The sequence below is a fragment of the Acinetobacter sp. 25-47-130 genome, from assembly GCF_056779705.1.
The window spans coordinates 1-46,996 of the sequence record NZ_JBWYII010000015.1 but is presented as its reverse complement, the minus strand read 5'-3'; the positions used below and the strand labels follow the sequence as shown (position 1 = coordinate 46,996).

At 38.1% G+C, this 46,996-nt stretch carries 44 protein-coding genes and 1 pseudogene; 19 read left to right on the top strand and 26 right to left on the bottom strand.

Going from position 1 to position 46,996, the window contains the following annotated elements; genetic code table 11:
- Window positions 1-250: 250 nt before the first annotated feature.
- Together AC1M83_RS13915 and AC1M83_RS13910 are read right to left on the bottom strand one after the other, a co-directional pair.
- Complete coding sequence (locus tag AC1M83_RS13915) at window positions 251-817, bottom strand: peptidylprolyl isomerase (protein WP_481590922.1); 567 nt, start codon at window positions 815-817, stop codon at window positions 251-253.
- Window positions 818-983: 166 nt separating this feature from the next.
- Window positions 984-2,054: an alpha/beta hydrolase gene (locus AC1M83_RS13910; RefSeq protein WP_481590924.1), complete on the bottom strand. Its 1,071-nt coding sequence runs from the start codon at window positions 2,052-2,054 to the stop codon at window positions 984-986.
- 199 nt (window positions 2,055-2,253) lie between these two features.
- Here AC1M83_RS13910 and AC1M83_RS13905 point away from each other — a divergent pair, with 199 nt between their 5' ends.
- A complete protein-coding gene (locus AC1M83_RS13905; protein WP_481590921.1) occupies window positions 2,254-2,706 on the top strand; it encodes a hypothetical protein in 453 nt (150 codons plus the stop codon).
- A 194-nt stretch (window positions 2,707-2,900) separates the two neighbouring features.
- Here AC1M83_RS13905 and AC1M83_RS13900 read toward each other — a convergent pair whose 3' ends face one another.
- Window positions 2,901-3,161: a molybdenum ABC transporter substrate-binding protein gene (locus tag AC1M83_RS13900; protein ID WP_481590920.1), complete on the bottom strand. Its 261-nt coding sequence runs from the start codon at window positions 3,159-3,161 to the stop codon at window positions 2,901-2,903.
- A 708-nt stretch (window positions 3,162-3,869) separates the two neighbouring features.
- Here AC1M83_RS13900 and grpE point away from each other — a divergent pair.
- Together grpE and dnaK are read left to right on the top strand one after the other, a co-directional pair.
- Window positions 3,870-4,442, top strand: a complete 573-nt coding sequence (gene grpE / locus AC1M83_RS13895) for a nucleotide exchange factor GrpE (RefSeq protein WP_257219952.1) — start codon at window positions 3,870-3,872, stop codon at window positions 4,440-4,442.
- Between the two features lie 118 nt (window positions 4,443-4,560).
- A complete protein-coding gene (gene dnaK / locus AC1M83_RS13890; RefSeq protein ID WP_092768678.1) occupies window positions 4,561-6,507 on the top strand; it encodes a molecular chaperone DnaK in 1,947 nt (648 codons plus the stop codon).
- A gap of 41 nt (window positions 6,508-6,548) precedes the next feature.
- On the opposite strand, the gene AC1M83_RS13885 is transcribed toward dnaK, so the two are convergent.
- The 3 genes from AC1M83_RS13885 to tyrS form a co-directional block, all read right to left on the bottom strand.
- Complete coding sequence (locus AC1M83_RS13885; RefSeq protein WP_481590919.1) at window positions 6,549-7,460, bottom strand: DUF6236 family protein; 912 nt, start codon at window positions 7,458-7,460, stop codon at window positions 6,549-6,551.
- 122 nt (window positions 7,461-7,582) lie between these two features.
- Complete coding sequence (locus tag AC1M83_RS13880) at window positions 7,583-9,520, bottom strand: ATP-binding cassette domain-containing protein (protein ID WP_481590918.1); 1,938 nt, start codon at window positions 9,518-9,520, stop codon at window positions 7,583-7,585.
- Window positions 9,521-9,671: 151 nt separating this feature from the next.
- Window positions 9,672-10,904, bottom strand: coding sequence for a tyrosine--tRNA ligase (tyrS, locus tag AC1M83_RS13875; protein WP_171076798.1), 1,233 nt, complete (start codon window positions 10,902-10,904; stop codon window positions 9,672-9,674).
- A 63-nt stretch (window positions 10,905-10,967) separates the two neighbouring features.
- Between tyrS and AC1M83_RS13870 the strand changes: the two genes are divergently transcribed.
- Window positions 10,968-12,095, top strand: a complete 1,128-nt coding sequence (locus AC1M83_RS13870; protein ID WP_035269457.1) for an anhydro-N-acetylmuramic acid kinase — start codon at window positions 10,968-10,970, stop codon at window positions 12,093-12,095.
- Window positions 12,096-12,142: 47 nt separating this feature from the next.
- Here AC1M83_RS13870 and AC1M83_RS13865 read toward each other — a convergent pair whose 3' ends face one another.
- Window positions 12,143-12,445 (bottom strand): monooxygenase, encoded by a 303-nt coding sequence (locus AC1M83_RS13865; protein ID WP_481589586.1) that lies wholly within the window; start codon window positions 12,443-12,445, stop codon window positions 12,143-12,145.
- Between the two features lie 11 nt (window positions 12,446-12,456).
- Complete coding sequence (locus AC1M83_RS13860) at window positions 12,457-13,191, bottom strand: DsbA family protein (RefSeq protein ID WP_481590917.1); 735 nt, start codon at window positions 13,189-13,191, stop codon at window positions 12,457-12,459.
- Window positions 13,192-13,308: 117 nt separating this feature from the next.
- Here AC1M83_RS13860 and AC1M83_RS13855 point away from each other — a divergent pair, with 117 nt between their 5' ends.
- Window positions 13,309-14,223, top strand: coding sequence for a LysR family transcriptional regulator (locus AC1M83_RS13855; RefSeq protein ID WP_481590916.1), 915 nt, complete (start codon window positions 13,309-13,311; stop codon window positions 14,221-14,223).
- A 107-nt stretch (window positions 14,224-14,330) separates the two neighbouring features.
- The gene (locus AC1M83_RS13850; RefSeq protein ID WP_481590915.1) at window positions 14,331-15,176 is read left to right on the top strand and encodes an alpha/beta fold hydrolase; all 846 of its coding nucleotides are present in this window, start codon (window positions 14,331-14,333) and stop codon (window positions 15,174-15,176) included.
- A gap of 35 nt (window positions 15,177-15,211) precedes the next feature.
- Here AC1M83_RS13850 and erpA read toward each other — a convergent pair whose 3' ends face one another.
- From erpA to dnaA, 7 genes are all read right to left on the bottom strand, one after another.
- The gene (gene erpA, locus AC1M83_RS13845) at window positions 15,212-15,547 is read right to left on the bottom strand and encodes an iron-sulfur cluster insertion protein ErpA (protein ID WP_035268624.1); all 336 of its coding nucleotides are present in this window, start codon (window positions 15,545-15,547) and stop codon (window positions 15,212-15,214) included.
- Window positions 15,548-15,690: 143 nt separating this feature from the next.
- Entirely contained in the window at window positions 15,691-16,695 is a 1,005-nt protein-coding gene (locus AC1M83_RS13840) for a putative solute-binding protein (RefSeq protein ID WP_035268621.1), read from the bottom strand.
- Between the two features lie 287 nt (window positions 16,696-16,982).
- A complete protein-coding gene (locus AC1M83_RS13835; protein ID WP_481589590.1) occupies window positions 16,983-17,990 on the bottom strand; it encodes a putative solute-binding protein in 1,008 nt (335 codons plus the stop codon).
- Between the two features lie 307 nt (window positions 17,991-18,297).
- Window positions 18,298-20,766, bottom strand: a complete 2,469-nt coding sequence (gyrB, locus tag AC1M83_RS13830; protein WP_035268615.1) for a DNA topoisomerase (ATP-hydrolyzing) subunit B — start codon at window positions 20,764-20,766, stop codon at window positions 18,298-18,300.
- Between the two features lie 55 nt (window positions 20,767-20,821).
- Entirely contained in the window at window positions 20,822-21,904 is a 1,083-nt protein-coding gene (gene recF, locus AC1M83_RS13825; RefSeq protein WP_481590914.1) for a DNA replication/repair protein RecF, read from the bottom strand.
- Window positions 21,905-21,933: 29 nt separating this feature from the next.
- Entirely contained in the window at window positions 21,934-23,082 is a 1,149-nt protein-coding gene (gene dnaN / locus AC1M83_RS13820) for a DNA polymerase III subunit beta (protein WP_180028822.1), read from the bottom strand.
- Window positions 23,083-23,188: 106 nt separating this feature from the next.
- Window positions 23,189-24,574 (bottom strand): chromosomal replication initiator protein DnaA, encoded by a 1,386-nt coding sequence (dnaA, locus tag AC1M83_RS13815; RefSeq protein WP_035268607.1) that lies wholly within the window; start codon window positions 24,572-24,574, stop codon window positions 23,189-23,191.
- A 644-nt stretch (window positions 24,575-25,218) separates the two neighbouring features.
- Here dnaA and rpmH point away from each other — a divergent pair.
- The 5 genes and pseudogenes from rpmH (at window position 25,219) to mnmE (ending at window position 29,314) form a co-directional block, all read left to right on the top strand.
- A complete protein-coding gene (rpmH, locus tag AC1M83_RS13810) occupies window positions 25,219-25,353 on the top strand; it encodes a 50S ribosomal protein L34 (protein WP_000831329.1) in 135 nt (44 codons plus the stop codon).
- Window positions 25,354-25,385: 32 nt separating this feature from the next.
- On the top strand, window positions 25,386-25,778 hold the full coding sequence (gene rnpA / locus AC1M83_RS13805) for a ribonuclease P protein component (RefSeq protein WP_035268604.1): 393 nt from the start codon (window positions 25,386-25,388) through the stop codon (window positions 25,776-25,778).
- A gap of 9 nt (window positions 25,779-25,787) precedes the next feature.
- Window positions 25,788-26,109: pseudogene (gene yidD / locus AC1M83_RS13800) on the top strand (membrane protein insertion efficiency factor YidD).
- A 5-nt stretch (window positions 26,110-26,114) separates the two neighbouring features.
- Entirely contained in the window at window positions 26,115-27,869 is a 1,755-nt protein-coding gene (gene yidC / locus AC1M83_RS13795) for a membrane protein insertase YidC (RefSeq protein ID WP_481590913.1), read from the top strand.
- Window positions 27,870-27,949: 80 nt separating this feature from the next.
- The gene (gene mnmE, locus AC1M83_RS13790; protein ID WP_481590912.1) at window positions 27,950-29,314 is read left to right on the top strand and encodes a tRNA uridine-5-carboxymethylaminomethyl(34) synthesis GTPase MnmE; all 1,365 of its coding nucleotides are present in this window, start codon (window positions 27,950-27,952) and stop codon (window positions 29,312-29,314) included.
- Between the two features lie 47 nt (window positions 29,315-29,361).
- Here the strand turns inward: mnmE and AC1M83_RS13785 are convergent, their stop codons facing one another.
- Entirely contained in the window at window positions 29,362-30,555 is a 1,194-nt protein-coding gene (locus AC1M83_RS13785; RefSeq protein WP_481590911.1) for an MFS transporter, read from the bottom strand.
- Window positions 30,556-30,772: 217 nt separating this feature from the next.
- On the opposite strand from AC1M83_RS13785, the gene AC1M83_RS13780 reads away from it, so the two are divergent.
- Window positions 30,773-31,474: a DsbC family protein gene (locus AC1M83_RS13780; protein ID WP_481590910.1), complete on the top strand. Its 702-nt coding sequence runs from the start codon at window positions 30,773-30,775 to the stop codon at window positions 31,472-31,474.
- Between the two features lie 50 nt (window positions 31,475-31,524).
- Here AC1M83_RS13780 and AC1M83_RS13775 read toward each other — a convergent pair whose 3' ends face one another.
- The 5 genes from AC1M83_RS13775 to AC1M83_RS13755 all read right to left on the bottom strand — a co-directional run bounded on the left by AC1M83_RS13775 (window position 31,525) and on the right by AC1M83_RS13755 (window position 35,127).
- Window positions 31,525-31,776: a GlsB/YeaQ/YmgE family stress response membrane protein gene (locus tag AC1M83_RS13775; RefSeq protein ID WP_035268591.1), complete on the bottom strand. Its 252-nt coding sequence runs from the start codon at window positions 31,774-31,776 to the stop codon at window positions 31,525-31,527.
- Between the two features lie 150 nt (window positions 31,777-31,926).
- Entirely contained in the window at window positions 31,927-32,454 is a 528-nt protein-coding gene (hpt, locus tag AC1M83_RS13770; RefSeq protein WP_035268589.1) for a hypoxanthine phosphoribosyltransferase, read from the bottom strand.
- 136 nt (window positions 32,455-32,590) lie between these two features.
- Complete coding sequence (locus AC1M83_RS13765; protein ID WP_257219949.1) at window positions 32,591-32,722, bottom strand: hypothetical protein; 132 nt, start codon at window positions 32,720-32,722, stop codon at window positions 32,591-32,593.
- Window positions 32,688-34,019, bottom strand: a complete 1,332-nt coding sequence (gene guaD, locus AC1M83_RS13760; RefSeq protein WP_481590909.1) for a guanine deaminase — start codon at window positions 34,017-34,019, stop codon at window positions 32,688-32,690. Before guaD ends, AC1M83_RS13765 begins: the two co-directional genes overlap by 35 nt.
- A 52-nt stretch (window positions 34,020-34,071) precedes the next feature.
- The gene (locus AC1M83_RS13755; RefSeq protein WP_481589599.1) at window positions 34,072-35,127 is read right to left on the bottom strand and encodes a Rieske 2Fe-2S domain-containing protein; all 1,056 of its coding nucleotides are present in this window, start codon (window positions 35,125-35,127) and stop codon (window positions 34,072-34,074) included.
- A 194-nt stretch (window positions 35,128-35,321) separates the two neighbouring features.
- Here AC1M83_RS13755 and AC1M83_RS13750 point away from each other — a divergent pair, with 194 nt between their 5' ends.
- Window positions 35,322-35,855, top strand: coding sequence for a nucleotidyltransferase family protein (locus AC1M83_RS13750; protein ID WP_481590923.1), 534 nt, complete (start codon window positions 35,322-35,324; stop codon window positions 35,853-35,855).
- Between the two features lie 68 nt (window positions 35,856-35,923).
- Here the strand turns inward: AC1M83_RS13750 and AC1M83_RS13745 are convergent, their stop codons facing one another.
- A complete protein-coding gene (locus AC1M83_RS13745) occupies window positions 35,924-36,886 on the bottom strand; it encodes a TerC family protein (RefSeq protein WP_481590908.1) in 963 nt (320 codons plus the stop codon).
- A gap of 636 nt (window positions 36,887-37,522) precedes the next feature.
- Here AC1M83_RS13745 and AC1M83_RS13740 point away from each other — a divergent pair.
- Complete coding sequence (locus tag AC1M83_RS13740; RefSeq protein ID WP_035268578.1) at window positions 37,523-37,810, top strand: GNAT family N-acetyltransferase; 288 nt, start codon at window positions 37,523-37,525, stop codon at window positions 37,808-37,810.
- 21 nt (window positions 37,811-37,831) lie between these two features.
- Entirely contained in the window at window positions 37,832-38,119 is a 288-nt protein-coding gene (locus tag AC1M83_RS13735; protein ID WP_180028802.1) for a GNAT family N-acetyltransferase, read from the top strand.
- Window positions 38,120-38,152: 33 nt separating this feature from the next.
- Here the strand turns inward: AC1M83_RS13735 and mpl are convergent, their stop codons facing one another.
- A complete protein-coding gene (gene mpl, locus AC1M83_RS13730) occupies window positions 38,153-39,523 on the bottom strand; it encodes a UDP-N-acetylmuramate:L-alanyl-gamma-D-glutamyl-meso-diaminopimelate ligase (RefSeq protein WP_180028801.1) in 1,371 nt (456 codons plus the stop codon).
- A 252-nt stretch (window positions 39,524-39,775) separates the two neighbouring features.
- Here mpl and AC1M83_RS13725 point away from each other — a divergent pair, with 252 nt between their 5' ends.
- On the top strand, window positions 39,776-40,120 hold the full coding sequence (locus AC1M83_RS13725; protein WP_035270328.1) for a DMT family protein: 345 nt from the start codon (window positions 39,776-39,778) through the stop codon (window positions 40,118-40,120).
- A gap of 16 nt (window positions 40,121-40,136) precedes the next feature.
- On the opposite strand, the gene AC1M83_RS13720 is transcribed toward AC1M83_RS13725, so the two are convergent.
- Entirely contained in the window at window positions 40,137-41,399 is a 1,263-nt protein-coding gene (locus tag AC1M83_RS13720) for a DUF2254 domain-containing protein (protein ID WP_481590907.1), read from the bottom strand.
- A 286-nt stretch (window positions 41,400-41,685) separates the two neighbouring features.
- Between AC1M83_RS13720 and purE the strand changes: the two genes are divergently transcribed.
- The 3 genes from purE to AC1M83_RS13705 all read left to right on the top strand — a co-directional run bounded on the left by purE (window position 41,686) and on the right by AC1M83_RS13705 (window position 45,234).
- A complete protein-coding gene (gene purE / locus AC1M83_RS13715) occupies window positions 41,686-42,198 on the top strand; it encodes a 5-(carboxyamino)imidazole ribonucleotide mutase (protein ID WP_035270333.1) in 513 nt (170 codons plus the stop codon).
- Window positions 42,199-42,213: 15 nt separating this feature from the next.
- Window positions 42,214-43,335, top strand: a complete 1,122-nt coding sequence (locus tag AC1M83_RS13710; RefSeq protein ID WP_481590906.1) for a 5-(carboxyamino)imidazole ribonucleotide synthase — start codon at window positions 42,214-42,216, stop codon at window positions 43,333-43,335.
- Window positions 43,336-43,953: 618 nt separating this feature from the next.
- Entirely contained in the window at window positions 43,954-45,234 is a 1,281-nt protein-coding gene (locus tag AC1M83_RS13705) for a lytic murein transglycosylase (protein WP_481590905.1), read from the top strand.
- A gap of 58 nt (window positions 45,235-45,292) precedes the next feature.
- Here the strand turns inward: AC1M83_RS13705 and AC1M83_RS13700 are convergent, their stop codons facing one another.
- Together AC1M83_RS13700 and AC1M83_RS13695 are read right to left on the bottom strand one after the other, a co-directional pair.
- Window positions 45,293-45,667 (bottom strand): hypothetical protein, encoded by a 375-nt coding sequence (locus AC1M83_RS13700; protein ID WP_035270344.1) that lies wholly within the window; start codon window positions 45,665-45,667, stop codon window positions 45,293-45,295.
- 100 nt (window positions 45,668-45,767) lie between these two features.
- On the bottom strand, window positions 45,768-46,685 hold the full coding sequence (locus AC1M83_RS13695) for a matrixin family metalloprotease (protein ID WP_180028797.1): 918 nt from the start codon (window positions 46,683-46,685) through the stop codon (window positions 45,768-45,770).
- Window positions 46,686-46,996 lie beyond the last annotated feature (311 nt).

Below are 46,996 nucleotides of genomic sequence, written 5' to 3'. Positions count from 1 at the left end.
TCAATGCTAGAAGCTGGACTCGAAACACTTAACAACTCAGCAACCTGCTTCGCTCGTTTCCGTGTATCTCGTCGGTATGGGGTGCATTCTAGAGCATTTCGAAATCATTGCAAGTGCTTTTAACCCCATGTTTTAATGAGTGATCTATTTTTATGCACCATTATGATTCATTAATAATCACATTTACACTTAACCCTATAATATTGAAGCAAAAATATTAATTTAATATTTTTGCTTCTTTTTTTAATCACTATTTCGCTTTTGAAGGTTTTATATTCACACTTAAAATTTTAATAGGATTTTTTGGCACATCTTGATGCATACCAAATCTACCAGTAGGCACTTTTGCAATTTTATCGACAACATCCATGCCTTTAGTTACCTGACCAAACACAGCATAACCAGGATTCATTGGCGCTTTATTTAGAAAATCATTATCCGCAATATTGATAAAAAATTGGCTTGTTGCTGAATCAGGCTGGTTTGTACGTGCCATGGCTAAAGTGCCACGGTTATTCTTTAAGCCATTATAAGACTCGTTCTTGATTGGAGGTCGATTCGCTTTTTCTTTCATCGATACATCTAATCCTCCACCTTGGATCATGAACCCTGGAATAACCCGATGGAAGATTGTGCCGTTATAAAAATTAGCTTTCGCATAAGTTTCAAAGTTCTTTGCTGAAATCGGAGCTTTATCATTAAACAACTCGATTTCGATATCTCCTGCTGATGTTTTGATTTGCATATGCGTATTTGCTGCCAAAGACAAAGTACTCATCGCCGCAACAGAAACACCTAACATCATTTTTTTTAACATACGCTATCCTCTTATTGATTTTTTTATCTTATCTATTATTCATGAATCAATCGCCAGAAAAGATTCAGTTTTTTGTTAAACATCAAAGTATTTTTATTCGATTACTCTATATAAAGAAAAAATCCTGAGTTTCGTTTGAATCTCAGGATTTGAAAGTAAGCATCTATTAACTATTTTTATCCCAAAATCTTCTAAACTCTTTACTCATTTCAATCAACAATTTTTTAGAACGCCCTGAGACTAGCGTTAGATTAATAAATCCGTGTGTTTGATCTTCAAAATCTTGATACAACACTTTAGTGCCATTTTGACGTAATTTGTGGGCGTAAATTTTGCCTTCATCATGCAATACATCATGTCCCGCTGTAACAACATAAGCTGGTGCCAATTTTTTTAGATTGCCGTATGTTGGGGAGATTAGTGGATTATCCAAAGCAACTTTATGTCTTGTCGCGTAGTATTCTGTCACATAGTCAATATCGCTGTTGGTTAATACTAAACCATCTTTATACGCAAAGAATGATGGATGACGACTTTTGAAATCCACCGCAGGATATATTAAAAATTGAGCTTGAGGCGCATAACTGGCATTCAATGCACGTTGAGCAACGACAGCACTAATATTACCGCCAGCACTATCTCCTGCTACAGCAATACGATTTTTTAAGATTTTAAAGTGACGGCGATTTTGATATACCCATGCCAATGCGTCTTCACATGATTGAATCAATGATTGTGGAGAAACTTCTGGCGCTAAAGGATAATCAATACTGATCACTTGTGCTTTTGCATAATTCGCAATGATTCGGCACGCTTCATCATGTGTATTCACACTTCCGACAACAAACCCACCACCATGATAAAACACAATCATTGGTAATTTTTTATTCGGAGCAGGATGATAATGTCTGGCAAATACAGTACCACTTTGTAAAGGAAGACGAATATCTTCTACATATTGAACATGAGTTGATTTATGCGTGATGGATTGGATTTGATTTTCAAATTCTTTTCTTGATTTATCAATATCAGCGCCAATAAAGCCTGATTTTCCTTGTTTCAACTGTGCAGCCATCAAGCATTTTGTAAAACTATCGAGTTGAGGATAGTCATAGGGATAGCCAAGTAACTTCACTAGAGATTCTTGAACGATCTTTGGGAGTCGATCTAATGCACGTCCTGCAGAACCCTGACCATTTTCAAGTAATTGTTGTATTTTTTGATTCACGATTCCGATCCTTTTAAAAATCCGTATTCTTCATATTTTCTACACGATCAGCCATTTCATGACTATTTTGTTAACTAAGTCTACTGATCAATATACAAACTTCAATCCCATTTACGCTAATCTGACTATAGCAGTCTTGTCATTGACTATTTAATCCAACATCAGGAATTTTTTGGTTGTCCTGATTCAACATATAAAGGTGAAAGCTATGGCAATAAAAGTAATGATAATGTCATTGGTCACAGCAGTTCTTGCAGTAGGTTGTGTGGCCTTCCCTGATGATGGCCCTTATTATAATGGTAATTATGACCATCGTTATGATCGTGATTATGATCGCAACTATGACCGTCAACGTTGGGAGAGAGAACGCGCACAACGTTTACATCAACAGCGCCTTGAACAAGAAAAGCGCAAACGTGAATATGAACGTCAACGCCAACAACGTGAATTAGCAGATCGACGTAATAAAGAACGTGCTGAGCATGATCGTCGTAAACAGATTGAACAACGTCAAAAGGAAATTTTAAAACAACGTCAAGCTGAACGTAATCGTTGGAATCAAGATAATCGTAAAAAAGCGATTGAAGAACAACGTAAGCGCTTAGAACAGGATCGCAAGAAGCGAGAACAAGAACGTCAACATGATCGCCGAGATCGTTAAGCTTTCTTGGACTCAACACAATTGATTTAAAGTTACCTCACAAACCTAACATTCACATTTGAATGTTAGGTTTTTTTAAGTGCTATGACTCTAAAAATAGACAGTAAAGGCATCCTATTTACTCTCTATTCTCTGCATTTTCATAAAATTTAACCCATTATAAGCAGTTTAAATGAATTAAATTTCATTGCATTTTACTCAACAACTTGAGGGGCTTCTGCACCTTCAGCTGGGACAGCTTGAACCGGTTCAGCAGACTCTACACTTGGGTCAGCTTGTACAGCCACACCATTTTGGGTATCCATTTCAGTAGTTGCCGCTTGCGCTATTGAAGCATCTGTTTGTGTGGTCGGTTGAGTCGCTTGAGCAGTTTCAGCAGATTGGTTTGAAGTACAACCTACAGTAGCAAAACCAATAGCTGCAAATGCCAGGGAAATGAGACCTAATTTTTTCATTGTTTAATTCCTTACTTGAAACATTCAAAGTCAGAGTTAACTTTGAAGGCTTATCATTCCTGACTTTTTTATTTCATGCGTCAGTTCTTGGTTCAAATTTCGATGACTTCAGGTTGAACTTATGAAAAAAGTGTAAAGAAAATGCAATTTAACTTTTATAGTTGAATATATCTCCTAAGCCATTTGTTTAATTTATTTTTTTGTGAATATGTGGCGCGATATGAGTCATTTTTGAATGTGACTGAATCACAGTGTGGCTACACGTTATATCGGTTGCTTAACATTGTTATTCAGATCTCGATAAGCAAAAAAAAAACTCATCCAAGGAGGTTGGATGAGCTATTAAAAAGCAAAAACAAAATAAATAGAAACTACAGCGTTAGTATCTGGTTAAAGATAATACAGTTTTGATTATTTAAAAGGAAAGACTTGTTTTATCTGAATCTATATTTTTTATATATAAAATATACACTAAATCATATTTTTATAATCTTTCTTCAGCTCATCTCCTCTTCTTATTCTAGACTTTAGATTTCTCTAAATGGATCGAAAAATTTTCATTCCTTGTTGTAAAGATGAATTTAGTAGAAATAAACATCGTTTAAGCTTGAATTATTTATAGTCGCCCACATTACCTTTGTATTGATGAATTACACACGCATGGCAGTTCAGATTAACGCAGTTAACACTGATGCCAAAGGACTGTACATGTTTAAAAACCCATTTAAGCGGAGATCTTCCATGGCAAATGAGCAAAACGAACAAACTCAGGACGTTCAAACGGAACAAACTGAACAGCAAGTTGAAAATCAACAAGCTGAAGTTGAAGTTTCTGTAGAAGACCTTCAAGCGCAAATCGCAACGCTGACTGAAAACTTAAAATATGAAAAAGCAGTTGCTGCAAATGCGAAGTATGAAGCAGAAAAAACCAAAGAACGTTTAGAGCGTGAAGCGGATACTGCGAAAAAATTTGCTTTAGAGAAATTTGCAAAAGAATTATTGGATTCAGTTGACAACCTTGAACGTGCAATTGCTGCTGCAGGTGATGAAAAAACTCCTTTATCAGAAGGTGTAGAACTCACACTGAAGTCATTATTAGCAACATTAGAAAAATTTGGTGTTGTGGCAGTTGACACTGAAAATGGTTTTAATGCTGATTTGCATCAAGCAGTAGGTATTGCTCCAGATGCAAAAGCGGGTGAGATTGGTACGGTACTTCAAAAAGGTTACACCCTTTCTGGCCGTTTACTTCGTCCTGCAATGGTCATGGTAGGCCAATAAGTCAAGAAATACGGGAGTTTGTAAAAATTTTTTAAGTTTTTAACTTGAAAAATAATGAATGGCTCTCATATCGGATAACAAGTGAAAGATCACAACAAAATTTTCGAGGAACACATCAATGGCTAAAATTATTGGTATTGACTTAGGTACTACAAACTCATGTGTTGCAGTACTTGAAGGCGATAAAGTTAAAGTAATCGACAACGCTGAAGGCGCTCGTACAACTCCGTCTATTATTGCGTATAAAGATGGCGAGATCCTTGTTGGTCAATCAGCTAAACGTCAAGCGGTAACAAACCCGAAAAATACATTATTCGCGATCAAACGTTTGATCGGTCGTCGTTACGAAGATCAAGCAGTTCAAAAAGATATTGGTCTTGTACCTTACAAAATCATCAAAGCTGACAATGGCGATGCTTGGGTTGATGTAAACGACAAGAAACTAGCACCACAACAAATCTCTGCAGAAGTTCTTAAGAAAATGAAGAAAACTGCGGAAGATTACTTAGGTGAAACAGTTACTGAAGCGGTAGTTACTGTTCCTGCATACTTCAACGATGCTCAACGTCAAGCAACGAAAGATGCTGGTAAAATTGCTGGTTTAGATGTTAAACGTATCATCAACGAACCAACAGCTGCAGCGCTTGCGTTCGGTATGGACAAGAAAGAAGGCGACCGTAAAATCGCAGTTTACGACTTAGGTGGTGGTACTTTCGACGTATCAATCATTGAAATCGCTGACCTTGATGGCGACCAACAAATCGAAGTGTTGTCTACTAATGGTGACACATTCCTTGGTGGTGAAGACTTTGATAACGCGTTAATCGACTTCTTGGTTGAAGAGTTCAAGAAAGAACAAAACGTAAACTTGAAGAACGATCCTCTTGCACTTCAACGTTTGAAAGAAGCTGCTGAGAAAGCGAAGATTGAATTGTCTTCTTCGAATGCAACTGAAATCAACCTTCCATATATCACTGCTGATGCGACTGGTCCTAAACACTTAGTGATCAACGTAACACGTGCGAAATTAGAAGGTCTTGTTGCTGACTTAGTTGCTCGTACAATCGAGCCATGTAAGATTGCACTTAAAGATGCTGGTTTATCAACTTCTGATATCTCTGACGTGATCTTGGTTGGTGGTCAGTCTCGTATGCCACTTGTACAACAAAAAGTACAAGAGTTCTTCGGTAAAGAGCCACGTAAAGACGTGAACCCTGACGAAGCTGTGGCAATGGGTGCTGCGATCCAAGGTGCTGTACTTTCAGGTGATAAGAACGACGTTCTATTACTTGACGTAACACCATTGACACTTGGTATTGAAACAATGGGTGGCGTGTTAACTCCAATCATCGAGAAAAACACAACAATCCCTGCGAAAAAATCACAAGTGTTCTCTACAGCTGCTGATAACCAGCCTGCAGTAGACATTTCGGTTTACCAAGGTGAACGTAAAATGGCTCAACAAAACAAATTGTTGGGTAACTTCCAATTGGGCGATATCCCACCTGCTCCACGTGGTGTGCCGCAAATTGAAGTATCGTTCGACATCAACGCTGATGGTATCTTGAAAGTATCTGCGAAAGACAAGAGCACTGGTAAAGAGCAATCCATTCAAATTAAAGCAAACTCAGGTTTGAGCGATGCTGAAATTGAAGCGATGATCAAAGATGCTGAAGCGAATGCTGAAGAAGACCGTAAGTTTGAAGAATTAGCAAAAGCGCGTAACGAAGCTGATGCATTAGTTTCTTCTGCTCAAAAAGCAGTAAAAGACCTTGGCGAACAAGTAACTGCTGATGAAAAAACTGCGGTTGAAACTGCTGTTTCAGAACTTGAAGCTGCAACCAAAGAAAATGATGTTGATGCGATCAAAGCGAAAACTGAAGCACTTCAAAACATCATCATGCCGATCACTCAACGTGCTTATGAAGCTGCGCAGGGTGCTCAAGGTGGTGCGCAAGGTTTTGATCCAAATGCATTCCAAGGTGATGCTGCTGGTCAACAACAAAAAGCGGACGACGGTGTTGTAGATGCTGAGTTCACTGAAGTTAAAGATGACAAAAAATAATTTGTCACTTTAAATAAAAGACCGCGCGAAAGCGCGGTTTTTTAATTTTGGTTATTAAACTTTTGCAGAATTATTCCATTACTTATTGCTGAGGATATGAATTGAAATTCAGGGGAATTCTGCTTTGCTTCATGAATTTTTTGTTTAGAACTAAATAAATTAAAAAATGTTTTTCCAAAATTATATGTTCCTGAAAGATTAAATCCACCAAGAACTAAATCACCTGCAGCTAAACCAACTTCTAAAAGTTCTGACTTATTATGCCGAATATCACTAATTAAAGATTTCATAGAGTAATATCTAAACCTACATGAAAAGGCGTGCTCATAATCTCGAATCGCTCTTTCAAACTCTTCCAGCTCATAACATTTTGCTAAATCTCTACGTGCTAAATTCTCATGAGAACTAATCTTTTCAAATAATTTATATTTAGCAAAATGTAATCTATCTAATTCATCCAAATAATCTTCTCTAAATTTTCTTAATGTATCAATCGGAACATACGTACTTGGATAAGGTAAACATTTTGAAATTTCAACTCGAATAGAATCCTGTTCAATTAAACTTTCAGATTCAATACTATTAAATCCCTCAGCAACATTATTATAAATTATCCAATCTGCATCTTTATTTTGTCTTCTTACACTTTGACATGCTAATAATGATTCTAATGCCATTCTTTGCATTTCTGATGAATGCATTGACTGTGGGGGTGCATTAGAATAAAACTCAATGACACCATTACTTCTAAATTCTTCAATTACATCATTAGTAAAATGAAACATTGGAATTTGTGTGACTATTATATTATCCCAATAAAGCCCATAAAACATTAAATCTGCATGTGTTAAATCTTTAGCAACAAGTCCATTTTCATTCGAAACACCACCCATTCCTGAAATTATTAAACCTTTAGTAATTCTTTTCTTTTTAAATTGAATTATGTCACCCATTATAAAACTCAAAAAATTATTAATATTTTCAATATTTAATCACATAAATAAAATTATATAACTCAATATTTTATAAAAAAAGCCCAATTTTCATTGGGCTTTTTTTATTTAGAAATTATTCATTAATCTTCGAATGAACTTTCTAACTCTTCAAGTTCCATCATCAGTTCAAGCATTTTTTCTTCTGCTTGTGCTAATTTTCCTTTAAGCTCAGTTTGTTCATTCATCAATTTTAAAAGATCATCTTTCCGAGATGCATCATAAAGTGATGCATCCCCTAAAGCATCCTCAATTTGAACTAAACGTGGTTGAATCTTTGCAATCTCAGCTTCCAATTTTTCGATATTTTTACGAATTGGGCGGCTCATTTCACGGCGACGCGCAGCTTCTTTACGCTGTGCTTCTTTATCTACTTTAGAAACTACAGGCTTATCGATCACTTGAGATTTCACTGGCTCAGGTGCTTGCTGCCCTTGCTTCATCAACTCTGCACGTGCTTGACGTAACCAGTCTGCATAAGCGACCAGATCACCTTCAAACTCACGACATTTACCGTTATGCACTAGGAGTAATTCATCACAGACACTTGCAATCAATTGACGTTCATGTGACACCAGCACCACTGCCCCTTCAAAATCTTGTAGTGCCATAGTTAATGCATGACGCATATCCAAGTCTAAATGGTTGGTCGGTTCATCTAGAATTAAAACATTTGGACGCTGCCAGACAATCAAAGCCAATGCTAAACGTGCACGCTCCCCCCCAGAAAAGCTTTCACACGGTGTATCCATACGCTCACCAGAGAAGCCAAAACTTCCTAAAAATGCGCGTAAAGTCGCTTCACTGATCTTCTTATCTGCGATACGAGATAACTGCAACATTGGACTCGCATTACCATCTAATGCATCCATTTGATGTTGAGCGAAATAACCAATATTAAGTAATTCGGATGCTTTACGTTGACCTTGGATTAAAGGTAAATCACCCACCAAAGATTTAATTAATGTGGACTTACCTGCACCATTCATACCCAGCAGACCGATACGGCTGGTTGGCGTGATTTGTTGCTTCACATTGGTCACAATCAGTTTGTCGCCATAACCAATATCAGCACTATCCAGTTGTAACAATGGAGAACTCATTTTGGTCGGTTCACGGAAGCTAAAGGTAAAAGGCGTATCGACATGCGCAGCAGAAAGCTCTTGCATTCGTTCGAGCTGTTTAATACGGCTTTGTGCCTGTTTTGCTTTGGTTGCCTTAGCTTTAAAACGATCGATATATTTTTGCAGATGTGCACGTAGCTCAAGCTGTTTCTCATAGGCTTGTTGTTGCTGAGCTAAACGTTCACTTCGGGTACGTTCAAAGGTTGAATAGTTACCGGTATAAAGCGTTAGTTCTTGGTTTTCGATATGCAAAATATGGTCGGTAATGGCATCCAAGAAATCACGGTCATGCGAAATCAGTACCAATGTGCCTTCATATGCTTTCAACCAGTCTTCTAACCATAAAATAGCGTCTAAATCTAAATGGTTCGTCGGTTCATCAAGTAAGAGTAAATCTGAACGACTCATCAAAGTACGCGCAAGATTTAAACGCATACGCCATCCACCAGAGAAACTTTTTACGCTAAGTTCTGACTGATGTTCAAAGAAGCCTAGCCCAGCCATCAGTTGTGATGCTTTAGACGGCGCTGAATAGCCACTAATTTCATCAAAACGACCATATAAATTTGCCAAATCTTGATCAGACAATCCGTCAGGATGCTCAAGTTTGTGTTGGATATCCCAATACTCTTCATCACCTGATAGAACGAAATCAATCGCTTTCATATCCAGCGCTTTAATCTCTTGCGCCATATGCGCCACTGTCCAAACCGATGGTCGTGTCAATGAGCCACCATCTGATTCCATGCCCCCAAGTAAGGCTGAAAACAACGTCGATTTTCCTGCACCATTGACACCTGTTAAACCAATCTTCCAACCAGGGTGAAGTTGCATAGACGCTTTTTCAAATAAAATGCGACCGCCGCGGCGAATGGTAAGTTGGTCTAACTGAATCATAGATATTCAAACAAATAAGTATTGGATGGCGCATTTTAATGGATTTCAACCAGAACAACCAAAAATTAATCCATCTTTCATCTTCATTTCATTCTTGACATAAAAAAGCCATCACTTAGGATGGCTTTTTAATCATGCAAAACTTAATGATTTAGTCAGTAAAAGTTACTTTAGCAATGGCCTTTTTACCTGCTTGAACAATCACTGTTTTGTTTTCGTTAATTGAGAATGATGCATCCACCACCTCCCAATCAACTTTTACGGCTCCACGTGAAACAGCATCTTTGGCTTGCGCTGCATTTTTAGTTAAACCTGCTGCACGAACAATAGAAGCAATAAACATTTCACCACCGAATTCACCACGTGAAATCGTCACTTCTGGCGTTCCTTCAGGAAGCTCACCTTCTGTGATGATATTCCCTGCACCTTTATGTGCATTCGCAGCAGCTTCGCTTCCATGGAAACGTTCCACTAACTCGAGCGCTAAGATACGTTTAATTTCTTGAGGGTTACGACCTTCGGCCATTTCTTTCAATAAGCCTTCGATCTCTTCCATTGACTTGAAGCTAAGAAGTTCGAAATATCGCTCAATTAAGCTGTCTGGCATTGAAAGTACTTTTTGGTACATCGCACCAGGTGCATCAAATACACCAATGTAGTTACCTAAAGATTTAGACATTTTGTTGACGCCATCTAAACCTTCAAGAATTGGTACAGTGATACACACTTGTGGCTCTTGATTATAACGACCTTGTAAAGTACGCCCCATCAGCAAGTTAAAGGTTTGATCTGTACCACCTAACTCAACATCTGCCTCAAGCGCGATAGAGTCATAGCCTTGCACCAATGGATACAAAAACTCGTGAATCGCAATCGGCTGTTGGTTGTTATAGCGTTTAGTAAAGTCATCACGTTCAAGCATACGTGCAACCGTTTGCTGTGAAGCCAATTGGATCAGATCAGCAGCAGTTTTTTGAGCAAACCATTCTGAGTTAAACACCACCTTAGTTTTATTTGGATCAAGAATTTTGAACACTTGTTCCTGATAGGTTTTCGCGTTTTCTAAGACTTGCTCACGTGACAATGGTGGACGAGTTGCACTTTTACCTGTTGGGTCACCAATCATCGCAGTGTAATCACCAATCAAGAAGAATACTTCATGACCTAAGTCTTGGAACACTTTAAGCTTGTTAATTAATACCGTATGACCTAAGTGTAAGTCTGGTGCTGTAGGATCAAAACCCGCCTTAATTTTCAAAGGACGATTCAATTTTAATTTCTTCAGAAGATCTTCTTCTGAAATAATTTCATGTGTGCCTCGTTGAATGAGGGCAAGTTGTTCTTCAGCAGGCAGGAAATTTGACATCACAAAACCCAAATACATCTGTTGTTCAATTTGTGCGATATACTAACACTTTTTCAGCACAATGCAGGCTTAAGAATAATCATGACCACAATCTACATTGGTGTAATGACTGGCACGAGTATGGACGGCGTCGATTTTGTAGCCGCTTCTTTTGATCCATTACAGATCCATGCAACGCTGACATTAGCCTTTGATCCAGATTTACGTGATGAACTGATGGCACTTACTTTGCCAGACGATAATGAAATTGACCGCATGGGTAAAGCTGATGTCGCTTTAGCACAGATGATCGGTCATGGAATCAATCAACTTATACAAGAAAATAATCTCGATAGAACTCAAATAAAAGCCATTGGATCTCATGGTCAAACGATTCGTCATCGTCCCGAACATGGATTTACCCTTCAAATTGGTGATCCCAACATTATTACTGAAATCACTCAAATTCCTGTGGTATCAGATTTTAGACGCCGTGATATGGCTGCTGGTGGTCAAGGTGCACCTCTAGTGCCAGCATTCCATCAAGCCTTATTTCAGCATCCGACGATACACCGTGTGATCTTAAATCTCGGTGGAATTGCCAATGTCAGTATGTTACCTGCGGGTGATCCTAAAGGCGTATATGGTTTTGATACTGGACCAGCCAATATTTTGATGGATGCTTGGTGTGAACGTTACACAGGTCAGCCTTATGATGAAAATGGCAATTGGGCTGCTTATGGTACGCCTATTCGTGCTTTGCTTGATCGTTTGCAATCACATGACTTTTTCTCGAAAGAGCCGCCAAAAAGTACCGGTCGTGAAGACTTTAATTTGGAATGGTTGGATGAACAAATTGCCGATTGGCGTAGCGATGTTGAATACGATGAACTTGAAGATACGCCTGAAAATGTTCAAGCAACGCTGATGAAACTTACGACACGTGCCATTAAAAAAGCCATTTATCGTTCCCCTATGGACACAGGTGAAGTTTATGTCTGTGGGGGGGGTGCATACAACTCACAATTATTAGAACAATTACGTTGGCGTTTACGTAAACATGAGTGGAGTGTTCAAACCACAGCAGATTTGGGATTAGCACCGACTTGGGTGGAGGCGACCGCTTTTGCGTGGTTGGCTATGCGATTTGTAAACCAACTTGCTGGTAATTTACCTGAAGTGACAGGAGCTCAAGGAGATCGAGTTTTAGGAACGATCACTGCGGTTTAAATGAAGAATCGATGTATCCACTATCCTGAGTTGATACATCGATTTACTTAAACAGGTGCAAAATTCAATTTTGAAAGTGGCGAGTTTACAGCAAAAATTCGATGTCTACATTCAGTAAAGCCATTTTCCCTTAAACGCTGAAGATGCATATTTAGATAATCCTCTGCATCTGCTTGGCTTTCAAATAAGTAAATTCCACCTGCTTCTTTGGACGCTTCATTTTCAGTCCAAATTTTCCAAATCAAGCCTTTCTCATTTGCTATTGAATCCGCGAGTGTTTTGAAACTTTCAAACATTTCATGACCCCAAGGTCCATCATAGGGAAAATCAATTTGTAGAATAATCGCCATTCAACTTTTCCTTATATACGCGCATCTTTGATTAAGTCATCAATAGCTTGTGTTAATTTTTCCAATGCCACATGACCAGAGCCTATGATTTTGACATTGTCTCCATGACGTATCGCAAAACTTGGGAACCCTTTTATGCCCCAACTTCGATTAAGCTTGAACTCTTCATAGGTCGCTGCTTGGGTCTCAGGTAATTCAAACAACGTTGAGAATACGTCAAAATCCAGCTCAAACGTTTCACATATACTTCGATAATATTCAAGCTCGTTCGGATCTTCACCATCCACATAAAATTTATATTGGATTGCTGAAAAAAATGCCAAAAGTTTTTCATCATGATGATCATGGTCTTGCCAAAGTTGTCGAGCAACGTAAACAGCACGTGCTGAAGGCTCGGTATCATAGTTAAAATGTGCTCTTTCTAACAATTTTTCAGTGAAAGGTTGTTTAGTCAGTCTCTGAATATTTTTCCATTCGGTGCGTAAAAAATTCTTGAAAGTATCGGTCCAAGCATCACCTCCACCAGGTCTTAAACCACCGCTAATCACTTGAAAGCCAACACCATGCTGAATTGCATATTCACGCGCTTGTTTAATGATATTTGAACTTCCCCAACACCATGAGCACATTGGGTCACCCACATAAATCAGGCTGAGGTCAGATGCTACATTGACCACTGCATTTTGGCCTTTTTCCAATTCGGCTACTGAACAAGTACCAGTTTCTAAATCACAATTCATTGTCATTGCTATGTCCTCAATTTGCTAAATCAGATCATTTGCTACATCGGATCAATTGACTTAACTTAGCGGTTCTATAATGATGTGAATAGACAATAAAAATGAAAGGTGGTGTTCGATTTTATGAACAGCTTACCCTACTCAATCGATGACCTATATTGGTTCGTACTGATTGCAGATGCTGGAAGTTTATCCGCGGCAGCAAGACGTTATGATATTGCTAAATCCACGTTATCCAATCGACTTTCAAGACTTGAAGAATCCTTAAATATTAGATTATTAAATCGAAATACCAATTCAAGCTCACTGACTGATGCTGGGAAGATTTTCTTAAAAGAAATCTCCCCCCTATTTCATCAGATTGAATCTCTGACGAATGATCTCACACAATTAGAAATACAACCCAAAGGTCGAATTCGAATAGCTGCTTCGGGAACTTTTGGAAAATTGGTGGTATTGCCTTTAATCTCTCAATTTTTAATTGAATATCCACACATTGATATTGAAATTGATTTGAATGACACTAAAGTTGATTTGATTTCTGGAGGATATGACTTAGCCATCAGACTTGGTGATTTAGCAGACTCTACACTCCATGCTCAAAAGGTTGGACAAGTTCGAAGAATTTTATGCGCCAGTCCAACCTATCAAATGCGTTGTGGCATTCCTGAACACCCAGAGCAACTGTGTGATCATCATTTTATCTCGCATAACCGCGAGCTGTCCAAAATCACACTTTTCAAAAACGGTACGATAAAAAAATTTAAAATTTATACCCATTTGATGGTGACACCATCCGAACATGCACTTGCTGCTGTAGAAGCACATTTAGGTATTGCCACCGTTGCAGAAATCCAAGTGGCCCATCAATTAGTCAACTCAACGTTAATTCATATTTTACCTGAATGGTCTCTAATCCCTGAAGATGTCCACTTGGTTACTCCGAGCTTAAGCTATCGGACCTTAGCTTTGAGACTTTGCTTAACGTTCTTACAAAAACAAATCCCAATACAAATACACCGTTTAATCAACCCATAATATTGTCAGACAATGAACGACCTTCTTTCACCTAGAACTGACCCGTTCAGCCCTAGTTCTATCATCCAAATTTGATAAAGATATGTAAAGGAAAGAGGATATAGATCATGGAAAAACAACAACGAATCACTGAGTTTCAAAAAGGTAATCTTATTTTTGATGTAATAGACAGCGGTCCAATCGATGGCAGTCCAATTGTGCTATTACATGGTTTTCCTGAAACATCAAAAATTTGGCAGCATAGTGCCGAAATACTAAACCAACATGGTTTTCGCACCTATGCGTTAAACCAACGTGGATATAGCTTAAGGGCTCAACCGAAAAAACGCGCAGATTATGCCATTCAACATTTAGCAGATGATGTAAATGTTCTACTCGACTTAATTGGAGTGCCTTCATATATCGTAGGACACGACTGGGGCGCAGTCGTTGCTTGGGAAGTTGCTCTACGTTATCCTAATAAAATTAAACATTTGACCGCGATCTCCGTCCCTCACAAAGCAGCATTTATGCGGGCTTTTTACAGCAGTACACAACTTTTTAAATCCTATTATATGGGACTATTTCAGCTTCCATGGATACCTGAGTTGCTCTTTAATAAAACACCTCAAATTGGCGAGGCTTTATTAAAAAATTCTGGAATGACAGTTGAACAATTAAATGACTTTAAACAAGAAATGATCATAGAAAAACGGCTCAGCCCATCACTCAATTGGTATCGAGGTTTACCTTTTAGCTCTAATAAAACGCTATTCAATAAAGTCAAAGTTCCCACTTTATTTATTTGGGGCAAAGATGACGTTGCAATTGATGCTAAAGGTGTTCAGTTCAATCAAAATTATGTTGAAGGTCCATATACGGAAATTCATTTAGAGGCGAATCATTGGATTCCAGTTCAAAATTATCATGAGCTGACTGATTTAATTCTGAAAGAACAGCAAAAATTATCATAAAAAAAGCCCGCTTAGCGGGCGTTTTTTGCTGCATATTAAATTGAGAATGAAGATCCACAACCACATGTCGTTGTCGCATTAGGATTTTGCACGATAAAGCGTGATCCTTCCAAACCTTCAACATAATCCACAACTGAACCAACGAGATATTGATAACTCAGTGAGTCAACAAGCATCTTCACATCACCATTCACAAATTCAGCATCGTCTTCATTTTGAGATTCAGCAAAATTGAATCCGTAAGAAAAACCAGAGCAACCACCACCTGTCACATATACACGTAACATCAAATCTTGATTTCCTTCGCTCTCACGAAGTTGACGAACTTTATTCGCAGCATTGTCAGTCAGCTCAAGTGCTTGGGCAGTCATGATGGATTCCTCAAAAAATTAAATAGGCTTTGAAATTAAAAGACCATATATCAAGTATAACATACTCAATATATGGTCATAACTCGAACTTTAAAGTTTATTCAGAGTAAATTTATCGGATTTAAATGTAACGTCCTATGAACTTATTTGTAGTTCTCATCCTGCAAGCTACATTCGAAGTTTGTCGGTTCATTCTTACAACGGAACTGCCAAAGTAGTTTCATCATTTGTTTGTTGTAAACACCTTGTTTAGTAAGTGCAATACGAGATTCACGCATTAATTTTTGATAACCAGGTTTATCTCCAGCTGGAACATTCATCCAATATTTAGCCGGAATATCCGCTTTCATTTTGCCTAAAATTTGATTCGCACGTGGTAATTGTGTTTTCACCCAATCACGCGATTTCTGTCCGAAACCTTCAGGGAATTTATCATGACGAATGATGATATTACCGGTCACTTGAAGAATTGGATAATTCACAATTGCACCTTTCGTTCCTAGCCCTTTATGAAGTTCTAAAGGACGGAATACCGCTGCTGGTGCACCAATAATATCAACTTGGCCATTATTGAATTTACTCCCAAAATTAGTGACATCAGAACTCACTGCTTGCGCACCAATTTGCTGTACCATAATTTTTTGTGCCTGATCATAATCAAGTACGGCGATCTTTTTACCCGCAGCTTTAGCAACCGTATTAATACTACGATCACGCACCATTAAATAAGCATCGCCAACAGGAATCACTCCTGCAACTTCATAGTTGCCATTTTTCATATGCTTTGCAAAGGTTGGACTTGCTAAACCTTGCATAACTTTGACAGCTAAATTGAGATTAGTAATCGCACCAATGGCATCTAAAGAGCCAGTGAAATTATTAAACTGACGACCGCGCATCCCTGTGATACTGACACCGTCACATTTACCTGCTTTGAAATCTTCAGCAATTACGCCTTCATTTTGTCCGACTTTAAGCTCAATATCAGCTCCCCACTGCTTAGCAGCAAGTTGATAATCTTTCATTAACGCATAGACATCGCCGTTTTTCCCGACGAGATCAAACACGCAGACGACTTGCTTTGCTTGTGAAGCCGTTGCAGCAGTCATTAAACCTGCTGATAATAATAATGTTTTGGTTAAATTCATTTTATTGTTTCCTATTCCTTCTTTCTTATAGTATCGAATATCCCATATCGAACACCTTAAACTTCAGTGTCAGTGTGTTGAACTAAAATGAGATTACACGATCCAATTGTGTAGATACTAATCCTGAGATGCTGTATGTATATGGTTTTTAGATACAGATCATTTAAATACTACTTATTGTGATTAAAGCATACTTTTTTCTTATAAATGTGCATTGGCGAAAATGACATAAAATGAATAAAAAAAATCCTAGACCAGGTCTAGGATTTTTTCTTTAGAAATCAGAATTATTCACCACCAAGTGAACATTCGAAGTTGGATTTATCGACAGAGCAACGTGCTTTCTTAAGAACAGACATCATCTCTTTGTCATAAATACCTTGTTTAGTGAGATCCATACGACCATCACGAAGTAGTTTTTGATATTTCAGCTTTTCTTCAGCTGAGAATTGCATTTTGTACTTAGCAGGAATTTCACCCTCTAAACGCTTGATCATTGCGTAGCTTTTCGGCAAGTTTTTAACAAACCAATCACGTGATTTTTGACCAAACCCTTCAGGGAATTTTTCAGGCTTCATCACAAAGTTTGCTGTAATGTGTACCACAGGGAAATCAAACATTGCCCCTGTACTACCTAAACCTTTATAAATTTCAAGAGGCTTATAGGCATATGCTGGTGCACCCACCATATCCACCTGACCATTATTGAACTTCGCAACAAAGTTTGAAACATCAGATCCGACTGCTTGAGCACCGACACGTTGCACCATAATTTTTTGTGCGGGGTCATAGCTTAATACTGCGAATTTCTTACCTGCAGCTTTTTCGATTGAATCAATTTTTTTATCACGCACGAAAATATATGCTGCCCCTAGTGGTGCAATACCAGCCACTTCATATTTTTTCCCACCGAGATTTGTGACCATCTTTGCAGCATTACGTTTGTCTAAAGCAAAAGTAATCGCACGTTGTGCAATTGCATTTGATGGTGCGCCACCTAAAGAGTCAATCGAACCCACAAACTTGTTATATTGACGAGCACGCATCGCTGTTAAGAAAACAGCATCACACTTACCTGCTTTAAAATCATTATCGGCTACAGCCTCATCTTGACGTGGAATCAGATTGATATCTGCACCCCAGCCCTTTGCTGCCAATGCCCATTCTTGAGCCATTTGAAACGATTCACCAGACTTACCGAGTAAATCAAATACACACACATCAACCTTTGCTTGAGCAGTTGAAACCATACCCATGGTTGAAGCCGCCAATAAAGCCAGAGTTGTTTTTTTCATTCTTAGTTCCTTTTAAGCATTTAAATGGATTCTTTTCCATGACAAAAATTTTAATCACTCTCTATTTAAAAAAATAGAGCTATTGCTCTATTTTTTATTATCTAATTATAAGTTATTGAATTTTATATTTTTAATTATTTATTAATTTCGTAAATGCTTATTTAATTATCTTTATATTTCATATAATAAATAAAATATGTGACTTCAAGCACATCATTTTATTGAAATTAATTCCCAAAAAATGACTTAAGATTTTAGATTGATACAAAAAAAGCACTCCTAAGAGTGCTTTTTTTAACTTATAGCATTAAGCATCAATATCTGCATTCAATGCATTCTCTTCAATAAATGCACGACGTGGTTCAACATCATCACCCATGAGACAAGAGAACATGCGATCTGCTTCAATTGCATCATCAATCGTCACTTGAAGCATATTACGATTTTCAGGATCCATCGTGGTTTCCCAAAGCTGCTCTGCATTCATCTCGCCCAAGCCTTTATAGCGTTGGATCATCATGCCACGGCGTGAATCTGCCAATACTTGTTGCCATACTTGATGGAAGTTAGCAACATTGACTTTACGCTCACCTTTTTGCAAATAAGCCCCGTCTTCAAGTAACGTAAACCAACTCTTTGAGTTTTGAAGTAAACGTTTATATTCACCTGAACCCAACAAACCAGCATCTAATAAATAGTGATGAGGAAGGTTGTGTACATACACTGTTAAACGTGGCCAATAATGTGTTTCACGTGAACCATCTGCGAGTTCTTTTTCGAATGCTTCGAGCGTGAATTCAGGTCTTAAGCTTGGCTGTTGTGTTTCAATTGCTTGACGCAATTGCTCAGCCCAAGACGTCACATAAGCTTCATCTTGATTTTGATCTAATTTAAATGCATCTAAACCAAGTAAAGCATCTAACAAAGTTGCAGGATAACGAATCGTTAATCGCTGTAAGCTTTTTTGTGATGTCTGATAATCAGCAATGACTTTTGCAAGCGCTTCACCACGAATCGCAGGTGCGTCAGCACTGATATGTAATGCCAACTCATCAATTGCATTCGAAATTAAATATGTTTCAAGCGCATCATTATCTTTAATATACTGTTCTTGCTTACCTTTCTTTAATTTATAAAGTGGTGGCTGAGCAATATAAATATGACCACGTTCCACTAATTCCGGCATTTGACGGAAGAAGAACGTTAATAACAGCGTACGAATATGTGAACCATCCACGTCCGCATCGGTCATAATAATAATTTTGTGGTAACGTAATTTGTCTGGATTATATTCTTCACGACCGATACCACAACCTAATGCTGTAATCAGTGTTCCAACTTCAGCAGAAGAAATCATCTTGTCAAATCGAGCACGTTCCACATTTAGGATTTTACCTTTAAGTGGTAAAATCGCTTGCATTTTACGATTACGACCTTGTTTCGCTGAACCACCTGCTGAATCACCCTCGACAAGATATAGTTCAGATAAAGCTGGGTCTTTTTCTTGGCAATCCGCCAATTTACCAGGAAGACCTGCTATATCAAGCGCACTCTTACGGCGAGTCATTTCACGTGCTTTACGCGCTGCATCGCGTGCACGCGCTGCATCAATAATTTTACCCGCAATCGATTTAGCCGCAGCTGGATTTTCAAGAAGATATTCTGAAAAAGCTTTATTCATTGCTTGTTCAACAGCAGGTTTTACCTCGCTCGATACCAATTTTTCTTTGGTTTGAGAAGAGAATTTTGGATCAGGAACTTTCACTGAAACAATAGCTGTTAAACCTTCACGTGCATCATCACCAGAAACCGCAACCTTCTCTTTTTTGAGTAAGTTTTCGTTTTCCATGTAGTTATTTAGGCCACGAGTTAAAGCAGCTCGGAAACCAGCTAAGTGAGTACCACCATCTTTTTGAGGAATGTTATTGGTAAAGCAACGTACGTTTTCTTGGTACGTATCATTCCATTGCAATGCAACTTCAACACCAATGCCATTATCAGCTTGCGTGGTAAAGTGAAAAATATCGTTAAGATGCGTTTTTCCTTCGTTAATGTATTTAACGAATTCTGATAAACCACCCTCATAATCAAATACATGTTCTAAACCAACACGTTCGTCACGTAGAACAATTCGAACGCCCGCATTTAAAAATGACAGTTCACGTAAACGACGAGCTAAAATATCGACATTGAAAATGGTCTGACTGAATGTTTCAGCACTTGGATAAAAACGTACACGTGTACCCGAACGATCTGTATCGCCCACCACCTTTAAAGGGTATTGAGGGTCACCATGGCGGTATTCTTGTTCATGAATTTTACCAGCACGATGAATTGTGAGTTCCAGTTTACTAGACAAAGCGTTTACAACTGAAACACCTACACCGTGTAAGCCACCAGAAACCTTATAGCTGTTGTCATCAAACTTACCACCCGCATGAAGAATCGTTAAGATGACTTCAGCAGCAGATACACCTTCTTCAGGGTGAATATCTGTGGGAATACCACGACCGTTATCTGCGACAGAAACAGATTCGTCTTCGTGAATGGTAACCAGAATTTCATCACAGTGACCAGCAAGGGCTTCATCAATCGAGTTGTCCACCACTTCAAACACCATATGGTGTAAACCAGTACCATCATCCGTATCACCAATATACATGCCTGGACGCTTACGTACTGCGTCTAAACCACGTAATACCTTGATGCTAGAGGAATCATAAGCCTTTTCAATGGTTTGTTCTGTTTGAGAAGCAGCTTGATCTTCTGAACTCATGGTTACTCCCTAGTGAAAAAAAGGTCTATCCAAAGATGGAGAAAACTTCAAAAAATTATTGCACAACAACTTGAACAGAACCGTTTTCAACATTGAATAATTGATAGGAAATAGACAAATCATGTAAATGCTTTTGTACAGATTCATGGTCTAAAGTGGTAATGAAAACTTGACTACCAAGTTGGCTCAATCGCTCAATTAAACGTTGTTGTGCGGTTATATCTAATTCTGCTGTCACATCATCTAATAATACCACAGTTTCCTTATTAGACGCATGCAACATTGCGATCTGTGACAATTTTAAAGCCATGATTAATAATTTTTTTTGCCCCCGTGACAGTACGGCATCTGCATCTCCTGTTGGGGTTTTTAACTTTAAATCTGCACGGTGTGGACCATATTCTGTATAGCGTCTTTCGCAGTCTTTTTGATGATACAAAATCAAGTCTTCAGCCAAGCCATGTTCCACATGAAAGCCTGCTGCATACTCCATATGGATCTCGATATCTGGTAATAGTGTTTTAAGATCTTGCTGAAAAAATATCTGCCACTGTTCAACAATAGCCTGACGTTGTAAATGTAATATTTCACCGTACTCACTAAGCATTTTGTTCCATGCTTCTAAATCTTGCAGCGTCAGATTACGTTTTGATTTTAATAAGCTATTTCGTTGTTTTAATGCTCTAGAATAAAATTGCCATGCATAGTAAAAATCTGGTTCCACGTGAAACATTAACCAATCAAGCAATTGTCGTCTTGGTTTAGCTCCGTGATCAATAATATCTGTACTCAGAGGGTCAATAAGCTGTAATGGTAAAATTTTGGCTAGCTGTCCTTGCGTGGCAATACTATCCCCATTCACTTTAATATTTTGCTCACCTGTAATGAGCTTTTGCATACCAATCTTTTCAGTAGCAGACTGTGCAAATACAATCGCATCCTGCATTTGATTTTGAATGTAATGTTTAGGAATATGTGTACGAAAAGATCGACCAGTGGCCAATAAGTGAATTGCTTCTAATATAGACGTTTTTCCTGAACCATTTTGTCCATAAAAAACATTAAACGGTTGCAACTCTTGGAGTGCAACCGCTTTTAAATTTCTCACACGCTGGATATTTAAACGCGTAATGAACATGACCAGATTAAACTAAATCAAAAACAACATTAAACACGCATCGGCATGACGACATAGGTTTGATCTTGATGTGCTGGATCTTGAACCAATACAGATTGGTTTGCCTCAGTCATTGTCATTAATACATCATCACCATCCAACACATTCAATACATCCAAAATGTATTGTGCGTTGAATGACATTTCCATAGGTGCATTATTGTATTGAATCGCAAGATCTTCAACTGCCTCATCTTGCTCAGGGTTATTGGCACGAAGTTGCAGTGAATCTGGATTGAAGTTTAAAAATACACCACGTAATTTTTCGTTACTCAGAATAGCAACTCGCTGTAATGATTGTTTGAAAATATCATGTGCAATCGTAACTGTTTTATCACCGCCACGAGGAATAACACGTCGATAATCAGGGAATTTACCATCAATTAATTTTGTAGTAATACGAACAGTAATATCACCCTGCTCTTTATCACGGCTTGGAATTGTCAAAGTAACATTCAGCAGTTCACGACCAATTAACAACGAGAGTTGATTATCTTCGATACTCAATAGACGCTGTAATTCACCGACCGCTTTACGAGGCACAATTGCTTGCACTAACTGCGAAGCATTCGAACTGGCCAATGTTTCACAAAGAGCAAGACGATGTCCATCTGTCGTCACTGCACGAAGCTGATTTTCATCAATTTCAAGTAAAGTACCTGTAAGATAAAAACGGACATCCTGAACAGCCATCGCAAAAGAGGTTTTTTCAAATAAACGTTTTAGTTCACGTTCAGTGACCTGAACTTGAGTCCCTTGACTATTTTCAGTCGTTAATAAAGGGTAATCCTCAGCAGATAATGTTCCTAATACAAAGCGGCTATTACCAGATTTCAAAATACAACGCTGGTCTTCTGTGATTTGTAAATCAATCAGTGCTGCTGTCGGTAAAGATTTACAGATATCCATCAATTTACGTGCGGGTACTGTGGTTTGACCTGCTTGTAAACATGCTCCCTCTAAAAGCGTTGTACTCGCAACAAGTTCAACTTCAAGATCGGAACCTGTAATCGTCAGTGCATCTTGAGTAACCTGAACTTTGACGTTTGAAAGAATATTTAACGTATGGCGACGTTCTACAGCACCTACAACATGAGACAAAACATTGAGTAAGCTTTCTTTCGCGATCTTCAAACGCACGATGGATTTCCTCTAAAAACAGTATATCGACGACATACTAAAACACTTTTAATCATGTACTATGCGGCAGAATATGCCGCATTGCAAGAATAGAATTTAAACAGGTTTAGCTTTGTAATAAGCGCATTAAATTTTTGTAATCTTCATTAAAGATGGGATCTTCAGCACACAAACTCTGCACTTTTTCACAGGCATGCATGACTGTACTGTGATCACGACCACCAAATGCCATGCCAATTTCAGGAAAACTGTCGCCCGTTAATTCTCTCGCAAGCCCCATTGCTAATTGACGTGGTCGAGCATAAATACGAGTTCGTTTAGGTCCAACCAACTCTTTCAATGGGATACGAAAATATTCACTGACTACACGCTGAATATTTTCGGTGCTAATAGTACGAGCACGAATCGCAAGAACATCTTTCAGTGATTCTCGCACCACATCTAAGTCGATTGGTGTCCCTTTAAAACGAGAAATCGCGACGACTTTATTTAATGCACCCTCAAGTTCACGTACGTTTGCCACAACTTGCTGTGCAATAAAGAGCGCACAGTTACGAGGCAAATCGATACCATTACTTTCAGCTTTTTTAAGTAAAATCTCAATTCGAGTTTCAATATCAGGCGGTTCTACCCCTACCGATAATCCCCATGAAAAGCGAGATACCAAACGAGGATCTAACTCGGTCAACTCTTTAGGATAGCGATCTGAGGTCAAAATAATTTGTTTAGATTCATCTAATAAGGCATTAAACGTGTAAAAAAACTCAACTAAGCTGGCTTCTTTACCTGCAAGTAAATGGATATCATCCACTAAAAGTAAGTCCAGTGAACGGCAATTTTTTTTAAATTCTTCGACTTTACCTTGTTGAAGTGAACTCACAAAATCCTGAACAAAACTTTCAGCAGTCATGTACATCACACGAGCATTTGGTTTAGCTTGTAATAAAGCATTACCCACTGCTTGCATCAAGTGGGTCTTACCTAAACCAGTCGGACCGTATAAAAATAACGGGTTATGTTGTGGTTCGCCTAACTGAGTTAACACTTTACGGCAGGTTTCTGCCGCCATCTGATTTGAACGCCCTTCGACGAACAATGCAAAATTAAACAGCGGATTTAATAATCGTTTTTTTGATGTTTTTGTATTTTGCTGCTCATTGCTTTCTTTTTTTGCTCTGACTACAGGTGCTGCTGCTGAAGACTCAAGCGCTGCAGTTGTTGTCGCAGGTTGCTCTGAAGCAGATAAAATCGCGCCTGGTCGTGAGTCGACTAAAATTTCAACTTTACAAACACGTCCTTCAGACATTTGTTCTGCAAGAATGCTAATTAATTCTAAATGATGTTCTTGAATATAGCGTGTCCAGTAAGGATTAGGTGCATAAAGCTTTAAAACACCATCTACCTCTTCGGCAACCAATGGACGTATCCACATTGCAAAGACATTATCTGAGAGCTCTTGTCGCAAGCGATTTAAGCAGTCTGTCCACAGCATGTGAAACCCCTCATTCCATTTAAATTTAAAAACAACCCCATGAGATTGGGCAGGCAATCATACCCAAGTTATCCACATATGTCATGAGTAATTTTGAACTTTAAACACAAATAATCAAATTTAAAAGTCTAAATTTAAATTTAAAACAGGGTGTGGATAAGGTTTTCCACAAACTGTGGATAAATAAAAGCAATAACTTATCCACAATCTATAAAAAATATGAAAACATAGTTATCAACAATCTAAGTACATATATTTAAAAAAAAATAATGCCTTATCCATAGAAAATTACAACCCTAATAATAATAAATTTAAATTTATAAATTTGAATTTATTTAATAAGATTCGGTTTTCTGTGGATAATCATTCCTTGTGTTTAAATTTAAATTCAAATTTAAAAATCAGCCATAATTAAATTTCATCTTGTGTATAAGTTTATGGATATTTCTGTGGCTAACTTAAATACTATAATAAAAACATATATTTATTTTGTGTATAAATAGATTGTTTAACAAATTTGTATCTTTCTCAGACTCAAGCAACTTTCATCAAAAGTGTTACACAATACTGTTTAATATTGACAGAACAAACAATGCACAATACAATCGCGAACCTTTATAGAACACCAACTTTGGAGTTTCGATATGAAACGTACTTTCCAACCATCTGAATTAAAGCGTAAACGCGTTCATGGTTTCCGTGCTCGTATGGCGACTAAAGCTGGCCGTCAAGTATTAGCTCGTCGTCGTGCAAAAGGTCGTCACAGCTTAACTGTTTAATACCAGTTTAGTTTATCGACGATTTGGGTGTTATGACACTTTATAGTTTCAGTCCAGAGGTGAGAATCCGCTGTGCTGCAGATTACAAAGGTGTATTTGATGGTGCGCTTTTTAAAGTGCATCAACCCCATTTCTTATTTTTGGCTACACCAACTAAACAGCCTAAAAGCCGTTTAGGTATTGTTGTTGCTAAAAAGAAAGTGCGCCGTGCACACGAAAGAAATCGAATAAAACGTATTGCTCGCGAAAGTTTTCGCTTAAATCAGCAAGATATAGATTTATTGGATATTGTGGTCATGCCTAAGGTAGGTATTGAGTCGATTCCGAATGCTGAATTGCATAAGCAATTACAATTTGCATGGCAGAAGCTACAGCGTCTTGTAAAAAAACATCATAAAATATCAGTTCCCTCTCCTCAAAGTTAGAGGTGGCCAATGGTCCGTATATTGCATTGGTTGATTCGTTTCTATCAAATTGCGATTAGTCCGCTCCTTGGACCTCGTTGCCGTTATTTCCCAACTTGTTCTCAATACTCGTTAGAAGCTATTCATATACATGGCCCGATTAAAGGTGTCTGGTATGCAACGCGACGGATTTGTCGTTGCCATCCGTGGGGTGGAAGTGGATATGATCCTGTTCCCAAAAAAGCAATTCGTTTTATTTCATTTCAGCAAATAGATTCTCAAATGACTCACGTTACTGTACCCTTGCGTGAGCGTTTATTGAACCAAAAATCACTCTAACCAATTGGGGTAATCGATATGCAACAATGGGCCAGGTTTGCAATTCTCGGGGCCATGTTTGTCACCGCATATTTGCTTATTCTTGCTTGGCAAAAAGACTATGGTCAAACTGAAACAACTGCTGCGACAGCACCTGCTGCCGTCGTTGCCCAAGATGTTTCTGCTGATCTGCCAACGAGCCAAACGACAGCGGGTTTAACTGATATACCGCAAGCAAATATTGCAGCTGAACAACAAGACACAACTACACCTGCAACAGCAAATCAACAATTAGTTGCTGTTCAAACTGATTTATATCATCTTTGGATTAACCCTAAAGGTGGTGACATTGTCCGTGTTGAACTACTCAATCATGATAAAAGTAAAAATAGTGAACAACCGTTCGTTATGCTTGAAAATGATGAGAAACGTACTTATGTCGCTCAATCAGGTTTAATTGGTTTAAATGGACCTGACAGTAGCCGTAGTGGACGTCCAACATTTGAGTTTGAAAAGTCGACTTATACTTTAGCTGATGCTCAAGCAACCACCAATAAAGATGGTGAAGCTGAGAAAGTGTTAAAAGTACCAATGGTATTAAAAACGGCTGATGGTGTTGAAATCATCAAAACGTTCACTTTCCAAGAAGGTGCATATCCAGTTAACGTAAGTTATCAAGTGATTAACCGTAGTCAGCAAAACTGGCAAGGTCAAATGTTTGGTCAGATCAAACGTGACAACTCTGAAGATCCAGGTAAAACTGATCAAGGAATCTTTACGCTGGGCACTTATTTAGGTGGTGCTTGGGGTACACCTGATGAGCACTATAACAAATTAAAATTTGATAATTTTAATGAAGAAAAGTTAAGTGTTGAGGCTCAAGGTGGTTGGGTTGCAATGGTTCAGCATTACTTTGTAAGTGCTTGGGTGCCTGGTAACTTCGGTAACCAGCCGTATTCTGCAAAAATGGAGTCACGTAAATCTGCTGATGGTATGAATATCATTGGCTTTACTTCGCCTACCATTAATGTACCAGCTGGCAAAACAATGACTGTTGATGCAACATTCTACTCAGGTCCAAAAATTCAATCTGAATTGAAAGACTTGGCAACTGGTTTAAATCAAACGGTTGATTATGGTTGGTTATGGCCAATTGCGAAATTGCTATTCTTAGGTTTGCAATTCTTCCATGGCATTGTTGGAAACTGGGGTTGGTCAATTATTCTATTGACAATTCTTGTGAAACTTATTCTTTGGCCTCTTTCATCTAAGAGCTATCGCTCTATGGCAAAAATGCGTGTGATTGCACCAGAAATGCAACGCATGAAAGAAGAGTTCGGCGAAGACCGTATGCGTTTCTCACAAGAAATGATGGCACTTTATAAGCGTGAACAAGTCAATCCATTATCTGGTTGTTTACCTTTACTTCTTCAAATGCCAATTTTCTTGGCTTTGTATTGGGTGCTCATGGAGTCTGTTGAGTTACGCCACGCTCCTTGGTTAGGTTGGATTCAAGATTTATCTGCAATGGACCCATGGTTTATCCTACCATTGTTGATGGGTGTGACGATGTATGTTCAACAAATGTTGAACCCACAGCCGACAGATCCAATGCAAGCAAAAGTCTTTAAGTTTATGCCGATTATTTTCACGGTATTCTTATTGTTCTTCCCTGCTGGACTTGTGCTTTACTGGATTGTCAACAACTTGATCACGATTCTTCAGCAAGGTCTGATTAATAAGAGTGTTGAGAAAGCTCGCTTAGCAAAAGAAGATATAGCATCTACGAACTAAGTTTTGTTAGTAGCTGAATCGATCCGCTTAAGGTGATATCCTTAGGCGGATTTTTTTTGCCTTGCTTTGAGATCATTTCAATGACGAACCTACAACATCAAACCACTATTGCTGCGATTGCAACACCGCCAGGTCGTGGAGGTGTAGGTGTAATTCGACTGTCTGGTCCTAAAGCATATGCCATAGCAGAGGCTTTAACTGGTAAGGCACTCGGTCCTGCTCGTTATGCTGCATTTCGTCAATTTCTTGATGCGAATGGGCAAGTCATGGATGAGGGTTTGGTCATTTGTTTTCCAAATCCGAATTCTTTTACGGGTGAAGATGTAGTTGAGTTACAAGGTCATGGTGGACCGGTGATTCAAAATACATTATTGGGCCGACTGTTAGAGTTAGGCGCAATTGCAGCAAAAGCGGGTGAGTTTTCAATGCGCGCTTTTGAAAATGGAAAAATGGATTTAGTCCAAGCCGAATCAATTGCTGATTTAATTGATGCTACTTCACAAGCAGCTGCTCGTTCTGCAGTACGTTCATTGCAAGGCGCATTTTCGGCCAAAGTAAATACAGTATTAGAAAAACTCATTCACTTACGATTACATGTTGAGGCGGCGATTGATTTTCCTGAAGAGGAAATTGATTTTCTTGCAGATGGAAAAATTTTAGCGTTATTGGAAGATGTGCAAGCATCAGTGGGTGCAGTACAACAATCAGCACGCCAAGGTCAACTTCTGCGTGAAGGTTTACAAGTGGTGATTGCAGGGAAACCCAATGCAGGTAAATCGAGTTTATTGAATGCATTGGCTGGTGTTGAGCGCGCGATTGTAACGGACATTGCAGGTACAACGCGTGATGTACTACACGAGAAAATAAGCCTAAATGGTTTGCCAATTACCCTGACGGATACAGCAGGGCTGCGTGAAACGGGAGATATTGTTGAGAAGGAAGGTATTCGTCGAGCGATTAAAGAAATAGAAAATGCTGATCTCCTACTCTTGGTTTACGATTTGAGTCAAGGTGAAGATCCGATGCATTTGGCAGATACTTACTTTGCTAATTATATCGATCCTAAACGCTTAATTTTAATCGCTAACAAATGTGATTTAGTAGATAGTGAAGCTAAAGTTGCTGATCTCCAAGGCTTTAGACACATTACGGTCTCAGCCAAGCAAGAAATGGGTGTTCAATCGCTTGTAGATGCGATTACAGCACATGCAGGCTTTCAGCCTGAAGAAGATACCTTTATTGCAAGAACACGCCACCTAGACGCAATGAAGCGCACTCAATCTTATCTTGCGGAAGCTCGTGAACAACTTGTTGTTTACCATGCAGGAGAGCTTGTCGCAGAATCGTTACGTCTCGCACAGAATGCATTAGGTGAAATTACTGGTGATTTTAGTGCGGATGATTTACTCGGAAAAATCTTTGGCTCTTTCTGTATCGGGAAGTAAACGAGTTTTTATCTGTGGTTTAAAAAGCCCAGTAATGGGCTTTTTGGTTAATTGGCTAAAGGTAACTTGCTTGGCTTAACCATCATCTGCTTTATGAATAAAACAATCAATAAAATTGAAATTGCAATACAGAACCAAATCACTGCATTTGTAAGCCCAAAATGGTCAGCTAAATATCCTACTGCTAGGATGGGTAGAATCGTTCCGAGATAGCCGATAAAGAGATAAGTAGACATGACGGCGGCTCGATTGTGAGGTGTGGTCATGTGATGAATAAGTCCGAAAGCCCCAAGTAAAGCTAAGCCATGTCCAATCCCAAACAGACCATCGCTTAGGAAAAATAACCAGCTAATTTTAAACTCCATACAGAGGAATAAAGCGATCACGCTTATGAAGCAAGTCATGATACCGAGTAATAGGCTGGATTGCGGTTTGATTGATCTTGAAAAAAATTGTGTCGCAGCTGAAATCAGTAAAATGACAGTAATGGCAGAACCACTAATCAGTGGACCGTGCCAAGGCAAAATGTCTTTAACAAATGAAGGAGATAGTGAGGCGTATAAACTAAATCCTGCAAAAACAGCAAATGCAGTCAAGCTCAGTATAAAAAATTGAGTTCGATCATGTGATTGTGGTGTTAATAATTTGGGAGCAAAATTAAATTTTTGCACATCAAAAGGTATAGGTTTGAGTGTAAATAGACTAAAGAAGCAAAATATTGAACCTATCACAATGGGTACATAAGGTATTACCAAAGGATATGCAAAAAATTCAGCAAAAAATCCCCCAAATAAAGGACCTAAACCAAATCCAACAGCAGTAATGATTGAGCTTAATTGTGGTGCAATTTGTTTATGGGAAATTGGAACAGTTTGAATAAGCCCAATAAGAGCAGATGTTGTCATCAATCCAGATGCGATACCAATGATAAATCTTCCCCATGAGAGAGACATGACATCACTCGCAAAGATAGACATTAACAAGCCAATGGTGATAAAAATGAGCCCAAGTTGCATAGTTTTTACATAACCAATGGTATTACTGGTTCTGCCCAAAAACAGTAAGGTGGTCAGGCACCCTAGCATGTAGGAAACGAAAATAAAGGTGATATCGCTCGGGTTTAACCCCCATAATTCTTGGTAAATTGGATAAAGTGGGCTAGCAAGCGCTGTTCCAATGGTGCCGATACAGAGTGCGATACTTACGAGAATAAAATCTCGCCACGATTGGTTTTCATTCATTATTTGTCTTATAGAACAGCAGTGCTGATACGATGATTCATTAGTCTATGTCGACTGTTAAGCATGAGTCAATTATCTTCAATCAGTTAAAATTCAACTGTCATATTTGGTTTCACGTGAAACAATTTATGAGGTTTAAAATTACATAAAAACTGATCTTTGTAGAAAGTAGAAGATTAGAATAAGCAATAATATCCATCAAACATATGCTCAACTTATGTATAAAAAATTTTTAATCAGTGCTTTACTTGCACTGTCTACAAGTTCTAGCTTTGCGAATATTGAATTGCTTCAGCAGAAAATTAAAACGCAACATCCAAAATTGAATATTCAAAATTTACAAAAAACTGACATGAAAGGTTTCTATAGCGGATCTTTAGACAATCAGATTATTTATATTGATGAAGAAGCTAAGCATTTATTCTTTGGATCAATGATTCGTATCGAAGATCAAAAAAATCTAACACGTGATTTGGTGCTGAAACATAATTCAGTCGACTTTAAACAACTTCCACTTCAAGATGCCATTAAGACTGTAAGGGGGAATGGTAAGCGTCAGCTCGCGATCTTTTCTGACCCAAATTGCCCATATTGTAAGACGCTTGAAAATAATTTAAGCCAGTTAAAAGATGTGACAATTTATACGTTTATGTATCCAATTAAATCTCAATCGATCCAGCCCTCTAAACAAGTTTGGTGCTCCGCAAACCGTGAGTTTGCATGGAATGCCCTTTTACAAAAGAATCAACAACCAACAGCCCAAGCTGATTGTTCAAACCCTATTGAACGAAATTTGGAACTTGGACGTCGTCTAGGTGTTCAAGGAACGCCAGCAATTATTTTTGAAAATGGATTTAGGGTAACAGGCGCTTATCCAGCTTCAGAAATTGAAAAAATTTGGAAAGAGCTGAACTTGTAAAATCTAGGTCATAGGAATGAAAAAGCACCTTAAGAAGGTGCTTTTTTTGATTAAGATTTTTTGGTAACGAGGTTATAAATAAACAGAACGATAATTGCGCCTATGACTGAAGCAATAAAACCTGCCGATGAACCTTCGGGATAAATATTAAGAAGGCGTCCACCATATGTAGCAAGTAATGAACCAGCAATACCTAATAACGTCGTGACAATGAAACCTGCTTTATCGTCACCAGGATGAATTGCGCGAGCAATTAAACCTGCTATAAAACCGATAAGAATAGCTCCAATAAGTGAAAACATACTTGTTCTCCTTTTTATCATGAATTTTTATTGTGTCGCTCAAATATAGTTGATTATGTATTGATGTTTGAAAAGAAGAATCACGCTACATGTTGTTGTTATTTTGTTGTTTATAAAAAAAGTGGCATATGCCACTTTCTTAAAAAAACATTACAGACCGATTTCACCAATGAATGGAATATGACGGTATTTTTGATCGTAATCTAGTCCATAACCTACGATAAATTTATCTTCAACTTCAAATCCTAGAAACTCTACTTCCAAGTCGATCTCTCTTCGAGAAGGCTTACTGATCAGCGTGCAAAGTTTGATAGAGTTTGGCTCACGAGTTTCAAGGATTTCTACCACTTTACTCAGCGTATTGCCTGAATCGATGATGTCCTCTACGACAAGAACATCTTTACCACGAATTTCACCATCAAGGTCTTTTAGAATTTTAACATCACGACTAGAAGTCGTTCCACTGCCGTAACTTGAAACTGTCATAAAGTCGAGTTCGTGTGGTTTTTCAATTGTGCGGCATAGGTCTGCCATGAAAATCACTGAACCGCGAAGTAAGCCTACAAGAACCAATTCTCGATCACTATTTGCATAGTGAGCATTAATTTGATTACCAAGTTCATTAACTTTCGCTTGAATTTCTTCAGCGGAAATCAACACTTTCATGTCAATGGTCATGGGTAGATACCTAAAACAACAATTCTAAAATTAAAAAAGGTGTTGACCTGCAACACCTGAAATATGCTTCAATTTTAAAACATATCCCAGAATGTTGCACCCTTTTTAAAAAAACGAAATGTAACCTAATGGTTTTTTAATGCGCATCACGTTTAAGCACGACAGCACAAACTAAGAATACAGCACCAATCAACACATATTTTTTAATTGGGTGTTGTGGTTGAGTCTGAGCATTAGGATGCTGATTGTTGATATGCTTTTTGTCCATAAATATAAGTCGCCTCAATATTTCGATCATCACCCATGGTAAATAATGCGAAAAGAGCATCTTCAATATTTTTAGCGCGCTGTTGTCTTAATGCTTGTAATGCAGTGGCATTCAAATTTAATACAACAAAATCCGCTTCTTTTCCAATATTAAAGTTACCAAGTTTATCCTCGAGCGCTAATGCTTTTGCTCCACCTAGGGTCGCATGATAAAGCGATTCAAATGCAGATAATTTGTCGCCTTGGAGTTGCTGAACTTTATAGGCTTCATTCAACGTTTGAAGCTGATTAAATGAAGTCCCCGCACCGATGTCAGTGCCAAGACCGACTTTGACTTGTTTATCCCAGGTTTTTTTCAAGGGAAACAATCCACTTCCTAGAAAGAGGTTTGAAGTCGGGCAGAAGGCGATTGCAGAATTTGTTTGATGCATGCAATCCCATTCATGCTCTTCTAAATGAACGCAGTGAGCAAAAACAGATTTATTGCCTGTTAATCCATAGTGGTGATACACATCTAAATAGCCATTTTGCTCAGGAAAAAGCTCTTTCACCCAAGCGATTTCATTGGTGTTTTCACTCAAATGAGTATGAATATATACATCAGGATATTCAGTTTTTAACTGCCCTGCTCTTTTTAATTGTTCTGGTGTAGAGGTAGGCGCAAAGCGAGGCGTAATGGCATAAAGGTTTCGACCTTTACCATGCCATTTCTCAATCAATTCTTTGCTATCTGTATAAGCATTTTCAGCGGTGTCTGTCAGTGCTTCAGGTGCATGACGATCCATCAATACTTTGCCTGCAATCAAACGCATCTGGTATTGTTCTGCCGCTTCAAATAGTGCATCAACAGATTCTTTATGAACTGTACAAAAAACCAATGCAGTCGTTGTGCCATTTTTCAGCAGCTCATTGACAAAAAAGTGTGCAATTTGGTCTGCATAAGCTTTGTCTTGAAATTGGATTTCTGTAGGAAAGGTATAAGTGTTCAGCCATTCGAGTAATTGTTCGCCATACGCACCTACCATTTCGGTTTGAGGAAAGTGAATATGCGTATCGATAAAACCAGGAACAATCAGTTGATCTGGGTAATGCTCAACTTGAATAGAGGATTCAAGCTGATGGAGCTGTTGTTGCCCATCTTCCCAACGACCAAACCATTGAATTTTACCCGCTTGAGTAATCAATAAACCATCTTCTACGTAACGCACTTGGTCGTGAATTTCACGCGCTTGGGCAACCGTATTCTGAATATCTAGGAAGCGACCGCGAATCGCCGTCGATGCAACTACAGAAGACATTTAAAACCTACACTTTTAATTTTTTCGGTTGATTGTAACTGATCTATCTTAATTAAACTGTATATCGTTTGCTGAGCCCCCACTCTGCGAGAATACGACGATAAGTAGTCGAAGATCGATCAGCTTCAAAATGCGCTTCCATCATTAAATCAAGCGGTAATTCCTCAGGTTTTTGCGATTCTACGATATCTTGGTCTTCGGCAAAAATTTGGGCATTAAAATCATAGACTGCTTGTAAATCTCCAGTCTGATCAAAATTACGCGTCAAAGGAACAAATAATCTGGTTTGATGGACTGATACAGGACAACACGCATTCAAGATTTTTAAAATCCCATTGTCTGGAAAATCTACAGTTAATATCGCTGAAAATGGTGGGTAAATATCAAAAGTCCTTTTCCATTCAAAACCTTCTGGTTCTAGGTGTTTCAAAGCATGCGGGTAATTACTGACACCACTAATATAAATTGTTTTTAAGCCATAGTCTGTTCTCTCAGTATGGTATTTCGGTACAACTGGGTTGTTTCGATCTGCAAAAGCTTCGTGATGCACCCATGCAAAGTGAGCTACATCAATGAATCCTTCGAGTTGACGACCTGCTGAGCCTGCAATATCAACATATGGAGGTAAAATAGACTGATGATCAGGATGATCCCAAGTGTCAAGTTGGGGAATATTATTGTGTTGAAAATCACGTCCATGCAAGCTAGTCCAGACCAGTCCATATCTCAAAATTACTGGAAATTGGGTTAAACTAAAACGGTCAGATATCTTAGTTAAATCAGGTTGAGCAGGAATTTTTGTACACTTCCCTGCAAGGTCGAATCTTAGACCGTGATATCGGCAAATAATTTCTTCACCCTCTACCCATCCTTTACTTAGAGGTACACCACGATGAGGGCAGATATCACGCACTAATCGAATTTCCCCATTGTCAGTTTGGTAAATCGCCATTTTTACATCAAGTAAAGTGACCTGATGTGGTGTGGTTGAAACATCTTGAATACGAGCCACTGGATACCAATATTGCGCGAGAATTTCCCAATCTTGTAAGTCGAAACTACATTGGCAAGGTGCACTGAGTGGATTTAATGCGGGAATCATATTCATCGTCATTTCCTAAAAAAAGAGCTCCGAAGAGCTGCGCTAAATTTACTGAGCTTTTTTCTTTGGAGATGATGCAAGATCTTTGCCAACCGTCTCTTAACATTTAAAATTGGAGAGCTGAGTGGAAATATTAAATTCTAATCAAAATATATAAAGTGAATTCACCCATGGACTTATAAGAGAAGCTAAGCCATTTAATACGATCTAATGTAGATATCTATGAACTTTTACAGTGTTTACGGCAGATTGATAGTGCGGCCTATTTTAGTGCGGGCTTGATTCGAAATTGGATCTGGTCTTATTTACATAATCAAAATTATTCCATTTTTGAAACTGAAATTGATGTCATTTATTTTGATCCTTCAGAAAAAATGGATGAGAGACGAAATTATTTAAAGGGTGCACTTCAACATAGATATCCTAATATTCATTGGGACATTACAAATCAAGCTCTGGTACATCATTGGTACAGAACTGATGAAGGTGCTCAAATTGATCCATATACTTCAGTACATCATGCTATGAGTTTTTGGCCAGAAACGGCAACCGCAATCGCCATCAAATTAATGGAGAATAATCATATTGAAATCCTCGCCCCTTTGGGGCTTGAAGATTTATTTACTTTAAAATTAAGGTGGAATAATCGTTTGGTTTCACGTGGAGTCTTTGAACATAGGGTTAAGTCAAAATGTTTTTTGGAACAATGGCCTAAGTTAAGCATTGTGAATTAGATGGCTCATCTAATGATATAAATAAAGCCTTCAGATGAAGGCTTTATTGAATCCAACAAAGTTTGACCTTATAAGGTCGTTTGATGATGTTTTTTACTATAACGAATTGAAAGCCATGCTGTAATTGAAAGGGCAATCACGATAAAACTTAATGAGATCCAAATTGGCATATGGAATACGTCAAGCATAAGCATTTTGAAACCGATAAAAATTAAAATAGTCCCAAGTCCATAAGGCAAATAATGCATTTTTGAAGCGGCTCCAGACAGTAAGAAAAACATAGCCCGTAGACCGAGGATAGCCATCAAGTTAGCTGTAAGGACGATAAAAGGATCAGTGGTGACCGCAAAAATCGCTGGAATAGAATCGACTGCAAAAATAACATCAGATGCCTCGACTAAAATTAGCACTAAAAATAATGGGGTTGCCCATAGAACGCCATTTTGCCTTACGAAAAACTTATTTCCTTCCAACTGTGGAGTAATTCGCATGTGTTTACGTAGCCATTTCAGAATGGCCATATCTTCAATATTTGGATCATCCTCTTGTCCTTTAAGGAATTTAAATCCAGTGTACACAAGGAAAGCACCGAAGATATAGAGGATCCACGAAAATTCCTGAACGAACCACGCACCGATAAAAATAAAAATTGTTCTGAGAATAATAGCGCCCAATACACCATAAAGGAGTAATTGACGTTGAAGTGCAGGAGGTATAGCGAATGCAGCAAAAATCATTAGCCACACAAAGACGTTATCAATTGCGAGTGACTTTTCCAGTAAATAGCCGGCAAAATATTCCATAACTTTCGTATTGGCTACGTTTATACCAGCGGTATTTTCTAGATATAGCCATAGTCCACCACCAAAAAGTGTTGCGACAGTGACCCATGCAATACTCCAATAAGCAGCAGTTTTAACTTTAACTTCTTGACCTTCTTTTTGTTTAAAACCTAGAAAGTCAATTAAGAGCATAATCGTGACGATGCCAAAAAAAATGACATAAAGCCAAATATTGCCTATGGTTTCCATAGTGATCTCCAATACTGGCAATTGATTTTGGCATAAAAAAACCTCGACCAGTTGCCAGATAATAATTCTGAAACAACATGATCAAGGTCTTGCCTACACCATTTTGATTATGCATTTTAGATAATCGAAATGATGCTCAGATACCGACTTCTTTCAAAGTGTAATGACGATATTCTGACACAGTATTTAAGTACTGTTGGAGGAGGCTACTCCCCTTGTTCAAATTTGATAATAAATTACGTTGAAATCGTTTCATTTGATTTCGAGTGCACAAAGGATGACACACTTATAAGTTGTGTGCAAATTATTTAAATGGGTTATTAAATTTGTCTTTAAAAATTGAAATTAATAAGATTATTGCAATGATGATCAATACTACAATTGATATTAAATAGATATCCATTTCATTTACTCATTAATTTTTTAACAATAATAATACATTTATATATTAAAAAAATAACATTTAATGATTATGACTGACAATATATATTTTTGTTTTTTATAATATTTCTTTTTTTAAAATAAATTAAAGTTTTGAATTTGTAATTGATAGACAAGTCTGTCCCATTTTTTCATAGTGTTATGTAAATATGTCGTTCTAATCTATATTTAATAATGAATGATAGGATAATGATAATGTTAGAAATTAAACATCAAGAAAATGGATCAAAAGGTGAGTTTTTTATTGGTGAAGATGGCCATCATTTAGCTGAAATGACTTATTCATGGGCAGGTGAAGATAAATTTATTATTGATCATACTTGGGTTGATGATTCATTAAGAGGGCAAAACGTGGGACGTCAACTTGTTGACCGTGCGGTGGAATTAGCACGTCAAAAGAATGTTAAAATCTTACCGCTTTGTCCATTTGCTAAATCTGTTTTCAACAAAGATGAAGCAATCCACGATGTTCTGTTTAAATAAAATCATACAGTGAGCAGTCATATGCAGTTTGAACATATCGATAGTGTGAAAGGCGGTGAGTTTTATCTCACGGACGCAGATCAATCAAGAATTGCAGAAATCAGCTATCGTTACCAAACTCCACAGATCATTATAGCGGATCATACTTGGGTCGATGATCGTTTACGTGGACAAGGAACTGCAAAGTTATTGTTAGATCGACTTGTAGAATTGGCTCGTACAGAAAAATTAAAAATTGTTCCAACTTGCTCTTATGTGGTTGTCATGTTTAAGCGTTTTCATAATGAATATCATGACGTTATCGCTTAAATATAAAAAAGCCCGCAGAGCGGGCTTTTTTATTTATTCTTTTGCTTTGAGTGCTTGAATGAGTTTTTGATGCAAACCACCAAATCCACCATTTGACATGATCACAACGGCATCCCCCTCGCCTGCTTCATTCACGACATTTCGAATGATCTCTTCTAAAGTACGCGCTACCACAGCTTTATTCGGAGCAGCTTCAACAACAGGTTGTAGATCCCAATCTAAACCCTCAGGTTGATACCAAATCACTTCATCTGCCAATCGAGCAGAATATGCTAAACCATCTTTGTGGCTTCCCATTCGCATCGTATTTGAGCGAGGCTCAATAATCGCCCATAGTTTACGTTCGCCTAGTCGTTTACGAGCACCATCCAGCGTTGTGTCAATTGCTGTTGGGTGATGAGCAAAATCATCAAAAACTTCAATGCCTCGAATGGTATCGAGGAGCTCCATACGGCGTTTTACACCACCAAAATTCGATAATGCTTCGCATGCGGTTTCAATGGAAACACCTATATGCTCTGCAGCTGCAATGGTTGCTAAAGCATTTGCAACGGAGTGTTGACCTGTCATCGACCATTGGACTGTACCTTTTACTTTGCCGTCTTTTAAGACTTGGAAGTGAGTACCATCTGCAGAAAGTTGGTTTGCAGAGATAGTTGCTTGATCATGAGATTCAAGCGATGTACGGACGATCGGTGTCCAACAGCCTTGTGACAAAACTTCATCAATATTTGATTCAGTGATTGGTGCGATGATACGGCCTTCACTTGGAATAGTACGAACCAAATGATGAAATTGTTTTTGAATGGCAGCGAGATCATCAAAGATATCTGCATGATCAAATTCAAGATTATTCAGAATAGCTGTCTTTGGATGGTAATGAACAAATTTAGATCGTTTATCAAAGAAGGCAGAGTCGTATTCATCTGCTTCTACACAGAAATATTGACCTCCGCCTAGACGAGCACTTTCTTTAAATCCAAGTGGTACACCACCAATTAAAAAGCCCGGTTCCAAGCCCGCTTGATCTAATACCCAAGCTAACATCGTGGTAGTGGTTGTTTTTCCGTGTGTACCAGCAACCCCTAATACATGTTTACCTTGTAGCACATGGTCGGCAAGGAACTGTGGTCCAGAGATATAGGGTAAACCCTGATTTAGCATGTATTCAACGGCGTCAATTCCACGTTTCATGGCATTACCAACGATCACTAAATCTGGGTGTGGTTGCAAATGACTACGGTCATAACCTTGCATTAAGGTAATACCCGCATTTTCAAGTTGTGTCGACATAGGTGGATACACATTTTGGTCCGAGCCTGTCACTGTGTGCCCTAGGTCTCGAGCTAACAGTGCTAACGATCCCATAAAGGTGCCACAGATTCCCAAAATATGCAGATGCATGATGATTTACTCCACTACTCTTTTCGACACAAACATCTTTTTGGTGCTGTTGTCATGTGTTATTTGATTTGATGTCAACGATAACAAGGGTCTTGGTGAAAAGATAGTGATTATTAGAAGGCATTCCGTAAAATTTTGCAGAAATAAATTTTTAAACTTATGAGCTAAAATATATGAATATTTTTAATCTAGTATGATGAAACGAAATGATTTAATCGTAGAATAACGCGGACGATTTAACTTGAGATTTAAATGATTTATTTACCTTTATTGCTTCTGATTTTAGCAAATTGCTTTATGACTTTGGCGTGGTATGGTCATTTAAAATTTTTGCCGCATGATGCCCCTTTATGGCAAGCCATTCTATTTAGTTGGATCATTGCATTATTCGAATACAGCTTAATGATTCCTGCAACCAAGATGCTGGCTCAAAATGGCTGGGCTGTGGGACAAATGAAAATCACTCAGGAAGTCGTTACGCTATTGGTATTTGTTCCTTTCATGATTTTCATGTTTAAACAGCCTTTCAAATTAGATTATGTATGGGCTGCACTTTGCTTATGTGGTTGTGTCTATTTTGTATTTAGAACACCATGATTCAAAAGGATGAAGATTAACTAAAGTTATTTTCATATTCCCGAACTAATCTTTGACGATCAGGTTCAAAATCAAAATGTTTTAAGCAGCGTGCCAAGATTTCATGTGCCATTTCATGAGCAGCTTCCCGTAGTTCCGGTTCAGATACATTTTTTTCAATCATGGATAAGCATTTAATTATTCTTTGATTTAATTCGATATTACTTATACAGTCCCGTGCCATCGGTGCAAAGCTACTGCTAATAAACTCACGAATATCAAACATATCGACACTGATATTCGAGAAATTAAAAGTTTTCTGTTCTGGATCTGGCTGACTATCAATAATAATCCGCGTTAAGGCATTGATCGCACTAATTGCTGAACCCACATCATTAATTGCAGCTGACATCGCTTTTTGTCCAACCTCGCTCATGACCAATAAACCAAATCTTGGGTCTTGTAAAAAGCTACGGTTCGTTTCGATAATTACGTATTCATGAATTTGTTGTTCTAAATTTTTTAATTCTTCATCATCTATTAGATTTTCTGCAAAGACTTCAATCAGAACCAGTGATGGGTCTACAAATTTCCCAGGAAGAAAAGCAAGATGAATATGTGCATTGTGAGTTTGAGCAAGAAGATTTAAGGACTCAATATCAAAATGAGTAAAATAACCTGTCTGTTTTGGGTGTATTTTGAGTTGGCTTTCGCCCAATGGTTTTTGTCCAGAAGCGCCAAAGTTGGGGTGTGTACGGAATGTACTTAAAGCTTGAGATGCTGCTGTTTCAATTTTAGAAATAGCATTGGTTAATGTGCCAAGCTGAGACAATGTTTGTACCCAGCGAATTAATGTCACAATCAAATAAATGAGAACCAAAATGGTACTTACGAATAAGACAAATCGACCCGAAACGCCATAATATTGTAAACCTAAAGCGATTTTTGCGATGACGGCATAGATAAATGCGGAAATAAAACTGGTAATTGCGAGACGAGTATTATCATCATTCATCATCAGCCTATAAGCACGTGGCGTACCACTCGATGAAGCTGAAGCAAATGCGGCAACCATAATCGAAAGTGAAAATGTAGTGACCGCCAGCATACTCGAAGCAATGATATCCAGTAGGCTACTTAGTGTTTCAATACTGATATTTGGAACCGCGTGTGATGGAATAAAATAACGACTTGCAGTTGCAAATAAAGAGAAAAAAATCGCTAATAAAGCTCCAAGTGCTGGTGTAAACCATAAATTTTCTGCAGGGTTATTCCACCATAATTTCAGTTTAAACCACATGCTATATTCTCCTTTTTATTTTTTAATTTGAATGGTTTAGTTCAGTTTAATCCAAATTCAATTTCAATTTATCTTGAATGAGCCAGATGTTTAAGGTGGATGAGGCAGAACAATGACCAATCATAAAATTCATTTTTATGTCTATTAACAAGTATATATTTTTAATCCTTATTTTATCAGCTTAACTTTAGACCTATTCATTTTCAGTCTATAATAGTGAGTTCTTATTAAAGCTTGGCTCTCGTCGAGATTTATCTCTCTTACTTTAATCTCTGGAAACATTGCAATGAATGCGGCCGCTTCACAAGACACTCCTCTCGTTGGAATTATCATGGGCTCTCAGTCAGACTGGGCGACACTCGAACACACTGCCAATATGTTGAATCAGCTTGGTGTACCCTTTGAAGCGGAAGTTGTTTCAGCACACCGTACGCCAGATCGTTTGTTTGAATATGCTGAGCAAGCTCGTGATCGTGGTATCCAAGTGATTATTGCGGGTGCTGGTGGTGCAGCGCATTTACCGGGTATGTGCGCAGCGAAGACTGATCTTCCTGTTCTAGGTGTGCCGGTTAAATCTTCGATCTTGAATGGTGTTGATTCATTGCTTTCCATTGTACAAATGCCAGCAGGTATTGCTGTCGGTACATTGGCAATTGGTCCTGCAGGTGCGACCAATGCTGCGATTATGGCGGCACAAATTTTAGGTTTAACTCGCCCAGATATTGCAAAGAATGTAGCCGATTTTCGTTTAGCGCAAACTGAGAAAGTTGCGAGTAAAAATATTCCTGGTCAAGCTTAATTCGAGAGAAATCTTATGGATAAAACCATCGGTATTTTTGGTGGCGGTCAATTGGGTCGAATGATGGCGCAGGCGGCACTTCCATTAAATATTCAATGTACTTTTTTTGAAGCAAGTACAGACTGCCCTTCTGCTGCTTTGGGTCCAGTGATCTCAACTCAAGCTAAAAATGGCTTACAGGATTTCATTAATAGTGCAGAAGTCTTTTCTTTAGAATTTGAAAATACGCCATTGTCAGATGTAGATGTATTAACTGAAACCAAGCAACTGCATCCCCCGCGTCAGGCTTTAGCGATTGCTCAGCATCGCTTGTCTGAAAAAGCGTTATTTGATGAGTTAGATATTCCAGTAGCACCTTACAAAGCGGTGACATCACTAGCGAGTTTACAAAACGCGGTCGCTGAACTTGGTCTTCCAATCGTACTAAAAACTTCACGTGGTGGTTATGATGGTAAAGGTCAGTTTGTCTTACGCACTGCGGATCAAATTGATCAAGCATGGGCGGAACTTGGTCCTGCGGGTGAATTGATTGCTGAAAGTTTTGTGACTTTCTCGCGTGAAGTGTCAATCATTGCAGTACGTGGTCAGAATGGTGATGTGAAAACATGGCCATTGGCTGAGAACCACCATCACAATGGTATCTTATCGCACTCGATTGTCCCTGCACCGAACAGTGTAGATCTACAACCTGTAGCACAAGATTACATCACTCGCTTGCTTAACCATTTGAACTATGTCGGTGTGCTGACGCTTGAGCTATTTGTGACGGACAAAGGCTTATATGCTAATGAGATGGCGCCACGTGTACACAACTCAGGTCATTGGTCGATTGAGGGTGCTGTGTGCTCTCAGTTTGAAAACCATATCCGTGCTGTTGCAGGCTTACCTTTGGGTTCAACTGAGATGATTCGTCCAACGGTATTGGTGAACATTATTGGTCAGCATCCAAAGACTGAAGATGTGTTGGCTTTAGAGGGTGCACATTTGCACCTTTATAACAAGTCAGAACGTGAAGGTCGTAAAATTGGTCATATTACCTTAATGCCAATCGATAGCTCAGAATTGACTACACTCTGTCGCCAATTGTCGAAAATTTTACCAAACCCATTAGCATTAAGTGAAGATATGACCATCTAGACTTTAAGTTGGTGATAAAAAAAGCGATCACACGAGTGGTCGCTTTTTTATTTATCTTGTTTAAGGCATGATTGCGCCTCTTTAAAAATCACTGGCCATTGGTCGGATGAAATTTTAAAAAAATTGCATAATAATTATACTATTAGTTCTGATTAGAATACATATTTTGAACTGTGTATAAATTTGATTATGGCTTATGTGAGCCATCTTAACTTTGAATTCAAAGTAGGTTTAAATTCAAAATAATAGGCTTGCAGGATATTTTGAATTCAAAGTTACTATTGAGGTTTGAATTCAAAAATGTATTTAAAGATTTATATCTAAATTCTTATCTATTGAGTAAATTAAATTATTTTAATATTTATAATTTTCAATTATTTAGGTTGATTTGTGGGTTTGGGTGACTGTGGATAAGTTTTTTGAATTTAAATGTTGTGTGGCGGTTTAAATTTAAATTCAATAACAAATGAATTTAAAACCAGATTGTGGATAAGTTTTTAAATTTAAATTTAAAAAAGTAGAAAGTATGAATTTAAATTTACGATTCGATGCTTTAATTTTTAGAGTGAGCTGTTAAGGTAAAGACATAATTCCAACATTTTAGAATTACAGGGTCTTATGCAACGGCTTGCACTCACGATAGGTTCATTTTTTTTAGCGATGTCTCAAACTCATGCTGAGTTGATTATTAATGGTCAGTCTGTGACAGCCTCGCCATCTATGACGGCAACTGTGTCATCCGCTCCTAATTTTCAGCAATGCATCACGAATCTAAAATCACAAGCGATCAGTAGGGGAATTAGCTCGGCGACATATGATCGTTACACGCAAAATTTAACTCCTGACTATTCTGTGATTGAGCGTTTAAATTATCAGCCTGAATTTTCGACCCCGATTTGGGATTATTTGTCAGGTTTAGTTGATGATGAGCGCGTTCAATTGGGTCAACAGAAACTTCAACAGCATCGAGAAACACTTAACCGTGTGAGTGTAGCTTATGGTATTCCTGCTGAAACGGTGGTCGCAGTTTGGGGAGTTGAGAGTAACTATGGTGATATTTCTGGACGCTATCCATTGCTTCAAGCTTTGGGGACTTTAAGTTGTGAGGGACGCCGTCAATCGTATTTTAGAGGTGAATTTTTTACCACCATCAAACTTTTACAGCGTGGTGATGTTCGGGAAGAACAATTGAGAGGATCGTGGGCAGGGGCTTTTGGTCATACTCAGTTTATGCCTTCAACCTATGATGAGCTTGCTGTAGATTTTGATGGTGATGGACGACGTGATCTAGTCTCGAGTATTCCAGATGCTTTAGCTTCAACAGCAAATTTTTTGAAGAAAAGAGGATGGCAGACTGGTCAACCTTGGGGATTTGAAGTGCAAATTCCAGCAGGAATGTCAGTTGTAGGTGAGGGGCGACGTAATAAGAAAGCATTGTCTTATTGGGTCAATCAAGGATTGAATAGAGTGGATGGCTCCCCTTTAATTCAGGGTGATCTTTCTGCCTCTTCTCAAGCTGGGTTGCTTGCGCCTGCTGGCAGTGCTGGGCCAGTCTTTCTAGTATTTAAAAATTTTGATGCTATATATAGTTATAACGCAGCAGAAAGTTATGCATTGGCAATCGCACATTTATCAGATCGATTGCAAGGAAAACCTAAAATTGCAAAAGCTTGGCCGACTGATGATCCTGGTACATCAAGAGCAGAACGCCGAGAAATTCAACGCTATTTAATCCAGCGCGGTTACGATATTGGTGCGATTGATGGTTTAATTGGGGATAAAACTCGACAGGCAATTCGTCAAGAGCAAACCCGATTGGGCTTAAATCCTACAGGTCGAGCGGGACAGCAGATATTGAGTGCATTTAGAAATGAGCAGGCTCAGCTGATGATGCAATAAATAGGTTCTTGGATTAAAAAAAGGTCAACATGGGTTGACCTTTTTTCTGATGAGGTTTCTAGATAATAGAACGATCGATTTTAACAGCATCGAGTAAGTCAAAAATGACTAAGGTTACATCTTGACTTAATTCTCGATCATTAAAAATTTCATAAGCTGTAATGGTGACATCTGTATCGCTTGGAAGTTGGCGTTGTTCCTCTTCAATTAAATCTTGAATAGGTAATAGTGTTTGCTTAATTTGAATATGTAAGACGTCTTCGAATTTAATGTTCTCATCATCGAGTTCGATGAGTTGTTTATTGAAATATGGCAGTAAAATTGAGTAGAGATAAGGTTGAAGCTCGACAATATCAAATATTTCAATATCACGAGTTTCCTCGATCGTGCTGATATGATCATTTACCTCAAGAATAATATGATAATAACTCACGTCTCTCTCCTCTGATTAATTTTAAAATACCTTAACACGAATTCAAAACTATTCAATTAAATCCGTAATTTAATTATGGGATTGAGATGTGATGCTGATTTTATCGACTTTTGAGTAGTTCGAGATCAGCAGCAGTCAATTTAAAATTGGAGAAATTCTGCTTTTCTAGAATTGGATACATTAAGGCATTGGGGTCATTAGTATGCTGAAGACCTAATGCATGACCAAATTCGTGAGCCAATGTGATTCGAAGCTCATCTATAGATTGAAATTCATAAATATTGATTTCACGACCATTAAACTCGCCTTTATGGAACATTTTGGCTTGAAAAACTTGGTTGAATTCATCAATGGCTTTACGTTGTTGGTGTTGGGATTGATTGAATTTTTCTACTTTATCGTTGAGTTCTGTTCGTAAGGTGTTAAATCGTTCAATATTGCTTTCAATCTCAAGCTTTTGTTGTGTGAGTCGTGTCTTAGAGGTATTGATCTGCTGAAATTGTGAATCTGTAATAGATGTGTTTAAGCCATTAATATGGTGGACAAAATTATTATGTTGATCTAGATCACTACTATAGTTATGTTGCTGCTGTTCAATTTGCTGTTTTAAAAATTCAAGTTGTTGTGATTCTTGCTCTAGCTGTAATCTCATTTGGTCGGCTAATGATTTGCTATTTTCAAATTGCTTTAGCGTATGCTTTCTATAATTGGATTCATTTTGACGTTCATCAAAAATGAGATTAATTGTAAGACGAGCATTGGGGTCGTAAACGAAATACTTTTGTTGAGTTTGATTTTCCCAGATATTCGCTGCCTCTTGAGTTATTTGGCGTAATGCCTCTGTATCAAGTTGAAATCTTGGGTCAATAAACCCAATACGATATCTTAGGCGTTGATCAATGGGGTGTTGAAGCCGATCTAAAGTTGAATTGTGATTTAATTGAGGATGAATAAAACGTTGTACAGCAAAATATGCAACGCATAAAAAGGAAAAGATCAGAATAATGGAGCGCATCATGCGAGCAATTCAACTTAATTTTTATTCAATGTAGCCTAAAAAAACATTTTGGAAAATAAAACATCAAAATATATGAGCTCCAGTGTGTATAAAAATGAAAATTATTCGTAAAATTTAAATGAATGATGAAAATAAATATGAATAATGATTAAAAAACGAGTGAAAATTCATGTTTTTCATCTTTTTAGTCGAAAAAAGCAACACCCGTTGAAAATAAGTGAAATAAGGGGTTGCAAGGGAAGAAAAAATCTATAGAATGCACCCCATACCGACGAGATACACGGAAACGAGCGAAGCAGGTTGCTGAGTTG

Excerpts from the sequence above, each read along its gene's own strand:
- AC1M83_RS13915 (WP_481590922.1), bottom strand. The coding sequence starts at position 817 with ATGTTAAAAAAAATGATGTTAGGTGTTTCTGTTGCGGCGATGAGTACT.
- AC1M83_RS13905 (WP_481590921.1), top strand. The coding sequence starts at position 2,254 with ATGGCAATAAAAGTAATGATAATGTCATTGGTCACAGCAGTTCTTGCA.
- AC1M83_RS13900 (WP_481590920.1), bottom strand. The coding sequence starts at position 3,161 with ATGAAAAAATTAGGTCTCATTTCCCTGGCATTTGCAGCTATTGGTTTT.
- grpE (WP_257219952.1), top strand. The coding sequence starts at position 3,870 with ATGTTTAAAAACCCATTTAAGCGGAGATCTTCCATGGCAAATGAGCAA.
- dnaK (WP_092768678.1), top strand. The coding sequence starts at position 4,561 with ATGGCTAAAATTATTGGTATTGACTTAGGTACTACAAACTCATGTGTT.
- AC1M83_RS13885 (WP_481590919.1), bottom strand. The coding sequence starts at position 7,460 with ATGGGTGACATAATTCAATTTAAAAAGAAAAGAATTACTAAAGGTTTA.
- AC1M83_RS13880 (WP_481590918.1), bottom strand. The coding sequence starts at position 9,520 with ATGATTCAGTTAGACCAACTTACCATTCGCCGCGGCGGTCGCATTTTA.
- tyrS (WP_171076798.1), bottom strand. The coding sequence starts at position 10,904 with ATGTATTTGGGTTTTGTGATGTCAAATTTCCTGCCTGCTGAAGAACAA.
- AC1M83_RS13870 (WP_035269457.1), top strand. The coding sequence starts at position 10,968 with ATGACCACAATCTACATTGGTGTAATGACTGGCACGAGTATGGACGGC.
- AC1M83_RS13865 (WP_481589586.1), bottom strand. The coding sequence starts at position 12,445 with ATGGCGATTATTCTACAAATTGATTTTCCCTATGATGGACCTTGGGGT.
- AC1M83_RS13860 (WP_481590917.1), bottom strand. The coding sequence starts at position 13,191 with ATGACAATGAATTGTGATTTAGAAACTGGTACTTGTTCAGTAGCCGAA.
- AC1M83_RS13855 (WP_481590916.1), top strand. The coding sequence starts at position 13,309 with ATGAACAGCTTACCCTACTCAATCGATGACCTATATTGGTTCGTACTG.
- AC1M83_RS13850 (WP_481590915.1), top strand. The coding sequence starts at position 14,331 with ATGGAAAAACAACAACGAATCACTGAGTTTCAAAAAGGTAATCTTATT.
- erpA (WP_035268624.1), bottom strand. The coding sequence starts at position 15,547 with ATGACTGCCCAAGCACTTGAGCTGACTGACAATGCTGCGAATAAAGTT.
- AC1M83_RS13840 (WP_035268621.1), bottom strand. The coding sequence starts at position 16,695 with ATGAATTTAACCAAAACATTATTATTATCAGCAGGTTTAATGACTGCT.
- AC1M83_RS13835 (WP_481589590.1), bottom strand. The coding sequence starts at position 17,990 with ATGAAAAAAACAACTCTGGCTTTATTGGCGGCTTCAACCATGGGTATG.
- gyrB (WP_035268615.1), bottom strand. The coding sequence starts at position 20,766 with ATGAGTTCAGAAGATCAAGCTGCTTCTCAAACAGAACAAACCATTGAA.
- recF (WP_481590914.1), bottom strand. The coding sequence starts at position 21,904 with ATGTTCATTACGCGTTTAAATATCCAGCGTGTGAGAAATTTAAAAGCG.
- dnaA (WP_035268607.1), bottom strand. The coding sequence starts at position 24,574 with ATGCTGTGGACAGACTGCTTAAATCGCTTGCGACAAGAGCTCTCAGAT.
- rpmH (WP_000831329.1), top strand. The coding sequence starts at position 25,219 with ATGAAACGTACTTTCCAACCATCTGAATTAAAGCGTAAACGCGTTCAT.
- rnpA (WP_035268604.1), top strand. The coding sequence starts at position 25,386 with ATGACACTTTATAGTTTCAGTCCAGAGGTGAGAATCCGCTGTGCTGCA.
- yidC (WP_481590913.1), top strand. The coding sequence starts at position 26,115 with ATGCAACAATGGGCCAGGTTTGCAATTCTCGGGGCCATGTTTGTCACC.
- mnmE (WP_481590912.1), top strand. The coding sequence starts at position 27,950 with ATGACGAACCTACAACATCAAACCACTATTGCTGCGATTGCAACACCG.
- AC1M83_RS13785 (WP_481590911.1), bottom strand. The coding sequence starts at position 30,555 with ATGAATGAAAACCAATCGTGGCGAGATTTTATTCTCGTAAGTATCGCA.
- AC1M83_RS13780 (WP_481590910.1), top strand. The coding sequence starts at position 30,773 with ATGTATAAAAAATTTTTAATCAGTGCTTTACTTGCACTGTCTACAAGT.
- AC1M83_RS13775 (WP_035268591.1), bottom strand. The coding sequence starts at position 31,776 with ATGTTTTCACTTATTGGAGCTATTCTTATCGGTTTTATAGCAGGTTTA.
- hpt (WP_035268589.1), bottom strand. The coding sequence starts at position 32,454 with ATGACCATTGACATGAAAGTGTTGATTTCCGCTGAAGAAATTCAAGCG.
- AC1M83_RS13765 (WP_257219949.1), bottom strand. The coding sequence starts at position 32,722 with ATGGACAAAAAGCATATCAACAATCAGCATCCTAATGCTCAGACTCAA.
- guaD (WP_481590909.1), bottom strand. The coding sequence starts at position 34,019 with ATGTCTTCTGTAGTTGCATCGACGGCGATTCGCGGTCGCTTCCTAGAT.
- AC1M83_RS13755 (WP_481589599.1), bottom strand. The coding sequence starts at position 35,127 with ATGAATATGATTCCCGCATTAAATCCACTCAGTGCACCTTGCCAATGT.
- AC1M83_RS13745 (WP_481590908.1), bottom strand. The coding sequence starts at position 36,886 with ATGGAAACCATAGGCAATATTTGGCTTTATGTCATTTTTTTTGGCATC.
- AC1M83_RS13740 (WP_035268578.1), top strand. The coding sequence starts at position 37,523 with ATGTTAGAAATTAAACATCAAGAAAATGGATCAAAAGGTGAGTTTTTT.
- AC1M83_RS13735 (WP_180028802.1), top strand. The coding sequence starts at position 37,832 with ATGCAGTTTGAACATATCGATAGTGTGAAAGGCGGTGAGTTTTATCTC.
- mpl (WP_180028801.1), bottom strand. The coding sequence starts at position 39,523 with ATGCATCTGCATATTTTGGGAATCTGTGGCACCTTTATGGGATCGTTA.
- AC1M83_RS13725 (WP_035270328.1), top strand. The coding sequence starts at position 39,776 with ATGATTTATTTACCTTTATTGCTTCTGATTTTAGCAAATTGCTTTATG.
- AC1M83_RS13720 (WP_481590907.1), bottom strand. The coding sequence starts at position 41,399 with ATGTGGTTTAAACTGAAATTATGGTGGAATAACCCTGCAGAAAATTTA.
- purE (WP_035270333.1), top strand. The coding sequence starts at position 41,686 with ATGAATGCGGCCGCTTCACAAGACACTCCTCTCGTTGGAATTATCATG.
- AC1M83_RS13710 (WP_481590906.1), top strand. The coding sequence starts at position 42,214 with ATGGATAAAACCATCGGTATTTTTGGTGGCGGTCAATTGGGTCGAATG.
- AC1M83_RS13705 (WP_481590905.1), top strand. The coding sequence starts at position 43,954 with ATGCAACGGCTTGCACTCACGATAGGTTCATTTTTTTTAGCGATGTCT.
- AC1M83_RS13695 (WP_180028797.1), bottom strand. The coding sequence starts at position 46,685 with ATGATGCGCTCCATTATTCTGATCTTTTCCTTTTTATGCGTTGCATAT.